The 57,671-nt window shown below is 69.8% G+C and carries 49 protein-coding genes (2 of these 49 cut by a window edge); 34 read left to right on the plus strand and 15 right to left on the minus strand.

Annotation, left to right across the window (positions count from 1 at the left end):
• Both AC27L3_RS14945 and ppgK read left to right on the plus strand, forming a co-directional pair.
• A protein-coding gene (locus tag AC27L3_RS14945; protein ID WP_487234504.1) for a 4-hydroxy-3-methylbut-2-enyl diphosphate reductase crosses the window boundary here: on the plus strand, positions 1-603 show its 3' portion. It extends 402 nt beyond the left edge of the window; 603 of the gene's 1,005 nt are visible here — the last part of the coding sequence; the start codon falls outside the window, past its left edge; the stop codon is at positions 601-603.
• Between the two features lie 29 nt (positions 604-632).
• Complete coding sequence (gene ppgK, locus AC27L3_RS14950) at positions 633-1,397, plus strand: polyphosphate--glucose phosphotransferase (RefSeq protein ID WP_487234505.1); 765 nt, start codon at positions 633-635, stop codon at positions 1,395-1,397.
• Here the strand turns inward: ppgK and AC27L3_RS14955 are convergent.
• Entirely contained in the window at positions 1,294-1,845 is a 552-nt protein-coding gene (locus tag AC27L3_RS14955; RefSeq protein ID WP_487234506.1) for a DUF6542 domain-containing protein, read from the minus strand. The two genes, ppgK and AC27L3_RS14955, sit on opposite strands and share 104 nt — an antisense overlap.
• Positions 1,846-2,086: 241 nt before the next feature.
• On the opposite strand from AC27L3_RS14955, the gene ychF reads away from it, so the two are divergent.
• The 3 genes from ychF (at position 2,087) to AC27L3_RS14970 (ending at position 4,137) form a co-directional block, all read left to right on the plus strand.
• A complete protein-coding gene (gene ychF / locus AC27L3_RS14960; RefSeq protein ID WP_487234507.1) occupies positions 2,087-3,175 on the plus strand; it encodes a redox-regulated ATPase YchF in 1,089 nt (362 codons plus the stop codon).
• A gap of 282 nt (positions 3,176-3,457) precedes the next feature.
• Positions 3,458-3,742 carry a hypothetical protein gene (locus AC27L3_RS14965; protein WP_028438980.1) on the plus strand — a complete coding sequence of 95 codons (285 nt, stop codon included), beginning with the start codon at positions 3,458-3,460 and terminating at the stop codon, positions 3,740-3,742.
• Entirely contained in the window at positions 3,724-4,137 is a 414-nt protein-coding gene (locus AC27L3_RS14970) for a PIN domain-containing protein (protein WP_037661709.1), read from the plus strand. Before AC27L3_RS14965 ends, AC27L3_RS14970 begins: the two co-directional genes overlap by 19 nt.
• Before the next feature lie 45 nt (positions 4,138-4,182).
• Here AC27L3_RS14970 and AC27L3_RS14975 read toward each other — a convergent pair whose 3' ends face one another.
• Together AC27L3_RS14975 and AC27L3_RS14980 are read right to left on the minus strand one after the other, a co-directional pair.
• Positions 4,183-4,386 (minus strand): transposase, encoded by a 204-nt coding sequence (locus AC27L3_RS14975; protein WP_487234508.1) that lies wholly within the window; start codon positions 4,384-4,386, stop codon positions 4,183-4,185.
• Positions 4,387-4,820: 434 nt separating this feature from the next.
• Positions 4,821-6,569 carry a DUF6119 family protein gene (locus AC27L3_RS14980; RefSeq protein WP_487234509.1) on the minus strand — a complete coding sequence of 583 codons (1,749 nt, stop codon included), beginning with the start codon at positions 6,567-6,569 and terminating at the stop codon, positions 4,821-4,823.
• A 354-nt stretch (positions 6,570-6,923) separates the two neighbouring features.
• Here AC27L3_RS14980 and AC27L3_RS14985 point away from each other — a divergent pair, with 354 nt between their 5' ends.
• The 13 genes from AC27L3_RS14985 to AC27L3_RS15045 all read left to right on the plus strand — a co-directional run bounded on the left by AC27L3_RS14985 (position 6,924) and on the right by AC27L3_RS15045 (position 26,087).
• Complete coding sequence (locus tag AC27L3_RS14985; protein WP_487234510.1) at positions 6,924-9,089, plus strand: hypothetical protein; 2,166 nt, start codon at positions 6,924-6,926, stop codon at positions 9,087-9,089.
• A 17-nt stretch (positions 9,090-9,106) separates the two neighbouring features.
• On the plus strand, positions 9,107-10,741 hold the full coding sequence (locus tag AC27L3_RS14990) for a class I SAM-dependent DNA methyltransferase (RefSeq protein WP_487234511.1): 1,635 nt from the start codon (positions 9,107-9,109) through the stop codon (positions 10,739-10,741).
• Positions 10,734-11,849, plus strand: coding sequence for a restriction endonuclease subunit S (locus tag AC27L3_RS14995; protein ID WP_487234512.1), 1,116 nt, complete (start codon positions 10,734-10,736; stop codon positions 11,847-11,849). Before AC27L3_RS14990 ends, AC27L3_RS14995 begins: the two co-directional genes overlap by 8 nt.
• Complete coding sequence (locus tag AC27L3_RS15000; RefSeq protein WP_487234513.1) at positions 11,846-15,184, plus strand: type I restriction endonuclease subunit R; 3,339 nt, start codon at positions 11,846-11,848, stop codon at positions 15,182-15,184. The genes AC27L3_RS14995 and AC27L3_RS15000 overlap by 4 nt, the downstream gene beginning before the upstream one ends.
• Positions 15,185-15,409: 225 nt before the next feature.
• On the plus strand, positions 15,410-15,595 hold the full coding sequence (locus AC27L3_RS15005; RefSeq protein WP_387822441.1) for a hypothetical protein: 186 nt from the start codon (positions 15,410-15,412) through the stop codon (positions 15,593-15,595).
• A complete protein-coding gene (locus AC27L3_RS15010; RefSeq protein ID WP_469872133.1) occupies positions 15,592-16,998 on the plus strand; it encodes an N-6 DNA methylase in 1,407 nt (468 codons plus the stop codon). Before AC27L3_RS15005 ends, AC27L3_RS15010 begins: the two co-directional genes overlap by 4 nt.
• Positions 16,979-18,172, plus strand: coding sequence for a restriction endonuclease subunit S domain-containing protein (locus AC27L3_RS15015; RefSeq protein WP_387822448.1), 1,194 nt, complete (start codon positions 16,979-16,981; stop codon positions 18,170-18,172). The genes AC27L3_RS15010 and AC27L3_RS15015 overlap by 20 nt, the downstream gene beginning before the upstream one ends.
• 877 nt (positions 18,173-19,049) lie before the next feature.
• Entirely contained in the window at positions 19,050-19,802 is a 753-nt protein-coding gene (locus tag AC27L3_RS15020; protein ID WP_487234620.1) for a GntR family transcriptional regulator, read from the plus strand.
• Between the two features lie 262 nt (positions 19,803-20,064).
• The gene (locus AC27L3_RS15025; protein WP_487234514.1) at positions 20,065-21,708 is read left to right on the plus strand and encodes an APC family permease; all 1,644 of its coding nucleotides are present in this window, start codon (positions 20,065-20,067) and stop codon (positions 21,706-21,708) included.
• 159 nt (positions 21,709-21,867) lie between these two features.
• The gene (locus AC27L3_RS15030) at positions 21,868-22,047 is read left to right on the plus strand and encodes an SPOR domain-containing protein (RefSeq protein WP_344436710.1); all 180 of its coding nucleotides are present in this window, start codon (positions 21,868-21,870) and stop codon (positions 22,045-22,047) included.
• A gap of 333 nt (positions 22,048-22,380) precedes the next feature.
• Positions 22,381-22,782: a (deoxy)nucleoside triphosphate pyrophosphohydrolase gene (locus AC27L3_RS15035; protein ID WP_487234515.1), complete on the plus strand. Its 402-nt coding sequence runs from the start codon at positions 22,381-22,383 to the stop codon at positions 22,780-22,782.
• A 153-nt stretch (positions 22,783-22,935) separates the two neighbouring features.
• Positions 22,936-23,355 (plus strand): ATP-binding protein, encoded by a 420-nt coding sequence (locus AC27L3_RS15040; RefSeq protein ID WP_487234516.1) that lies wholly within the window; start codon positions 22,936-22,938, stop codon positions 23,353-23,355.
• 188 nt (positions 23,356-23,543) lie between these two features.
• Positions 23,544-26,087, plus strand: a complete 2,544-nt coding sequence (locus tag AC27L3_RS15045) for a SpoIIE family protein phosphatase (protein WP_487234621.1) — start codon at positions 23,544-23,546, stop codon at positions 26,085-26,087.
• Positions 26,088-26,130: 43 nt separating this feature from the next.
• On the opposite strand, the gene AC27L3_RS15050 is transcribed toward AC27L3_RS15045, so the two are convergent.
• Positions 26,131-28,359 (minus strand): ABC transporter family substrate-binding protein, encoded by a 2,229-nt coding sequence (locus tag AC27L3_RS15050; RefSeq protein WP_487234517.1) that lies wholly within the window; start codon positions 28,357-28,359, stop codon positions 26,131-26,133.
• Positions 28,360-28,584: 225 nt separating this feature from the next.
• Between AC27L3_RS15050 and AC27L3_RS15055 the strand changes: the two genes are divergently transcribed.
• The 13 genes from AC27L3_RS15055 to AC27L3_RS15115 all read left to right on the plus strand — a co-directional run bounded on the left by AC27L3_RS15055 (position 28,585) and on the right by AC27L3_RS15115 (position 43,962).
• Entirely contained in the window at positions 28,585-28,872 is a 288-nt protein-coding gene (locus AC27L3_RS15055) for a hypothetical protein (protein WP_365970157.1), read from the plus strand.
• 59 nt (positions 28,873-28,931) lie between these two features.
• Entirely contained in the window at positions 28,932-29,774 is an 843-nt protein-coding gene (locus AC27L3_RS15060) for a hypothetical protein (protein ID WP_487234518.1), read from the plus strand.
• 50 nt (positions 29,775-29,824) lie between these two features.
• Entirely contained in the window at positions 29,825-31,768 is a 1,944-nt protein-coding gene (locus tag AC27L3_RS15065; protein WP_487234519.1) for a fumarate reductase/succinate dehydrogenase flavoprotein subunit, read from the plus strand.
• On the plus strand, positions 31,765-32,532 hold the full coding sequence (locus AC27L3_RS15070; RefSeq protein WP_487234520.1) for a succinate dehydrogenase/fumarate reductase iron-sulfur subunit: 768 nt from the start codon (positions 31,765-31,767) through the stop codon (positions 32,530-32,532). The genes AC27L3_RS15065 and AC27L3_RS15070 overlap by 4 nt, the downstream gene beginning before the upstream one ends.
• 122 nt (positions 32,533-32,654) lie before the next feature.
• On the plus strand, positions 32,655-34,598 hold the full coding sequence (locus AC27L3_RS15075; protein WP_487234521.1) for a TPM domain-containing protein: 1,944 nt from the start codon (positions 32,655-32,657) through the stop codon (positions 34,596-34,598).
• Positions 34,599-34,934: 336 nt separating this feature from the next.
• The gene (gene typA / locus AC27L3_RS15080; RefSeq protein ID WP_365970251.1) at positions 34,935-36,842 is read left to right on the plus strand and encodes a translational GTPase TypA; all 1,908 of its coding nucleotides are present in this window, start codon (positions 34,935-34,937) and stop codon (positions 36,840-36,842) included.
• Positions 36,843-37,268: 426 nt separating this feature from the next.
• Entirely contained in the window at positions 37,269-38,903 is a 1,635-nt protein-coding gene (locus AC27L3_RS15085) for a peptide ABC transporter substrate-binding protein (protein WP_487234522.1), read from the plus strand.
• Positions 38,904-39,065: 162 nt separating this feature from the next.
• Entirely contained in the window at positions 39,066-39,992 is a 927-nt protein-coding gene (locus tag AC27L3_RS15090; RefSeq protein WP_487234523.1) for an ABC transporter permease, read from the plus strand.
• Positions 39,985-40,941, plus strand: a complete 957-nt coding sequence (locus AC27L3_RS15095; RefSeq protein ID WP_487234524.1) for an ABC transporter permease — start codon at positions 39,985-39,987, stop codon at positions 40,939-40,941. The genes AC27L3_RS15090 and AC27L3_RS15095 overlap by 8 nt, the downstream gene beginning before the upstream one ends.
• An 11-nt stretch (positions 40,942-40,952) precedes the next feature.
• Entirely contained in the window at positions 40,953-41,981 is a 1,029-nt protein-coding gene (locus AC27L3_RS15100; protein WP_487234525.1) for an ABC transporter ATP-binding protein, read from the plus strand.
• The gene (locus tag AC27L3_RS15105; protein WP_487234526.1) at positions 41,974-43,116 is read left to right on the plus strand and encodes an ABC transporter ATP-binding protein; all 1,143 of its coding nucleotides are present in this window, start codon (positions 41,974-41,976) and stop codon (positions 43,114-43,116) included. The genes AC27L3_RS15100 and AC27L3_RS15105 overlap by 8 nt, the downstream gene beginning before the upstream one ends.
• 135 nt (positions 43,117-43,251) lie before the next feature.
• Positions 43,252-43,527, plus strand: coding sequence for a hypothetical protein (locus AC27L3_RS15110; protein ID WP_487234527.1), 276 nt, complete (start codon positions 43,252-43,254; stop codon positions 43,525-43,527).
• A gap of 33 nt (positions 43,528-43,560) precedes the next feature.
• On the plus strand, positions 43,561-43,962 hold the full coding sequence (locus tag AC27L3_RS15115) for a PIN domain-containing protein (RefSeq protein ID WP_487234528.1): 402 nt from the start codon (positions 43,561-43,563) through the stop codon (positions 43,960-43,962).
• A gap of 38 nt (positions 43,963-44,000) precedes the next feature.
• Here AC27L3_RS15115 and AC27L3_RS15120 read toward each other — a convergent pair whose 3' ends face one another.
• The 11 genes from AC27L3_RS15120 to AC27L3_RS15170 form a co-directional block, all read right to left on the minus strand.
• On the minus strand, positions 44,001-45,053 hold the full coding sequence (locus AC27L3_RS15120; RefSeq protein ID WP_487234529.1) for an acyltransferase family protein: 1,053 nt from the start codon (positions 45,051-45,053) through the stop codon (positions 44,001-44,003).
• 328 nt (positions 45,054-45,381) lie between these two features.
• Complete coding sequence (locus tag AC27L3_RS15125) at positions 45,382-45,993, minus strand: hypothetical protein (protein WP_487234530.1); 612 nt, start codon at positions 45,991-45,993, stop codon at positions 45,382-45,384.
• A 25-nt stretch (positions 45,994-46,018) separates the two neighbouring features.
• Entirely contained in the window at positions 46,019-47,431 is a 1,413-nt protein-coding gene (locus AC27L3_RS15130) for a DUF6177 family protein (RefSeq protein WP_487234531.1), read from the minus strand.
• A 179-nt stretch (positions 47,432-47,610) separates the two neighbouring features.
• Positions 47,611-47,898, minus strand: a complete 288-nt coding sequence (locus AC27L3_RS15135) for a hypothetical protein (RefSeq protein WP_487234532.1) — start codon at positions 47,896-47,898, stop codon at positions 47,611-47,613.
• Positions 47,899-47,910: 12 nt separating this feature from the next.
• Complete coding sequence (locus AC27L3_RS15140) at positions 47,911-50,205, minus strand: hypothetical protein (RefSeq protein WP_487234533.1); 2,295 nt, start codon at positions 50,203-50,205, stop codon at positions 47,911-47,913.
• A complete protein-coding gene (locus AC27L3_RS15145) occupies positions 50,202-50,582 on the minus strand; it encodes a DUF6507 family protein (RefSeq protein ID WP_487234534.1) in 381 nt (126 codons plus the stop codon). The genes AC27L3_RS15140 and AC27L3_RS15145 overlap by 4 nt, the downstream gene beginning before the upstream one ends.
• Before the next feature lie 87 nt (positions 50,583-50,669).
• Positions 50,670-51,704, minus strand: coding sequence for an ABC transporter ATP-binding protein (locus AC27L3_RS15150; protein WP_487234535.1), 1,035 nt, complete (start codon positions 51,702-51,704; stop codon positions 50,670-50,672).
• Positions 51,694-52,680: an ABC transporter ATP-binding protein gene (locus AC27L3_RS15155; protein ID WP_487234622.1), complete on the minus strand. Its 987-nt coding sequence runs from the start codon at positions 52,678-52,680 to the stop codon at positions 51,694-51,696. The genes AC27L3_RS15150 and AC27L3_RS15155 overlap by 11 nt, the downstream gene beginning before the upstream one ends.
• Positions 52,681-52,700: 20 nt before the next feature.
• Entirely contained in the window at positions 52,701-53,708 is a 1,008-nt protein-coding gene (locus AC27L3_RS15160; RefSeq protein WP_487234536.1) for an ABC transporter permease, read from the minus strand.
• A complete protein-coding gene (locus AC27L3_RS15165) occupies positions 53,701-54,624 on the minus strand; it encodes an ABC transporter permease (RefSeq protein WP_487234537.1) in 924 nt (307 codons plus the stop codon). The genes AC27L3_RS15160 and AC27L3_RS15165 overlap by 8 nt, the downstream gene beginning before the upstream one ends.
• A 40-nt stretch (positions 54,625-54,664) precedes the next feature.
• A complete protein-coding gene (locus tag AC27L3_RS15170) occupies positions 54,665-56,293 on the minus strand; it encodes a peptide ABC transporter substrate-binding protein (RefSeq protein ID WP_487234538.1) in 1,629 nt (542 codons plus the stop codon).
• Positions 56,294-56,503: 210 nt separating this feature from the next.
• On the opposite strand from AC27L3_RS15170, the gene AC27L3_RS15175 reads away from it, so the two are divergent.
• The 3 genes in view from AC27L3_RS15175 to AC27L3_RS15185 are tightly spaced (at most 31 nt apart) and all read left to right on the plus strand, a layout consistent with a single transcriptional unit that may run on beyond the window.
• Entirely contained in the window at positions 56,504-56,779 is a 276-nt protein-coding gene (locus AC27L3_RS15175; RefSeq protein ID WP_487234539.1) for a hypothetical protein, read from the plus strand.
• 31 nt (positions 56,780-56,810) lie between these two features.
• Positions 56,811-57,335, plus strand: a complete 525-nt coding sequence (locus tag AC27L3_RS15180) for a hypothetical protein (protein WP_487234540.1) — start codon at positions 56,811-56,813, stop codon at positions 57,333-57,335.
• A 5-nt stretch (positions 57,336-57,340) separates the two neighbouring features.
• Positions 57,341-57,671, plus strand: the start of a protein-coding gene (locus tag AC27L3_RS15185) for a hypothetical protein (protein ID WP_487234541.1). 470 nt of this gene lie beyond the right edge of the window; only the first 331 of its 801 coding nucleotides appear in the window; the start codon lies at positions 57,341-57,343; its stop codon lies beyond the right edge, outside the window.

A 57,671-nucleotide genomic window follows, 5' to 3' on the forward strand; every position in this document is an offset into this window, starting at 1 on the left:
GGCACCTCCGGCGAGGCCCCCGAGCACATCCAGCTCGTCGACGGCCCCAAGGACGTGGCGAACGTCGAGATCCGCGACCCGGAGAAGGTCGTGTGGCTCTCCCAGACCACGCTGTCGGTCGACGAGACCATGGAGACCGTCGACGCGCTCAAGGAGCGCTTCCCGCTGCTGCAGTCGCCGCCCAGCGACGACATCTGCTACGCCACGCAGAACCGCCAGCTGGCCGTGAAGCAGATGGGCGCCGAGGCCGACCTCGTCATCGTCGTCGGCTCGCGCAACTCCTCCAACTCCAAGCGCCTGGTCGAGGTGGCCCTCGGCGCCGGCGCCCGCGACGCCCACCTGGTGGACTTCGCCGAGGAGATCGACGAGGCGTGGCTGGAGGGCGTGAACACCGTCGGCGTCACCTCCGGCGCCTCCGTCCCGGAGATCCTCGTCGACGGCGTCCTGGAGTGGCTCGCCCGGCGCGGCTACGAGGACGTCGAGACGATCAAGGCCGCCGAGGAGTCGATCACCTTCTCGCTCCCCAAGGAGCTCCGGCGCGACCTGCGGGCCGAGGCCGCGACCCTGGTCGCCCCCGCCGAGGACACCCCGTCCGAGGGGTGACGGCCGTCGCCACGCCGTAGCGTGTTCGTATGAACGCATTCGGCGTGGACATCGGCGGATCGGGCATCAAGGGGGCTCCCGTGGACCCGGTCCGCGGGGAGCTCGTGCAGGAACGCTTCAAGGTGCTCACCCCGCACCCGGCCACCCCGCAGGCGGTGGCCGAGGGCGTGCGGCAGGTGGTCGGGCACTTCGGCCGGCCGGGCGGGCCGGTGGGGGTGACGTTCCCCGGCGTGGTGGTGGACGGCACGACGCGTACGGCCGCCAACGTCGACAAGAGCTGGATCGGCACGGATGCCGCCGCTCTGCTCGGCGAGGCCCTCGGCGTGCCGGTGACGGTGCTCAACGACGCGGACGCGGCCGGCCTGGCCGAGATGACCCACGGCGCCGGCAAGGGCCGTACGGGCACGGTCGTCGTCCTGACCTTCGGTACCGGCATCGGCAGCGCCCTGTTCTCGGGCGGCCGGCTGGTGCCCAACACCGAGCTGGGCCACCTGGAGCTGCAGGGCCACGACGCGGAGACCCGCGCCTCCACCCGGGCCAAGGAGGAGGAGGACCTCACCTGGGGCCGCTGGGCCAAGCGGGTGGGGCGCTACCTGGCCCACGTGGAGATGCTGTTCTCGCCCGAGCTGTTCGTGATCGGCGGCGGCGTCAGCCGCAAGGCGGAGAAGTTCCTGCCGCTGATCGAGGGCGTCAGCGCCGAGGTCGTCCCCGCCCGTCTGCAGAACAACGCGGGGATCGTGGGGGCCGCGATGGCTGCTGCCGCCGCTGCCGTCGTTCCCGTCGGCGCACCCTGATCAGGGCGATCCGGCGGCAGAGCGCGATCAGCCCGGCGAGCAGGGTGCCGCTGTAGAGCCAGGCCGCGCTCAGCGACAACATGGTCACCAGGCTCATCACCCGTCCCACGAAGCCGCCCGAGGCGTCGCTGAGCGGGATCGCCCCCACCGCGTAGGCGATGGGCACGCTCACCGGGGCGGTCATCAGGTCCACCGGGCGCACCCACAGGGCGCAGGCCGCGGCGGCCAGCAGGAAGCACCCGCCGTACAGCCGGGGCGAGCCGCCCACCAGCGAATCCAGATAACCGGCGGCCAGCATGGCCAGCGTCGTCAGCAGCCCGCTGCCCAGCCCGGTCAGCCGGGCGGCGGGCAGCCGCCGCAGGACCGGGCGCGGGCCGGGCCCGGAGTGCCGCTCGTGCTCGCGGGCGGCGCCGTGGCGCTGTCCCACGGGGGCGGAGGGGCGGGGCACGGGGGATCCACGACGGGGCCCCCGCTGGGGGGTGCGCGTGCTGGGTTGCTCCACGCGACCAAACTAGGCAGGCCCCCGAGCGGAATCCGGGGCGGGACACGCCGTTTGCACCACCTTGGGCGTGTGTTCGAGGGATCATCCGTCAGGGGCCGGTGTGCGCCACCGCCCCGTAGACTGGGGGACCGGCCGCGTCACGGGGCGCGCGCCCCTCGTCCCTACGGAACCCACGGGAAGTCGCCACGTGTCGCTCACGATCGGAATCGTCGGTCTGCCGAATGTCGGCAAGTCGACCCTGTTCAACGCCCTGACCAAGAACGACGTCCTGGCGGCCAACTACCCGTTCGCCACCATCGAGCCCAACGTCGGCGTCGTGGGCGTGCCGGACGCCCGCCTGACCAAGCTGGCCGAGATCTTCGGCTCCCAGCGCATCCTGCCCGCCACCGTCGACTTCGTCGACATCGCCGGCATCGTGCGCGGCGCCAGCGAGGGCGAGGGCCTGGGCAACAAGTTCCTGGCGAACATCCGCGAGTCGGACGCCATCTGCCAGGTCATCCGCGCCTTCAAGGACGAGAACGTCGTCCACGTCGACGGCAAGGTCTCGCCCAAGGACGACATCGAGACCATCAACACCGAGCTGATCCTCGCGGACCTGCAGACCATCGAGAAGGTTCTGCCGCGCCTGCAGAAGGAAATGCGGATCAAGAAGGACGTCGCGCCCAAGGTCGCGGCGGTCGAGGCGGCCAAGGCCATCCTGGAGGAGGGCACCACCCTCTTCTCGGCCGGCATCGTCCAGGGCTCCGAGAAGGCCGAGCTCCTGCACGACCTCCACCTGCTGACCACCAAGCCCTTCCTCTACGTCTTCAACGTCGACGAGGACGAGCTGACCGACGAGGCCTTCAAGGACGAGCAGCGCGCCCTGGTCGCCCCCGCCGAGGCCATCTTCCTCAACGCCAAGCTGGAGGCCGACCTCGCCGAGCTGGACGAGGAGGACGCCATGGAGCTCCTGCAGTCCGTCGGCGCCGAGGAGCCCGGCCTTGCCACCCTGGCCCGCGTCGGCTTCGACACCCTCGGCCTGCAGACCTACCTGACGGCCGGCCCCAAGGAGTCCCGCGCCTGGACGATCAAGAAGGGCGCGACGGCCCCCGAGGCCGCCGGTGTGATCCACACCGACTTCCAGAAGGGCTTCATCAAGGCCGAGGTCATCTCCTTCGAGGACCTCGTCGCCACCGGCTCCGTAGCCGAGGCCCGCGCCGCGGGCAAGGCCCGCATGGAGGGCAAGGACTACGTGATGGCGGACGGCGACGTGGTGGAGTTCCGCTTCAACGTGTAGTGGGCGACTTACCACCACGTCGCTGATCTGGCAAACGTGCAGGTCAGAGAGGGTCCGACTCTCCCGAGTCGGGCCCTTTATTTTTTTCCCGTGCTGGGATGGTGCTGGGATAGCTGGCCCTTCGTCACCTGTCATCACCCCTGCTCATCCCTACCGTGCTGGGATCGTGCTGGGATGGGATAGGGGTGCCCGTGCTGGGATTTGCGTGAGCGGGGCGCTGACCGAGCTGTGAAGGTAGTGCAGACGTGGCGCTTTTCCTACTCGTTTGACACAATCGGGGGTATGGCTGAGGCGACGTACAGCATCGGGGAAGGGCCAGCGACGCGGGTGAGCTTGTCGCTGCCGGAGGGGACCGCGGAGGCGATCCGGGCTCGCGTGGGCAAGCGGGAGTTCTCCGCGTTCATCGCCGAGGCGGTCGAGCGTGAGCTGCGCGGACAGGTCCTGGACGAGTACCTGGCGGACTACGAGAGCCGCAAGGGGCCCGTCTCCGAGCCAGCTCGTCAGCGGGCGCGGCAGGTCTTCGACGAGGTGTTCGCCGAGGAGGCCGAGTGGCCCGCCGCAGGCTGAGTCACGAGGGGACGCTCGTCCTCGACAGCGAGGGACTCTCGAAGCTGCTCGCTGACGAAGAACAGGTGGTGGCTCTGATCGCTGAGGCGCGCTCGCGTGGCATGGAGGTCGTGATCAGTGCGCTCACCATCATCGAGGCCGTCCACGCCCGTACGAACAAGTCACGCCTGAACTGGGTGCTTTCCGGGCTGCGGGTCGTCCCGGTCGGTGACGAGGAGGCGAGGGCTGCCTCGAAGTTGCTGATGAATGCCGGATTGCACGGACACAAGTACGCGATCGATGCGGCCGTCGCCGAGGCCGCGCTGCGACAGCACCGCCCCGTGGTCATGCTGACTTCCGATATTGACGACATGGCCAAGCTGTGCGGCGAGCGGGTCCGGCTCGTGGCGGTGTGATTTCCCTTAGTCCGGCTCAGTAGGAGCGGGGGTTCTTCCTCCAGCTCACGGATCCTCTTGCGGGCAGCGGGCAGCGGGCAGCTCCGCCTCGACGGCGTCACTACTGCCCGGGACGACGGCCAGCGGCGAGGAATGGGCACCGACCCGACGTCCATCGGCAGCCCGGATCCAGTTCCTCAGCGTCTCGGTGTTCACTCCGAGATCGCCGGCGACGGACTTGATCGTCGAGCCCGGCCTCGACCGGTACAACGCGAATCGCGTCCGTCTTGGACTCGGCGGGGTAGTGCTTCATCCCCACAGGGACTCCGTTCTCCTGGAGCATCAAGACCCAAGTTTCTCCGGTGTCCAAAATCCGGGGTCAGGGCCCCACTCGTGCACTCGCGGTGATCGAACTCGGCCTCGACAGCCCTGAGCCGGAAGCCTGACGGCAGGCCCGGCCGGGGGCGCCTCAGCCGGTCAGGGCCGTGGGTCGTGGTCGATCAGCTTCAGGAGGCGTCAGTGCCTCGGCTTTCGTCTCCGGGGCGTCCATGTCCCAGTGAGCCAGCTCATTCCAGTACTCCTTGACGGCGGTGATGCGGCACATGAGTGGGAGCGTCGGCCGCTCGCAGGTAGGGGTGCGCTCAAGGGGAAGCGGATTCGGCCAGGCTCCGGGAGCGCTGCACGTGGTGAGCGGGCCCGGGCGGCTATGCAGCCTCGTCGAGCATGGCGGACTGGGCCGACTCGCTTTCGACGCTGATGACTTCGACGGTCACGCCGCGAGCGGCGAGGGCTTTCGCGGTCTGGGCCAGGGTGATGGCGGAGAACGGGAAGAGGGAGTCCGGCGTGAGCTTGGCTCCGTCCTTCAGAAGGATCGCGAAGACGACGCGGCGCGGGGTGAAGTCCTCGGGGATGCTGCGGGCCGGATCGCTGTTGACGTGTACGGACCGGGCGAACTCCGCGCGTACGGCCGCGTTCTCGAACAGGAGCTCAACGGAGACGCGCGCCTGGCTGAACAGGTGACTCAGCGGGCTTGAGGAGTGCGCGGGCTTCACGAGGACAAGAGTGTCGTCCTCGGTGAACAGGTCGCAGATCTCGACGGAGTTGCTTGCCCGAAAGGGGTTGTGGACATTCTTCTTGTCCAGGCAGACCCAGCCGCGACGGGCCTGGGCGGCCAGCTTGTTGTAGTCGCCTTCGTCTACGGGACGCATCACGCGCATACCCTTCTTGTTGAGCTTCTCGACGAGCGGCCAGCGGGGGAGATCGACGGAGGGCGCGTCGGGGAACAAGGGAGCCACGGTCTCGTTGACGTTGCGCAGGTAGCCCGCCCCGAGCTCGTACCACTCACCGTCGAGCAGACAGAACGTGCGGGAGCCGAGGGAGAAAGTGGCCTCGATCCACTTCATGGCGGTTTCCTTGGACAGGGCTTCCAGGGAGGCGGTGCGCGGGGCGAGCGCGGTCCGTGCGGAGAGCGTGTCACGAAACAGTTCGACGGTGCCCTGCCGGAGCGCCGTGACGCGGGCGCCTGCCTTGATCACACGGGCCCGCTCCAGGACGTAGTCGAGACTGAACTCGTCCCGGAGGTGGGGCGGGCAGGACCCGATCTTGATGGTGCAGGCGGTGGACCGGGGCAGGTCGGTGCTCTGGGAGAAGGGGACGGCGGTGATGATCCGGCCGTCTGCGGGACGGCCGAGCGTGGCGTCCAGTTCCGCGTCGAGCGCGTCGATGAGGGAAGGGTCCTTGACCGCGGTGATGTGCTCGACGAAGGCCAGGTCGGGGTGGGGAACGACGTGCTCGCAGATCGCGGCGATGGCGCGGATGTCCTTGATCAGTGTGGCGGGGGTGGTGCCGAGTTTGATACGGAGACCGATGCCGCCTTCCGCGGTCATGGCCCCGTTACTGGTGCCGCTCCCTGCGGTGAGGTCGACTTCGTCGAGGTAGCCGCCGAGGTGGCGGATGATCCGCCCGTGGTCCCGGAGGCCGAGTGCCGGTACGGAGGCGCCGGCATGGATCAGAGAACTGTCGATGCGCGCCTGGCCGAGGACGCTGGCAGTGAAGTCCCGCACCTGACGCGGGTTGATGGCGCGGATACCGAAGGACAGACCGAAGCGCGCGTCCTTGAGCTGGGTGGGGAGAAGCCGGTACCCCTGGTCGAAGCCGATCGCGTACACCGCGCCATCGACGGCGAGCATGAGCAGTGCGCCGGTGCGCTGCTCGCTCTGCAGCAGGTCCGACCCGTCGGTGAGCCGGAGGATGTCCTTGCCCCAGGCGGCTTCCTCCTTCGCTACGGCGAAGGACACCGCGAGGGCGGGAACTCCCATGTGATCGCTGACGTCGCGCACGACCGCGTCCAGGGTGTCGAGGGCGTCGACGTCGAGGGCTTCGAGCATCGACTCAGGGGTCGCCTTGACGTGGGTCAGGCGGTACAGGGTGCGCTTCGACGCGGTGCTGGACACAGAGGTCTCCTGGGGCGAGGTTGCGGTGCGGTTTGGTAACACGAGCGGCCTTACGGGACGGGTGGTGTCGAGGCGGACAGGGGTGAGTGCCCGGCAAGGGAGCAGAGGTGCGGCGATGAGGACGCCGATGCGGTCGGACTCGGATGGGGCTGGCGTCCCGGCGGGTGGTGCCGGGGTGATGGTGACGACAGTGGCAGAAGATTGGAGGTGAAATTGTTCTAGAACCTGATAACCCTGGTTATCAACCGCTGGCGAAGATGAGAGCCCGACCGGCTGTAGCGTGTGAGGTGCCCCCTGGGAGAAACGTTCTCGACCGAGAGCACGAGGCAGTCGTCACGAAGGGAGCGGAACCGCATGGCTGGCGCACGTGAAGCAACCGATCCCATCCTGCCCGAGGAGATCTCCTGGCGGATCAGTTACGCCGAAATCGGGACCTTGGCCCAGGTCCAACGTCCCGTCGTCACCACCTGGGCCCGCCGACACGCGGATTTCCCCGAGCCCATCGCGTACGAGGGAGCCAGCCCGCTCTTCGACGGCCGTGAAGTCGCCGAATGGCTTCTGTCCACTGGCCGCGGCAATGCCGACGCCGGCCAGATCCGGGCGGAGCTGGTGCTCCACACCCTGTCCGCCTGGCGGCGCGCGATGCCCGCTCGCGCGCTGGTCGACACGGTGACGGCGCTGCTCTGCCTGCGCCAGCTCCTCGACGAACCCCTTGCCGACCTGCCCTGGCAGGCGATCCTGGAGCGTGCCGCAGAGACCGACTTCGACGACACCTTCCTCCAAAGAGAGCTGCGCGACCTGCCGGACGCCGACCGTCAGGGCCCCCTGCTCGCCGTGCTCGCCGACCAGCTCACCGAGGCTGCCTACACCCCGGCCGAAGCGCTCGAACGGGTCATGGACGCGCGCCGCCGCCTGGGTTGCGACGACCTCGTCGCCGATGAACCGATTCCGCTGGTGAGCCGCACGATGGCCCGCCTGACCGGCCTCGCGCGACTGAACGAGCGCGAGGAAGGAGCGACGGCCGCCGTCCTGCATCCCCGCAGCGGCGACCTGCTGGTCGCCCTGCACGAATCCGTGTCCGACGCCGAGGACTCACCCTTCTTTCTCTCCGCGGACCCGATGCCGGACCTGGCCCGGCTCGCCCGCCGCCGCCTCATGGCACAGGGGGTCCAGGAATTCGAGATGGACCTTGCCGACGGCGAGGAACTGGCCACGGAAGACTGGGGAAACCCGCACGTCATCGCCTGCTGCCTGCCCTATGAGGCGGCCGAGACCCGCAGCCCGCTCGCCGTCCTGCAGAGCCTGCAGGACCTCACCGACCTCCTCGCCGAGGACCGCACCGCCGTCGTCCTGGGACCCGCCGACGCGCTCGTCCGGCCCCTGCCCGCCCGCGGGGAAGCGGACCGTCTGCGCCGGGAATTCCTGGAACAGCACCTCCTCAAGGCCGCGATCAGCCTCCCCGAAGGCGTACTCCCCTTCCGCCCGGCCCACCGCACCGCGATCTGGCTCCTGCACCGCACCCCCGAAGACAAGCGCACCGGCCAGATCCTCCTCGCCGACCTCTCCTCACGCCCCCTCACCCCGCAGACCCTGGACGCGCTGGCCGAGGACATCGACATCTTCCGCGACGCCGGCTGGCGGACGGACAGCCGCCACGAACCGCGCCACGCCGCCGTCGTCCGGGCCACCGCGCTGACCAGCGCACCCGGTGCCGCGTTCACCCCACAGCACCGCCCGCACGCCGACCGCTACACCCGCACCGTCGTCGAACGCCCGGCCCGCATCTCCGAGACCGAACTCCGCCTCCAGCAGCTGATCGACGCCACCCGCAGCGCCCTCGACCACGCGCCCACGATCCGCGCCAACGCCGTCCTGCGCCCCGACGACCAGCCGGCCCGCCGCACCACCGTGGCCCGCCTGCTCAAGGACCGCCGCCTGCGCCGACTGCCCGGCCACCGCATCGCCGCCGAACACCTCCTCACCGGCGGCGCGGGCCACTACACGGTCCTCACCCCGGCCGAGATCACCGGCAGCGCGGCGGTCGGCAGCCACCGCATCGACCGCGCCGTACTCCACACCACCTACGAGCACGCCTACTTCACCGAACCCGGCGACATCGTCGTCACCGCCACCCCGAGCTTCGGCGCGTACGTCGACGACGAGGGCCTGTCGGTGGTGGCCTTCCCCGCCCGCGTCCTGCGCGCACGGTCCGACGCCGAGCATCCCGTAAGGCCCCGCGCCCTGGCGGCGCTCCTGCGCTCGGCGGCCACCGAACACCGGCGGGTGAGCGGCGCGGTCCGCTCCGCCCGCCGCATAGAAGACCTCCTCATCCCCGACCTCCCCAGCGACGAGGCCGAGCGCTACGACGCGCTCCTGGCCGACATCGCCCGCCGAACAGCCCTGCTGCGCCAGCACGCGGCGGCCCTCGACGACCTGACCACCCTGACCGCCGCCGGCCTCGTCGACGGCACGCTGACCCTCACCGAACCCCCTCTCGTCCGACCCTCATCCGACTCGTGAAGGAGACCCGAGCGCCCATGCCTCCCCGGAAGAAGAAGCCCGCCGACCAGGCGGAGCTGTTCACCGCCTCCACGCCCAAGGAGATCCAGGCCATCCTCTGGAAGGCCGCCGACAAGCTGCGCGGCTCCATGGACGCCAACCAGTACAAGGAGTTCGTCCTCGGCCTGATCTTCCTCAAGTACGTCTCTGACGCCTTCGAAGAGCGCCGCGAACAGCTCGCCAAGGAGCTCGCGGAGGAGGGCATCGCCGAAGACCGTCTGGAGGAGTTCCTGGAGGACCAGGACGAGTACACCGGGCACCACGTTTTCTGGGTCCCCGAGAGCGCCCGCTGGTCGTCGATCTCCGCCAACGCCAAGAGCGGCAACGTAGGCGAGGTCCTCGACCAGGCGATGGACGCCATCATGAAGGCCAACCCGTCGCTGACCGGCGTCCTCCCTAAGATCTTCAACAAGGACAACGTCGACAAGAAGCGCATGGCCGAACTCGTCGACCTCATCACCGACGCCCGCTTCGGCGGCAGCGACGACAAGCCCGCCCAGGACGTCCTCGGCGAGGTCTACGAGTACTTCCTCGGCAACTTCGCCCGCGCGGAAGGCAAGCGGGGTGGCGAGTTCTACACCCCGAGCAGCGTCGTCCGTCTCCTTGTGGAGGTCCTGGAACCGTACGAGGGCCGGGTGTACGACCCGGCCTGCGGCTCGGGCGGCATGTTCGTCCAGGCCGCCAAGTTCATCGAGGCCCACCGGGGCCGCGGCCACAAGGCTGACATTTCTGTCTACGGCCAGGAGCTCAATGAGCGCACCTGGCGCCTGGCCAAGATGAACCTCGCCATTCACGGCATCGACGGCAACCTCGCCGGCCGCTGGGGCGACACCTTCGCCGACGACAAACACCCCGACCTCAAGGCCGACTATGTGATGGCCAACCCGCCCTTCAACATCAAGGACTGGGCGCGCAACGAGTCGGACCCGCGGTGGAAGTTCGGTGTCCCGCCGAGGGGTAACGCCAACTACGCCTGGCTACAGCACATGATCAGCAAGCTGGGGGAGCGGGGAACGGCGGGCGTCGTCCTCGCCAACGGCTCGATGAGCAGCCAGCAGAGCGGCGAGGGGGAGATCCGGCAGGCGCTGGTGGACGGGGACATGGTGGCGTGCATGGTCGCGCTGCCGGCCCAGCTGTTCCGGACGACGGCGATCCCGGCTTGTTTGTGGTTCCTGGCGAAGGACAAGTCGCCGGGGGGTGTGAAGGGGCAGAAGGTCGCGGCCGCGGACCGCCGGGGCGAGATCCTGTTCATCGACGCCCGGGACATGGGCGAGATGGTCGACCGCACCGAGCGGGTCCTGACGGACGCCGACCTCGCGAAGATCGCGGGGACCTACCACGCATGGCGCGGGACGACGAGCGCGAAGGACGCGGGGGAGAAGTACGCGGACGTGCCGGGCTTCTGCGCGAGCGCGGACCTCAAGACGGTCCAGGAACACGGGTACGTCCTGACGCCCGGGCGGTACGTCGGAGCGGCTGAGGCGGAGGAAGAGGACGCCGAGGCGGTCGGGGAGAAGATCGCGCGGCTGACGGGGGAGCTGTACGAGCTGTTCGACAAGTCGGACGAGCTGGCCAAGATGGTGCGCGAGCAGCTGGGGAGGGTCGATGTCTGAATGGACTCGCACTACGCTTGACCAGCTTGTGAAGCTGCGTCGTGGCCACGACCTTCCGACGACGAGCCGGAACCCGGGAAATGTTCCGGTGGTCGGAGCGGCTGGGCCAAGTGGATTTCATGACACGGCGATCGCGAAGGCCCCCGGCGTCGTTGTTGGGCGCGCTGGGGCTTCCATGGGGCACGCTACATACTGCGCCGAAGATTTTTGGCCGCTCAATACCTCGCTTTACGTGACTGACTTCATGGGGAATGACCCTAGGTTTGTCTATCACCTGCTGGGGGAGATCGACTTTTCTGGATACAATTCCGGCGCTGCCCAGCCAATGCTTAACAGGAATTACATCACGCAGATTCCTATTAGTCTTCCGGAACCTGATGAACAGCGCGCCATTGCGGCTGTACTTGGGGCGCTGGACGACAAGATCGCCGTCAATGAGCGCATCGCGAGCACCGCGGATCAGCTAGCGGACGCGGTCTTCGACCGTGCTGTTCGGTCGGTGGGCTCGCGCCCCATGGTGGAGATTGCCGAGCCGGTGCTTGGAGGCACCCCGGACCGTAAAGTGGAGGAGTTCTGGGATGGCGACCTCCCATGGGCCTCTGTGAAGGATGTTGCGAACTCGGTAGCCGGCACTCTCGTGGTGACCGAGGAGTGCATCACGACACTCGGCGAGCAGAGCTCTCGCGCTAAGCGCATGCCAGCAGGGGCAGTGATCCTGACGGCGCGTGGGACAGTCGGCCTGGTGGCGCGCTTGACGATTTCCGCGGCCTTCAATCAGTCGTGCTATGCATTCATTCCAGGCGAAATTCCTCCGGCTGTCCTGTTCCATCTGATTCGACTCGCCTCTACTCGGATGCTGGGGCTCGCCCATGGGACTGTCTTCTCGACCGTCAACATGAAGACGTTTCAGCATGTTGAGGTTCCTGACATTCCGAGGGGACTCTTGCATTCCTTGGAGGCGGAACTGAGCCCCTTGCATGGGCTCATTGAGGCAAACTTGAAAGAGTCTTTGACTCTTTCAGCCCTCCGCGACACCCTCCTCCCCCAACTCATGTCCGGCCGACTCCGCGTCAAGGACGCCGAGAAGATTGTCGAGGACCACGTATGACCACGCACGGGAACGACAACGGCAGCAGCGACACCCCCGACGGCACCACCCCCGGCACCCCCACCCCCGACAACTTCCGCCCCCTCGAAATCGACTGGGAGTTTCTCGCCCTCGAAGAGCTCGTGGAGCTCGACTGGCCGAAGGCCGAGGGCAATGAGCTCGCCCCCGGTTCCGGGCACCGCCGTTCCTGGGACGACCTGATCCTCTACTCCGATCTCCACGAGGCCATCGAGCGGCTGAACCCCGACCTCCCCCCGGAGGCCGTCCGTGAGGCCCTCGCGACCGCCGCGACCCCGGCCTCCCAGGACACGTACGAGGAGAACCGGACTGCACACGGCTACCTGACCGACGGCATCCACTCCGTCACGTACACCGACGCGCTCGGCGCCGAGCACACGCCGACCGTCCGGATCGTCGACCTGGAGAACGCGGACGCGAACACATACCGCGCCGTCCGCCAGGTGACCGTGATAAACGGCGAGCGCAACCGCCGCTTCGACCTCGTCCTGTACGTCAACGGCCTCCCGCTCGCCGTCATCGAGCTCAAGCGGGCCGGCGACCCGAACACCACCCTCGCCGCCGCGCACACCCAGATACGGCACTACGTCGAGGAGTTCCCGACCGCCTTCCGCTACAACGCGGTCGTGCTGCTCTCCGACGGGATCACCGCGAAGTACGGCACCCCCTTCACCCCGTACGAGCACTTCGCCCCGTGGAACACCGACGAGTTCGGCGCCCGCGTGGACACCGTGGACGCCGCCGCCGTCCACGCCGACGCCGATGCCGACGTCCCGACCGGCCAGGACCTCGCCCTGCACGGCCTGTTCACCCAGCCCCGCTTCCTCGCCCTCGTCCGGTCCTTCATCAACTTCGTGCCCGGCAAGCGCATGAAGCGGATCGCGAAGCCGCACCAGTACTTCGCGGTCACTCGCGCCGCGGACGCCGTACGCCGCGCCGCCGCGACCGACGGCAAGGCCGGCGTGGTCTGGCACACGCAGGGCTCGGGCAAGTCCGAGGAGATGGTGCTGACCACCAACCTCGTCATGCGCGACCCCGCCCTGCACAACCCCACCGTGGTGGTCGTCACCGACCGTACCGACCTCGACGACCAGCTCTTCGACACTTTCAAGGAGAGCGAGGTCCTCCCGGAACAGCCCCACCAGTTCCTCAACCGCGCCGCACTCCGCGAAGAGCTCGCCGCCAAGCGCACCGGCGGCATCCTCTTCACCACCCTGCAGAAGTTCGGCCGCACCAAACAGGAGAAGGAGTCCGGGACCGACCACCCGCTCCTCTCCGAGCGGCGCAACATCGTCGTCGTGGTCGACGAGGCCCACCGCAGTCACTACGACCACCTCGACGGCTACGCCCGCCACCTGCGCGACGCGCTCCCGCACGCCACGCTCCTCGCCTTCACCGGCACCCCGATCTCCGAGGCCGACCGCAACACCCGCGAGGTCTTCGGCGACTACATCGACACCTACGACCTCAAGCGGGCCGCCGACGACGGCGCGACCGTGAAGGTCTACCACGAGAGCCGCGTCGTCCAGCTCGTCCTCGACCACGACGTCGACCCCACCACCATCGACACCGAGGCCGACCGCATCACCGACGGCCTGGACGACACCGAGCGCATCCGCGTCGAGCAGGCCGTCGCCACCATGAACGCCATGTACGGCGCCCCCGCCCGGATACGCGACCTAACCCGGGACCTGGTCGAACACTGGGAAGCGCGCCGTACGGCGATGCTGCCGTTCGTCGCGGACGCCGACGACGCACCCGGCGGCGCCCCCGGCAAGGCGATGCTCGTCTGCGCCACCCGCGAGATCTGCGTCCGCGTCTACGACGCCCTGAAGGAACTGCGTCCCGACTGGCACACGGACGACCCCACCACCGGCGCCATGAAGATCGTCTACTCCTCGGACTCCCGCAAGGACTCCGAGGAACTGCGCGCCCACGCCCTGCGCGACTCCCAGCGCAAGGCCGTCATCAACCGTGCCAAGGACCCCGAGGACGAACTCCAGCTCCTCATCGTCAACAACATGCTCCTGACCGGCTTCGACGCGCCGCCCATCCACACCATGTACCTGGACCGGCCGCTGCGCGGCGCCGGCCTGATGCAGGCCCTGGCCCGCGTCAACCGCCGCTTCCGCAAGAAGGAAGACGGCCTGCTCGTCGGCTATGCCCCCCTCACCGAGAACCTCCAGAAGGCCATCGCCGAGTACTCCGCCGACGACCAGGCCGACCGGACCCTCGGCCAGGACATCGACCGCGCCCTGGACGAACTCCTCAACGAGTACGACATCCTCGACCAGATGCTCCTCGGCTGGAACTGGCGCGAACGCCTCTCCCGCCCTGACGCGAAGGCCTTCGTCAAGGCGGCCTACACCACGGCCGAGTACCTTCGCAGCCCCGCCACCCCGGGCAACAACCCCGACCAGCTCGACGACCCGAACCAGACCCTCAGCCGCCGCTTTCGCGAACACGGCTACCGCCTGGAACGCTTCTTCGCCCTGGCCGGGTCCTCCGCCGACATCGGCTCCCGGTTCACCGACCAGCCGTACTGGAAGCGCGACATCCAGTTCCTCGTCGAGGTCCGTACGTACATGGCGAAGCTCGACGCCATGGACCGCGAGGCACAGGGCCTGCCCGTCGCCCGCGACGTCGCCCTCTACCTCTCCCAGCTCACCTCCGCCGTCGTGGAGACCGGCGGTGTCACCGACCTCTTCTCCGAGGCCGGGCTGGACAAGGCCGACCTCACCCACCTCAACGACGCCCTCGTCGGCCGCCTGCAGAACAGCGAAACCCCGCACCTGGCCGCTGAAGCCCTGCGCCGCCTCGTCGAGCAGAAGATGCGCGAGCAGACCCGGCACAACATCGTCCGCCAGACCGCGTTCTCGAGGCGTCTCCAGGACCTGATGACCCGCTACATGCGTCAGCAGCTCACCAGCGCCGAGATCATCGCCCAGCTGGTGGAACTGGCCAAGACGGTCGCGGAGGACGCCCGGCGGGGCGAGAAGTTCACCCCGCCGCTGGGCGACGACGAACTCGCCTTCTACGACGCGGTCGCCGACCTCGGCAGCGCTCGCGACCTCATGGGCGACGAGGTCCTCTCCGGTATCGCCCGGGACCTCGTGGTCCAGGTCCGCAGGAACCTCAAGAAGGACTGGATCGCCCGCGAAACGGTCCGGGCCAGGCTCCGCGCCACCATCAGGCGCCTCCTGGCCCGCCACGGTTACCCGCCCGAGCAGTCCAAGGAAGCGATCGACCTGGTGATCCGCCAGATGGAACACTTCGCCGACAAGTGGTCCCAGGACGGCTCGGCCGCCGACGCATAGCCCCCGCTCATCTCGCTTCTGGCCCCGGCAAGCGTCTGTTTGCCGGGGCCGTCGTCTGCCCGACCGGATGTCCTTCGCGGGGCCGGCAGGGGCTGCGCCCGACCGCCTTACGGCAAAAGCAAATTCCCGTGCTGCGAGACGTGGAGTGCGTCAGGCCACTACTTTCAAGTCCGCGGAACGAACCGCAGAACTGCTAACTGCTGGTGAAGCCGAGGGAGTTGTGGCATGTCGCAGCGAGCGCTGCTGTTGGTGGTGGTCGTCCTGGCGTCCGTGGTGGTGGGGCTCGTGGCCGGCATCCTCGAGTTCGTGGGCGCGGGAGGGGTCGTCACGGCCATCCAGAACGGTGGTGCCGCCTGCGGAGCCACTGTTCTCATCGGGCTGGCGGTCGTCTCCTGGCTGAGGTCGTCGTGACCCAGGAGGAAGGGGCGAACGAAGAGGGGCGGCTGAAGTACCGGCGAGTGCTGCGGGCCGTCGAGAAGCTGCGCAGCGTCGCCGATGCCGCGACGACGTACCGGCTTGCCTTTCAAGTGGTCTACCTTCACTGCTGGTCCCGCCATGGAACACCGGCGGAGGCGGACCGGCTGTGGGGGCCGGGTTCGGCGTCAGCGGGGGCCACGCTCGGCGCAGTGTGGCCGCGCACGCCCGTTGCTCGTGCCCACGGTCTTCCTGCGTATCGCGACGAAGGTGTGAGTCGTCCCTTCGAGCTCATCGACCCGGCTCTCCGTGAGCTGATCGCGGAGGTGCGGCAGCTGGATCCGGATCCGAGGCTCCTTGACGTGCTCCTCGACACGTACTCGACACGCTATGCGCGTGGCGATGACTACTTCACGTCAAACGACCTGGCGCACCTCTTCGCGGGGCTGGCCGCTCCCCGAGGAGGCGAGATTGTTCGGGACCCGGTGTGCGGCAGCGGGCGGCTGCTGCGCGCCGCCGCGCAGCGGGCTCGGGCACAGGGGGGTGAGGTGCGCTTGTCCGGTGCGGATATCAACCGGACGGCGCGCTATGCCGCAGCCGTCAACCTTGCCCTGCACGGATTCCATGCCGATCTCGGCAAGGAAGGAGCTGACACCCTCAGGGCGGGCACTTCACCGACACCGGCCGACGTGATCGTCGCAAACCCTCCCGTGAACCAGCGGGACTGGGGGCACGGTGAACTGAAGGACGACTGGCGGTGGACCCTGGGGGTGCCACGCCCGGGCAACGCGAACTTCGCCTGGGTTCAGCACATCCTTGCCGATCTCACGCCACAGGGACGGGCCGTCGTTCTGCTGTCTTCCGGCGCGGCGCACAGCAGCAACAGCACCGACGGACTGATCCGCCGTGGGCTGCTGGAGAACGGTCTGGTCGTGGGCGTCGTGGCCTTGCCGACATGGCTCTTTCCGCACACCAGCGCGAGCACGGCGCTGTGGCTGCTGGCCAAAGGGGAGCGGCCGCACTCCGATCAGGTCTTGTTCGCGGATGCAGGGAAACTGCCAGCGGCGAAGGAGGGGCAGCGGCGCCACTTCGCAAAGGACTCGGCCGAACGCCTGCTGCAGATCTTCGGTGAATGGCAGGGACTTCGACGCCGTGAGGGCGAGGGGGACCCCGAATCCGTCCCATGGTGCCGTGCGGCGAGGTACAAGGAAATCGCTGAGGCGGGCTTCGATCTGACTCCCGCACGCTACGTACGGAACGGGGGCACCGCGCAGTTGCATTCAAGTGACGGAGACCGGAACCGGAAGGCCGAGCTGTATGAGTGCATGGATCGTAGCGCCGCAGCCAGGAACCGAGTCCGTGATGCCCTGGAGAGCAGGCATGACTACAGAATCGGATGATGTCCCCACTCCGTGGCCCCTCGTTGAGTTGCGTGAGTTTCCTGGGGTCGAGTACGCCGCCTACGGAATTGCGCGACAGCAGAAGGCATCCGGCGGAATCCCTATGATCCGCGCCACAGAGATTGTCGAGGGAGGTGTGCACGTCCAGGAGTTCACATTTGTGCCTCCCGAGGTGGCCAAACGCCACCCACGCAGCACGCTGAGGTCTGGGGACCTCCTTGTCGTGCTCGTGGGGCGCGTGGGGGAGGCGGCAGTTGCAGGGGAGGAGCACGCAGGATGGAATGTCGCCAGGTCGCTCGCGGTCGTCCGCTGGACACCAGAAGGCCGCGCCCAACAATGGGATCTGTGGCTTCGATGGTGGCTGAAGACCTCGCAGAGCCAGAGCTATCTCACGCTGTCCTCGTCGAACGCCGAGCACATGACCTTGCCTCTGCAGGCACTCAACCGACTTCCCGTACCAGTGCCTCCAGCGCCGGTGCGGGAGAGGCTGCTTTCGCTGATCTCGCTTGCTGAGCGCAAGAATGCGTTGAACACCCGGATTGTGTCTTGCGCGACGGAACTAGCGGATGCGCATTTCATGGAGGCGCTGCAGACGTGCGGGCAAGGTCCCGCTACCGAGCGTGCGGTGGGCGAAGTGTGTCAGGTTACGGCTGGTGCGGCACAGTCTCTGCCGGACAGCGAGCAGTCGGCTATGCCGTGGGTGTCTCCCCGCGAAGTACTGAACTGCAAGACAGTACATCTGGGTGCAGTGACTTCACGCACCGTGGCGCAAGCGGAGGTTGTATGCCCGTCCGGCAGCCTCTTGATCGCGCCCCGTCCCGGGGAGGTGCGGACCGTGCTCACTACTACCCCGGTAGTGCCAGGTCGGCGGACGCTCGCGATGTACACGGAGTCCGAGGTCGATCGGATGTGGTTGTTGCACTCGCTGCGTTACCGGAGGCGGGAGTTGACGGCCGTTACGCAGGGTGAGCAGGCCCGCGCGATGAGGCGCAAGGACTTTTCCCGTTACAAGATCCCCTGGCCGACCGATGCGGTGAGGCGGGACTTCGCCAGGCGGGCTGCTGCCCTGCACGACCTCGCCTACGCCTCCGCCAGGGAGCGACACGTGATGGAGGAGCTGGTGGTGCACGAGCTGGAGAAGGGGGGCCTGGCGCGTCTCACCTCGGCCAGCTGAATGCCGAGCTGATCCACGTTGCCCCTCTCTGGAGCACGGAATCCAACGCTCTGAACGAACGGCACAGTACCGCGCGCACCGTTTCTCCGCTGGCGGTCCGAGAGAGCCCTGACCAGCCATGTTTGGGCGCCACCGGCAGGACTCGAACCTGCCGCCAAGCGCTTAGAAGGCGCCTGCTCCACCCGCTGAGCTACGCAGGCTGACCTGCGACAGCGCGGAAGCTTCTGACTATGCCCCGCCAAACCGGGGGTGTACGGGACCCGCGGACGCTCGCGCCGGCCCTAAAGTCTGGACGTACATTCTGGGAGGCGGCCAGGCGTCGGAGCTGGCCACTAGCGTCCGGGGAGACCGCGAGTGAGCGCGAGCGCTGTGCTGCTTTGCGAGGTTCGGTGCGGTGGCGCGAGCCTGATGTGGCGCTCGTAGAAGTTCCGCAGAATTCAGGCGTGTGCGGGCGCTTCCGGGTAGCGTTGGCGATCTTCGGTCTTCTTGTACTTTGTCGCGCATCCCGTGCTGGGATGGTGCTGGGATGCGCCCGTATTTCCGCAGGTCAGAGCCTTGTCGTGGAGTTCCGCTTCAACGTCTGATCGTTTCCGCCGCACGGGTGGATCGTGAAGGGCCGGGCTCCGTCGAGCCCGGCCCTTTCGCGTGCCGCCGGGCGGATGCGGACCGGACGGTCCGTAGCGCTGCGTGCTCGCCGGACGGGGGAGGGGTCCGGAGGGGTCGCCCGGGGGTGCCTGGCGCGGGTGTGGTGGCGGGATGCGGGGCTGCGCGGGCTGAGCTGGGGTTCGCTGCGGACTGTCGCGCCATGGCCAGAGGTTGCGGACCGCAACGTTCGGTTGCCAAGCTGTTGCGGACTGTCAACCCCTTGGGAGTGGACGTGGCCTTCGGTGACCAGCCCGCATACCTTCGAGTGGCCGGCGACCTCCGGCAGAAAATCATCGCGGGCGAGCTGCCGCCGCACACCCGGCTACCGTCCCAGGCGCGCATCCGGGAGCAGTACGGCGTCTCGGACACCGTGGCCCTGGAGGCCCGCAAGGTCCTGATGGCGGAGGGGCTCGTCGAGGGCAGATCCGGCTCGGGGACGTACGTACGCGAGCAGCCGGTGCCCCGGGCCGTGGTGCGCACGGGGTACCGCGGGGTGGGGGAGTCCACGCCGTTCCGCCAGGAGCAGGCCAACGAGCGGGTCAAGGGCACCTGGGAGTCCCGCAGCGAGCAGGTGTCGGCCGATGCGCGGATCGCGCGGCGGCTGCGGATCGGGCCGGGCGAGAAGGTGATGCGCACCGACTACCTCTTCCGCTCCGGCGGCGAGCCCTGCATGCTCTCGACCTCCTTCGAGCCGCTCGCGCTGACCGGGCGCACGCCGGTGATGCTGCCGGAGGAGGGGCCGCTGGCGGGCCGGGGCGTGGTGGACCGGATGGCGGCCATCGACCTGATCGTGGACAACGTCACCGAGGAGGTCAGCGCGCGCCCCGGGCTGGCCGAGGAGACGCTCGCGCTCGGCGGGGTGCCCGGTCACGGCGTGCTGGTGGTCTCGCGGACGTACTACGCGGGCGGCTGTCCCGTGGAGACGGCGGACGTCGTGATGCTCGCCGAGCGGTACCGGGTCGCCTACCACCTGCCGGTGAAGTAGGCGTGAACCCGATGTGAAACTTACTCGCGGGTCAGCTTCACGACCCGTGCCCCGCCCTGCCCGCCGGCCGGACCGGCGGGTGGGAAGCGTAGGGATTGTCCCGGTTCGCCCCGGTCCGGAACCCCCACTGGTGATGTTGCAAAACTCACAGACGGCCAGCTCAGGGCCTTTTGGCATTAACCGACTCGACCAAAACGCCCGTACGATGGCGCGGTTTGTGTTCCTGCCGTGGGGGATGAGAAAGAAAAGGAGATCCGGGGCGTTGAGTACCGAACAGGGTTCCCAATCGAATTACCGCCGGACCCTCGGCACGACGGCCCTGACGGCCGTCGGCCTCGGGTCGATCATCGGCTCCGGCTGGCTGTTCGGCGCCGAGCGCGCCGCCGTGCTCGCCGGCCCCGCCGCGATCTTTGCCTGGGTCATCGGCGCCGTGGTGGCGCTGACCATCGCCCTGACCTACACCGAGCTCGGCTCGATGTTCCCCAAGGCGGGCGGCATGGTGCGGTACGGGCAGTTCTCGCACGGCTCCCTGGCGGGCTACATGGCCGCCTGGGCCAACTGGATCGCCATCGTCTCCGTGATCCCCGGTGAGGCGACCGCGTCGATCCAGTACATGAGCTCCTGGAAGTTCGACTGGGCGGGCAAGCTCTTCGACGGCAAGGAGCTCACCGGCACCGGTCTCGCCGCGGCGAGCGTGCTGGTCGTCTTCTACTTCTTCCTGAACTGGTTCGCGATCACCCTGTTCGCCAAGACGAACAACGCGATCACCGTGTTCAAGGTCGTGGTCCCGGCGCTGACCGCCGGCGCGCTGATCTTCGCGCACTTCGACACCAGCAACATCGGCTCCGCCCACGGCGGCTTCGCCCCCAACGGCTGGAGCGCCGTCTTCAGCGCCGTCGCCGTCGCGGGCATCGTCTGGGCCTTCAACGGCTTCCAGTCGCCGCTGAACATGGCCGCCGAGGCCCGCAACCCCGGCAAGTCGCTGCCGAAGGCCGTCGTCGGCTCCATCCTGATCGCGCTGGTCATCTACATCGCGCTGCAGGTCGCCTTCCTCATGGCCGTCCCCGCCGCGGACCTCTCCGGCGGCTGGAACACCCTGGCCTACAAGTCCCCGCTGGCGGACCTGTCCATCACCTGGGGCCTGAACTGGCTCGCCCTGCTGCTCTACGCGGACGCCTTCATCTCCCCGTCCGGCACCGGCATGATCTACGCGGCCACCACCTCGCGCATGATCCACGGTGTCCAGGAGAACGGCCACCTGCCCAAGGTCTTCGGCAAGGTCGACCCCAAGACCGGTGTGCCGCGCCCCGCGCTGCTGCTCAACCTGGCGATCTCCTTCGTCTTCCTCGCCGTCTTCCGCGGCTGGGGCTCGATCGCCGAGATCGTCGGTGTCGCCACCGTCATCTCCTACATCACCGGCCCCGTCGCCGTGATGTCGCTGCGCCGCATCGCGCCGGACATGAAGCGCCCGGTCAAGCTCAAGGCCATGCCGGTCATCGCCCCCATAGCGATGATCTTTGGTTCGCTGGTCATGTACTGGGCCCGCTGGCCGCTGACGGGCAAGGTCATCTTCATCATGGCCATCGGCCTGCCGATCTGGGCCTGGTACGAGCTGCGCAAGCCGTGGGCCGAGCTCAAGCCGCACCTGCAGGCCGGCGCCTGGATGGTGACCTACCTGCTGGTGATGGCCCTGGTCTCGTGGGCCGGCGGCACCGAGTTCGGCGGCAAGGGCTACCTGCCGCAGGGCGTGGACATCGCCGTGGTTGTCCTGATCGCTCTGGTCTTCTACGTGTGGGGCGTGCGCAGCGCGTGGCGCAACCCCACCCTTGAGCAGGTCGAGAAGGAAATGACGGACCTCGCCGCGACCGAGGTCGCCGAGGAGCAGGAGCTCGCCCCGGCGAAGTGATCCGCTCGCGTGGCCGAATGCGTACCTCTTCGTGAAAACCCGTATCCGGTGCGTAAAGTCCGGGCGTACGCTCGGGCATATGCGGACTGCGGTTTCTTCGGAAGTAGTCACCGAAGGGCGTGCGCCGGTGCACGCGGCGACAGCGGGAGGGCAGGAGCGATGACGGACACCGGACCGGTCCTGCCCTGGCTCGTGATCCGCCAGGACGAGAACGGCAACCGCTACCGCGTCGGCCGCTACGCCACCAGGACGGAGGCGGAGCGCGTGGCCGACCGGCTCGACGCCGAGGGCAACCGACGGCTGTACGTCGTCGAGCGCGTCGGCCGGGCCGTCACGTAGGCCGTGCCCGGCGGATCTGCGCCGCGGGGCTGTGCCGATCTGCGGCTGCGTCGTGGCTTGTCGCGCAGTTCCCCGCGCCCCTATGGGGCGCCCCGTCAGGGGCGCGGGGAACTGCGCGATCGGCCACCGACGGCCCGCAGCTGACACACCACCCCGGGGTCCGGGCGATCTGCGGGCGCGTCGTGGTTGTCGCGCCCACGCGGCGCAGCCGCAGATCGACACCGCCCCGCGCCCCTGACGGGGCACTGCACGATCTGCCCGGACACGGGCCGGCGCTCCGGCGCCGCCCCCGGCCCGGCACCCTTGGGGTGCCGGGCCTTACGCTTACCCCTCGTGACGAGCGAGCGTGTGGTGGTGGGCGGAGCGGTTCTCCGTGACGGACGGCTGCTGGCCGCGCGGCGCAGTGCCCCGCCCGAGCTCGCCGGCCGCTGGGAGCTGCCCGGTGGCAAGCTGGAGCCGGGCGAGAGCGCCCCGCAGGCGCTCGTACGGGAGCTGCGCGAGGAGCTCGGCGTCGAGACCGAGCCGCTGGAGCGCATCGCGGGGCAGTGGCCGCTGAAGCCCGGCTACGTCCTGCAGGTCTGGACGGCCCGACTGGTGGCGGGCGAGCCGCGGCCGCTGCAGGACCACGACGAGCTGCGCTGGCTGGCCCCCGGCGACATCGACGACGTCGACTGGCTGGAGCAGGACCGCCCCGCGGCCGCCGCGGCCGCCCGCCTCCTGACCGGCGCCTCCTGACCCGCACCGGCCGACCGTCTTCTGTACGCCGAATGCGGCACCTGAGGCGGACGGTCCCGGTCAGGGAAGATAGTCCGACCCCCATACCGGGTATGTGCTGATTATTAGCCCCAAAGACGGACATGCCGGAGGGGTCGTGCAGCGGTCTGGGAAGTGGTCGGCGTGAGCGACAGCACGGGGACCTTGGCCTCGACTCCCGGCTTCGCCGAATGGAGCTTCCCCGCGGAGGCCGGCGCCGTGCGCACCGCGCGCACGCTCGTGCGCGACACCCTGCACGAGTGGGGCCTGGACTCCGTCGTGGACGTCACCGTGCTGCTCGTCAGCGAGCTCGTCACCAACTCCCTGCGCCACGCCACCGGCCCCATCGGCCTTCGGATGTACTCCCACGCCGGCCCCAGCCTGCTGGTCGAGGTCTCCGACCCGCTGCCCGACCCGCCCCGCGAACGCGCGGCCGAGGCCGACGACGAGGGCGGCCGTGGCCTGCAATTGGTGGCATCGGCCTCCCGTCGCTGGGGAACCCGACCTGGTAACCAGGGAAAGACCGTGTGGTTCGAGCTGAGCCTGCCCGGTTAGTAACCCAGGGAGAATACATAGCGGGTTGAGACCGTGCTGTGATCGTGAAGTCCGTGTTCCGAAGGCCCCCTGTGCTGGATACTCGGCCTTCTGATGCCGGTGCGAGCACGAGAGCCGGAGGGGACGGGCACGTGAGCGAGAAGCCAGCGGGTACGGCGGGCAGGCCGGAGGGTGCGGGCGCCACCTCGATGTGGCAGAACAGCCCGCCCGGCTCCCTCTACGACCACATCCGCGTGGCCTCCTTCTCCCTCGGCGCCGACGGCCGCATCGCGCAGTGGAGCGACCGGGCCGCCGAGCTCTTCGGGATAGCGGCACGGCACGCCGTCGGCAAGGACCCCCAGGAGGTCTTCGCCCCCGCCGGCGAGGGCCGGTACGGGCGCCGGCCCGGTGCGCTCGCGCCCTTCCTCGCCGGTGACGGGCCCGACGGCCGGGCCTGGACGGGCCTCGTGCCCTACCAGCGCGACGGCGCCCACGGCGGCCCCGGCGGCGGCCCCGAGGGGCTGGCGGAGATCTATGTGATGCCCGGAGAGGACGCCTCCGGCGACCGCACCGCCCTCTGCGTCGCCGTCGACGTCAAGGCGTTGCGCGGAATAGAGACCGACATTGCCGCTTCGGAAGCCGTTTTCGGCCAATCTCCGCTCGGCTTCTTCTTCTTCGGTACCGACCTCACCCTGCTCCGCGTCAACGAGAGTTTCGCCCAGACTTTCGGCCGCCCCGCCGCCTGGCACCGCGGCCGCACCCCGCACGACTTCCTGCCCCGCGCCGAGGCCGACCGCCTCACCGCCGCCCTGCGCCAGGTCCTCGACACCGGCAAACCGGTGGCCGACATCCAACTCGTCGGGCCCGTCCCCGGCCAGAACGAACGCCGCCGCTGGTCGGTCTCCCTCTACCGGCTGCACAGCGGCAGCGGCCGGCCCATCGGCGTCGCCGCCATCGCCACCGACGTCACCGGCCGCCGCCGCGCCGAGCGCGAGGCCGCCGGCGTACGCCGCAACCTGGCCCTGCTCAACGAGGCCGGCGCCCGCATCGGCAACTCCCTCGACCTGGAGAAGACCGCCCGCGAACTCCTCGACGTGGCCGTCCCGCAGTTCTGCGACCTGGCCTCCGTCGACCTCTACCAGGGCCTGCTCGCCGGCGACGAGGCCCCGCCCGGGCTCGCCGACGGCAGCGCCGAACTGCGCCGCGTCGCCTACTCCAGCGCCGTCTCCGGCGCCCCCCTCGACGCCGCCGACAGCAAGCCCGTCCAGGTCGGCGAGGTCCACCGCTACCCCTTCCACTCGCCCTGCGCCCAGGCCCTGCGCACCGCCCACGTCCAGGTCGTCCCCGGCCGCGAGAGCGAGGAGGGCCCCGAGCTCGGCGCCGTCGTCCACTCCACCCTCGCCGTGCCCATGGTCGCCCGCGACACCGTGCTCGGCCTCGCCCAGTTCTCCCGCACCAAGGGCAGCGAGCCATTCGGCGAGCGCGACACCGCCCTCGCCGTCGAACTCGCCGCCCGCGCCGCCGTCTGCATCGACAACGCCCGCCTCTACCGGCGCGAGCACGAGCGCGCCCTCATCCTCCAGCGCAGCCTGCTGCCCCCCGGCGACCCGGAGGCCGCCGGCGTCGAGATCGCCTGCCGCTACCTGCCCGGCAACGCGGCCACCGAGGTCGGCGGCGACTGGTTCGATGTCATCGAACTGCCCGGGCACCGCACGGCACTCGTCGTCGGCGACGTCATGGGCCGCGGCCTGCGCGCCGCCGTCGCCATGGGCGAACTGCGCACCGCCGTGCGCACCCTCGCCATGCTGGACCTGGAGCCCGCCGAGGTGCTCTCCGCCCTCGACGAGATCGCCCACGGCCTCGGCCGCCCCGGCGGCAAGCAGTCCGCCTCCCGCGGCGTGCGCGGCTCCGTCCGCCCCGCCGACCTCTCCGAGGTCTACCTCGCCACCTGCGTGTACGCCGTCTACGACCCCGTCACCCGGCGCTGCACCGTCGCCAACGCCGGCCACCTGCCGCCGGTGCTGGTCGAGGCCGGCGAGCCGGCCATGCTGCTGGACGTACCGCCCGGCATGCCGCTGGGCGTGGGCGGCGAGCCCTTCGAGGAGACGGAGGTCGAGCTGCCGGACGGCGCCCTGCTCGCCCTCTACACCGACGGCCTCGTCGAATCCCGCGACCACCCGCTCGACGAGGGCCTGCAGGCCTTCCGTGACGCCCTCCAGGACCCCGACCGGCCGCTGGAGGACGTCTGCGACCACGTGCTCGGCGCCCTGAACACCCACCACGGCGAGGACGACATCGCCCTGCTCATGGCCCGGCTGCGCGGCCTGCGCCCCGGCTGCGTCGGCGACTGGACCCTGCCGCCCGAGCCGCGCTCCGTGGCCCGCGCCCGCGAGCTGGCGCGCGAGCAGCTGGAGAGCTGGGGCCTGGACGACCTCGTCGACACCTCCGAGCTGCTCGTCAGCGAACTGGTGACCAACGCGCTGCGGTACGGCGAGGGGGAGATCCGGCTGCGGCTGCTGCTGGACCGCACGCTGGTGTGCGAGGTGTGGGACGGCGGCCACGTCCAGCCGCGGCGCCGGCGGGCCCGCGACACGGACGAGGGCGGGCGCGGCCTGCAGCTCGTCGGCCTGCTCAGCGCGGCGTGGGGCAGCAGGCGCACGCCGCTGGGCAAGACGGTGTGGTTCGAGATGAGCCTCCCGGACGAGGACTCCCCGGCCCCGGACGCGGTGGAGGCACTGCTGAGCCTGTACTGAGACCTGTACTGAAATGGGGGCCCGGGGGGCGGAGCCCCCCGGGTCACTTCCGCAGGAAGCCCATGTCCTGGTAGCGCGGCGTTGCCATGCCGAAGGCTCCCGCGTTGACGACCGTGCGCCGTGCCGCCACAAGTTCCGGTCGCTGGTACAGGGGGAGGGAGCCCGCCACCGCCCAGATGTGGGCGTCGGCCTGGGCGAGCAGGTCGTGGGAGGTCTCCTCGTCCAGCTCCATCGACGCCTTGTCGAACAACTGGTCGATCTGGTCGGTGCCCACCCGCGTGTAGTTCTGCTCCACCGTCAGCGACCCGTCCGGTGCCGGCTGCGGCTTGGCGAAGACCGGGCGGGCGTCCGTGGCGGGGAAGGCCCCCGTGGGCCAGCCGAACAGCGCGAGGTCGAACTTGCCCTTGGAGACGTGCTCCTTGAAGAACACCGCGTCCTCGACCTTCACCAGCTCCGTGCGCACCCCGATCGCGTCCAGCTGCCGGGCGATGCGCTCGCCGACCGCCCGCAGCGGTTCGGCGCCGGAGCCGTTCGGCAGGACGAAGCGCAGGACGAGCTTGTGGCCGTCCTTGAAGCGGGCCGGTGCGGCCGCCGCGCGGCCGCCGGTGTCGCCGCGGCCCTTGCCGTCCGCGTCGTCGCCGTAGGGAGAGGCATAGGGGGAGTCGAGAGGGGATTCCTCGGGGGATTCCGCGACCTCCTCGTCCTCGGGGTCGTCGCTCGGGCGCAGACCGCCGACGACCGGCAGGCGGGCGGCCTTCTTCGCCGGGGCGGCGCCGTGGCCCTCCTTCCAGCCGGCGTCGGCGAGCAGGTCCATGGCGGCCTTGAGGTCGACCGAGCCGACGGCGTCGCTGTGGTCGGCGTACCCGGGCTGGCCGGCCACCAGCAGGTGGCTGCCGAGCGGTTCGACGGGCAGGCCGAGCGGGCCGAGCACGTACTCGGCGAGCGCCTTGCGGTCCACGGCCCGTACGATCGCGCGCCGCACCCGCTCGTCGGCCAGCGGGCCGGAGGCGCCGTTGAGGGCGAGCTGGGTGTAGGCGGGTTCCAGGGAGCGGCGGACCATCAGGCCGCGCAGCACGGTCGCGTCCGCGGCGACCGGCTTGTTCGCGCCGTCGGAGCGCGGCGTGCCCGGGCGCTTCGGGGCGGACGGCACGGCCACCGAAGGGGACATCACGGAGGGGCTCATCAGGGACGGCGAAACCATGGGCGTGCGCACCGACGGGCTGACCGCCGGGGGGCTCACCACCGCCGGGCTGGCCATCGGCGTGCGGACGGAGGGCCCGGTGGCCGGGCCGGTGCCGGGCGCGGCGGCCGCCGAGCCGGCCTTGCCCGCGTCGCCCGGCGGCTCCTGCGTGCCCTTCGCCGCGTTCGCCTTCATGATCCGCTCGGCCGCTGCGGGGGTGATCTCGGCCAGGTCCACCGTGCCGCCGGCCAGCGCCTCGACGCGCTGCTCGCGGGGTACGGCCCGCAGCACCATCCGGTCGAGCTTGGCGCGCTCGCCCCACCACCGGGGGTTGCGCGCCAGGGCCAGCGTCCCCTGCTGCTGGTCGCGCTCGGCGACCCGGAAGGGGCCCGCGGCCAGCGGCAGCTCCTTGCGCGAGGTGTCGTTGAAGGCGGTGGCGTCGTTGGTGAGCGCCTTCGGGTACAGCGGCGTGAACAGGGCCCGCCAGTCGGCGTCGTTCCGGGCGAAGGTCACCTTCACCTCGTGGGCGTTCGCGCCCTGCTCGACCCGGTCGATCCGTTCGTAGCCGGTGTTGCGGGCCGCGAAGTACGCACTGTCCTTGCCGCGCAGCGCCTTCCACTGCGCCGCGAAGTCGGCGGCGGTGAGGGCCGTGCCGTCGCTCCAGACGGCCTTGGGGTTGAGCTTGTAGCGCACCACCTGGTGCGGCTTGCTGCTCACGACGGAGGCGTCGGCCAGGTAGTCGGGGTTGCGCCGGGGCCGGCCGCGCTCGTCGAGGGTGAACAGCGCCGGCAGCACCGCTCCCGCGACGCGCTGCGTGGCCTCGTCGGCGTCCGCGTGGAAGGCGTTGTAGGTGGCGGGCAGCGCGTCCACGGCCCAGGTCAGGGTGCCCTGGTCGGCGACCTTGCCGCGGGGGACGGCGGCGATGTCCGGCGGGGCGGCCGGCCCCTCGGCCTCGTCCTCGCCCCCGCCCGCGCAGCCCGCGAGCACGGGCAGGGCCAGCAGTGCGGCGGCCAGCAGGGCCAGGGAGCGGGACGTACGGGACCGGGGGGTACGGGCCCGGGTGCTGCGGGGCCGGGTGCGCGAGGACCACATGCCGCCCACTGAAGGCGACCCTCCCCGCGAAGACGCGCCGACACGTCGCCTCCTTCGTGCACGCCACTCGCCTGGGGGAATGTCGGCCGCCACCGGTGCGGCGCCGAACGCGCTCCCGCGAACGGGCGATCCGGGAGGCTATCTTCCCTCCGAGGGGTGTGACGCGCGACACTTCCTGTCGCATGACCGGCGGCACCCGCAATCATCGAAGCGGAAGGCCAAACCATGTCCGTCAAAGATGAGTTGACCGTCATCGAGCGTTCTCTCGAAGACCTGGACCGCGCGATCGGCCGGCTGGAGCAGCATCTGGGCAAGGGCCTGGAGATGCGCCGCCTGCGCCTGGACGCCGGTCACCTGCGCGAGGACCTCGCGCTGCTGCGCGCGGGCACCCCCGCCGCCGCGGAGGCGCGGCCCGTCCAGCTGGTGACGATCCCCGACACCCCGTACGACGCCTCGCTGTGGAGGGACGCCGACGAGGAGGGGCTCGGCTGCCGGGACCGGCGCGCTCCTTAGACCGTCCGCCCGACCGTCCCTGTCGTCCCCGACCTCCACTCCACCGACGGAGTCCCGTCTTGGCCACTGGTACCGACCCCGAAGCACCCGCCGCGGCCGCCGTTCCGGCGGCCCGCGGCGTCCATCACGCCTCCCGGGCCGCCATCGCCGCCCGCCACCTGCGCCGCGACCGCTGGTGGCTGACGCCGGCCGCCACCGCCGCCGGGCTGCTCGCCTTCGTCGCCTACTCCACCTGGCGCGCCTTCGCGGGCGACCACTACTACGCCGCCCCCTACGTCTCCCCGTTCTACTCGCCCTGCCTGGCCGCGAACTGCGTGGACATGAACGGCGGCGCCGACTGGCAGCTCATCGGATCCTGGTGGCGGCTCTCGCCCGCCCTGCTGATCCTGATCTTCCCGCTGGGCTTCCGGCTGACCTGCTACTACTACCGCAAGGCCTACTACCGGGGCTTCTGGGCCTCGCCCCCGGCCTGCGCGGTGCCCGAGCCGCACGCCCGCTACAGCGGCGAGACCCGCTTCCCGCTGATCCTGCAGAACGTCCACCGCTACTTCTTCTACTTCGCGGTGCTGGTCGCGGGAGTGCTCACCTTCGACGCCGTCCTCGCCTTCCGCGACGCCGACGGCGCCTGGGGACACATGGGCCTGGGGACGCTGGTCCTGCTCGCCAACATCGTCCTGATCTGGGCGTACACCCTCTCCTGCCACTCCTGCCGGCACATCGTGGGCGGCCGGCTGCGCACCTTCTCCAAGCACCCCGTGCGCTACCGCATGTGGGGCTGGGTCAGCGCGCTCAACGCCCGCCACATGCTGCTGGCCTGGGCCTCGCTGGTGAGCGTGGCGGTGGCCGACCTGTACGTCTACCTGGTCTCCAGCGGCGCCTTCGCCGACCCGCGCCTGTTCTAGCCGCGCGGCCGCGACCGGGAGTTCTTCATCGAAAGAGGGGTCACGTTCTGATGCCACAGGTGGACCGGCAGTCCTGGGACGTCGTCGTGGTGGGGGCCGGCGGCGCCGGGCTGCGCGCGGCCATCGAGGCGCGCGAGCAGGGGCTGCGGTGCGCGGTGATCTGCAAGTCGCTGTTCGGCAAGGCGCACACGGTGATGGCGGAGGGCGGCATCGCCGCCTCCATGGGCAACGTCAACCGCAACGACAACTGGCAGGTGCACTTCCGCGACACCATGCGCGGCGGCAAGTTCCTCAACAACTGGCGGATGGCCGAGCTGCACGCGCAGGAGGCCCCCGACCGGGTCTGGGAGCTGGAGACGTGGGGCGCGGTGTTCGACCGCACGCCCGACGGCCTGATCTCCCAGCGCAACTTCGGCGGCCACGAGTACCCGCGGCTCGCGCACGTCGGCGACCGCACCGGCCTGGAGCTCATCCGCACGCTCCAGCAGAAGGTCGTCTCCCTGCAGCAGGAGGACCACCGGGAGTACGGCGACTACGAGGCGCGCCTGAAGGTCTTCCAGGAGTGCACCGTCACCCGCATTCTCAAAGACGGTGGCAGGGTCGCGGGCGTCTTCGGCTACGAGCGCGAGTCCGGGCGCTTCTTCGTCTTCGAGGCCCCCGCCGTGGTGCTGGCCACCGGCGGCATCGGCAAGTCCTTCAAGGTGACCTCGAACTCCTGGGAGTACACCGGGGACGGGCACGCGCTGGCGCTGCTGGCCGGGGCCCGGCTGGTCAACATGGAGTTCGTGCAGTTCCACCCCACGGGCATGGTCTGGCCGCCGTCCGTCAAGGGCATCCTGGTCACCGAGTCGGTGCGGGGCGACGGCGGGGTGCTGCGCAACAGCGACGGCAAGCGCTTCATGTTCGACTACATCCCGGACGTCTTCCGGGAGAAGTACGCCGAGACCGAGGCCGAGGCCGACGGCTGGTACACCGACCCCGACCGCCACCGCAGACCGCCCGAGCTGCTGCCGCGCGACGAGGTCGCCCGCGCCATCAACGCCGAGGTCAAGGCGGGCCGCGGCTCCCCGCACGGCGGGGTGTTCCTGGACGTGTCCACCCGCATGCCGGCCGAGGTCATCCAGCGCAAGCTGCCCTCGATGCACCACCAGTTCAAGGAGCTGGCGGACGTCGACATCACCGCCGAGCCCATGGAGGTCGGCCCCACCTGCCACTACGTCATGGGCGGCGTGGCGGTCGACCCGGACACCGCCGCCGCCGAGGGCGTGCCCGGGCTGTTCGCCGCCGGCGAGGTCGCCGGCGGCATGCACGGCTCCAACCGGCTGGGCGGCAACTCCCTGTCCGACCTGCTCGTCTTCGGGCGCCGCGCGGGCCTGTACGCGGCCCGGTACGCGGCCGGCTTCGCCACCGGCGCCGCCCCCGCCGTGGCCGACGCCGACGTCGAGCTCGCCGCGGCCGAGGCGCTGCGCCCCTTCGGCGCGGAGGGCGCCGGCACCGGCGCGGCCGGGGCCCCGGCCGAGAACCCGTACACCCTGCACCAGGAGCTGCAGCAGACCATGGGCGACCTGGTCGGCATCATCCGGCGGGCCGGGGAGATGGAGGAGGCGCTGCACCGCCTCGCCGGGCTGCGCAGCCGGGCCCGGCGGGCCGGGGTGGAGGGCCACCGGCAGTTCAACCCCGGCTGGCACCTGGCCCTGGACCTGCGCAACATGCTGCTGGTCAGCGAGTGCGTGGCCCGGGCGGCCCTGGAGCGCACCGAGAGCCGCGGCGGCCACACCCGCGACGACCACCCCGGCATGGACCGGCGCTGGCGCCGCATCCACCTCGTGTGCCGGCTCGCCGACGAGTCCGCCGGCCTGGCCGCGGCCGACTCGGCCCTGGGCCTGATCCGCCTGGACCGCGTCGAGACGGCCCCGATCCGCGAGGACCTGCTGGCGCTGTTCGAGAAGGAAGAACTGACCAAGTACCTGACGGACGAGGAGCTCACCTCATGAGTTACCAGGCCCACTTCAAGGTGTGGCGGGGTGATAAGGACGGTGGCCGCCTCGTCGACTACGAGGTGGCCGTCAACGAGGGCGAGGTCGTCCTCGACATCATCCACCGCCTGCAGGCCACCGGCGCGCCCGACCTGGCCGTGCGCTGGAACTGCAAGGCGGGCAAGTGCGGTTCGTGCAGCGCCGAGGTCAACGGCCGGCCGCGGCTGATGTGCATGACCCGGATGTCGGTCTTCGACCAGGCCGAGACGATCACGGTGACCCCGATGCGGACCTTCCCCGTGGTGCGCGACCTGGTCACGGACGTGTCGTACAACTACGCCAAGGCGCGCGAGGTGCCCTCCTTCGTGCCGCCGGCGGAGCTCGGCCCGGGGCAGTACCGGATGCAGCAGGAGGACGTCGGGCGCGTCCAGGAGTTCCGCAAGTGCATCGAGTGCTTCCTGTGCCAGAACACCTGCCACGTGGTGCGCGACCACGAGGAGAACAAGACTGCTTTCGCCGGTCCCCGCTTCCTCATGCGCGTCGCCGAGCTGGACATGCACCCGCTGGACGCCGCCGCCGAGGCCGGGGTCGACCGCCGGAAGGGCGCCCGCGAGGACCACGGCCTGGGCTACTGCAACATCACCAAGTGCTGCACGGAGGTCTGCCCCGAGCACATCAAGATCACCGACAATGCGCTGATCCCGCTGAAGGAGCGGGTCGTCGACCGCTCGTACGACCCGCTGGTCTGGCTCGGCAGCAAGATCCGCCGGAGGCGCGGCTGAGGCGTGGCCGGGGGTGCGGCCGAGGGGGCGCACGGGGCGGGTGACCGGCGTGCGACTACGCTCCGCATTGGGTGGCATGCTCCGGGTAGCGGATCGGCCAATCCGGTCATACGCTCCAAAATGTGACGCGGCTTTCGTGGGGGTACGGGCCGAGGGCGCCTGGCTGGGCCATGGTCGGCGCCCTCCTCGCGCTCTGCGCCCTGCTGCTGCCCGCCGCACCCGCCTCCCGCGCCGACGCCCCCCTCGACCTCGACGCCCCCGGCCACATCACCGACACCGTCGGCGCCCTCGGCCACCGGCGCGGCCAGGTCGAGGCCGCCCTCGAAACCCTCCACGCCACCCAGCACGTCCAGCTCTACGTCACCTACGTCCACGACTTCTCCGGCCGCGCCGCCCAGGCCTGGGCCGACGCCACCGCCGACCGCAACGGCTTCGGCCCCCACGACGTCCTCCTCGCCATCGCCACCCACGGCGGCCAGTACGCCGTCTCCGCCGACAAGGACTCCGGCTTCCGCCCCGACCAGCTCAAACGCGTCGCCGCCACCGCCGTCGAACCCGCCCTGAAGGAACACGACTGGGCCGGCGCCGCCGTCGGCGCCGCCGACGGCTACCGCGCCGTCCTGCGCGGCCAGCCCGTCCGCACCCCCGCCCTGCGCCCCGGCAGCAAGGACCCCGGCAGCGACGGACTGCTCCCCGGCGAACGCTCCGTCTGGCTCCCCATCGCCGTCGGCGCCGCCCTCGTCCTCACCGGCCTCCACCTGTGCTCCCGCCGCTCCCGCCGCACCCGCCTCGCCCGGCTGCGCCGCGCCGCCGTCCGGGAAGGCGGCCTGTGCCCCGACGGAGCCCCCGCCGACCTCGCCACCGCCGGCGTCACCGTCACCACCGGCACCGAACCCGGCCTCGCCCGCATGGCACAACCCCTGACCCCCCTGCCCGAGCTCGACGCCGAGGCCGCCCACGCCCTCGTCGCCACCGACGACGCCGTGCACACCAGCGCCGAGGAACTCCTCTTCGCCACCGCCCAGCTCGGCCGCACCGCCACCCGGCCCTTCGCCGAAGCCGTCGCCTACGCCCGCGCCGAGCTCGCCGCCGCCTTCCGGCTCCGCCACGAACTCGACCGCACACCCCCCACCGACGAGGACGCCCGCCGCCACCGCCTCGACGAGATCTGCTCCCGCTGCACCAGCGCCAACCGGCGCCTCGACGCCGAGTCCGCCGCCTTCGACCGGCTGCGCGACCTGCGCACCAACGCCGCCGACGTCCTCGACCTCGCCGAAACCGCCGCCCGCTCCCTCGCCCTGCGCCTCGACGCCGCCGACGCCGCCCTCACCGCCCTCGCCCGCTGCCGCACCGCCTCCACCGCCCTCACCCCCGTCGCCCCCCACCCCGAGCAGGCCCGCGACCGGCTCGCCTTCGCCGACACCGCCCTCGCCGAGGCCCGCACCGCCCTCCTCGTCCACGACACCGACCACGCCGCCCTCTCCCTGCGCGCCGCCGAAGCCGCCCTCCACCAGGCCCGCACCCTCACCACCGCCGTCATACGCCACACCCACGAACTGACCGCCGCCCCCGCACGCCTGCGCGACGCCCTCACCGAAGCCGCCGCCTGCCCCCGCGCCGCGGCCGCCGTCGAGGAGGCCCGGCGGGCCATGGCCAAGGAACCCACCTGCGACCCGCGCGAAGTCCTGCGCCTCCTCGACGGCACCGCCGCCCTGCCCGGCGGACCGGCCCGCGCCCTGCTCGCCGCCCGCGCCCAGGTCGCCGCCGCGCGCGACCACCTCGCCACGCACCGGGGCGCCGTCGGCGTGCGCGCCCGCACCCGGCTCGCCGAGGCCCGGCGCCTCCTGGCGCTCCCCGGCGCGGCGGCGCGGGCCGAGGCGCTGGCCCGCCAGGCGCGGGCGCTGGCCGAGGACGACGTGCTCGTGTACGACGCGTCGTACGAGCCGGCGACGACGCAACGGGCCCGGGCCCTGGCCGGCGCCCTGCGCGGCGGCATCGTCCTGCCGACCCTCCACCCACCCACCTTCGGCGGCCCCACCACGAGGGGGCGCCTAGGCGCCCCATAGGGGCGCCCCGTAAGGGGCGCGGGGAACTGCGCGACAAGCCACGACGGCCTGCAGACGGAGAGCCGTGGGTATGTCGGCTGCGGGCCGCCGGTGGCCGATCGCGCAGTTCCCCGCGCCCCTTACGGGGCCCGGTCCGGGGTCCGGGGCGGAGCCCCGGTTTCGGGAAGGGGCGGGGTGGGGGAGGAAACCGCAGGTCACAGCGGGTAGAGGTGATCCCGGGGCGCCGTACGCGGCAGCGCCCCGTACCATGGGGTGAGGCCGTGGCGTGTCGCCCGGCAGGGCCGCGTGCAGACTCCGCGCGCGAGCCGTCACCTACCCGGGAGAAGCGCCCCACGTATGCCCACGCGCCACGACATCCGTAATGTCGCCATCGTCGCCCACGTCGACCACGGCAAGACGACCATCGTCGACGCCATGCTCAAGCAGGCCGGTGCCTTCGCCGCCCACCAGCTCGACTCCGTCGACGACCGGGTCATGGACTCGAACGACCTGGAGCGTGAGAAGGGCATCACGATCCTCGCCAAGAACACGGCGGTGAAGTATCACCCCAAGGACGGCGGGGACCCGATCACGATCAACATCATCGACACCCCGGGCCACGCCGACTTCGGTGGCGAGGTCGAGCGCGGTCTGTCGATGGTGGACGGCGTCGTGCTGCTCGTGGACGCCTCCGAGGGTCCGCTGCCGCAGACCCGCTTCGTGCTCCGCAAGGCCCTGCAGGCCCGGATGCCGGTCATCCTGTGCATCAACAAGACCGACCGCCCGGACTCGCGCATCGACGAGGTCGTCAACGAGACCTACGACCTGTTCCTGGACCTGGACGCCGACGAGGACCAGATCGAGTTCCCGATCGTCTACGCCTGCGGCCGTGACGGCATCGCCTCGCTGACCAAGCCGGAGGACGGCACGGTTCCGGCGGACTCCACCAACCTGGAGCCGTTCTTCTCGACGATCCTGGAGCACATCCCGGCTCCGACGTACGAGGAGGACGCGCCGCTGCAGGCGCACGTCACCAACCTCGACGCCGACAACTTCCTCGGCCGTATCGCGCTGCTGCGCGTCGAGCAGGGCGAGCTGCGCAAGGGCCAGACCGTGGCCTGGATCAAGCGCGACGGCTCGATCTCGAACGTCCGCATCTCCGAGCTGATGATGACCGAGGCGCTCACCCGCAAGCCGGCCGAGAAGGCGGGCCCGGGCGACATCTGCGCCGTCGCGGGCATCCCGGACATCATGATCGGTGAGACGCTGGCCGACCCGGAGAACCCGGTCGCGCTGCCGCTGATCACGGTCGACGAGCCGGCGATCTCCATGACCATCGGTACGAACACCTCGCCGCTGGTCGGCCGCGGTGGCACGGGCAAGGGCGCGGACGCCAAGTCCGCGGTCAAGGACCGCAAGGTCACCGCCCGCCAGGTCAAGGACCGTCTGGACCGCGAGCTGATCGGTAACGTCTCGCTGCGCGTGCTGGACACCGAGCGCCCCGACGCCTGGGAGGTGCAGGGCCGCGGTGAGCTGGCGCTGGCCATCCTGGTCGAGCAGATGCGCCGCGAGGGCTTCGAGATGACCATCGGCAAGCCGCAGGTCGTCACCAAGGAGGTCGACGGCAAGACCTACGAGCCCGTCGAGCGCATGACGATCGACGTGCCCGAGGAGCACATGGGTGCCGTCACCCAGCTGATGGGCGTCCGCAAGGGCCGGATGGACAACATGTCCAACCACGGCTCCGGCTGGGTGCGCATGGAGTTCGTCGTTCCGTCCCGTGGTCTGATCGGCTTCCGTACGGAGTTCCTGACGAACACCCGCGGTACGGGTATCGCCCACTCGATCCACGAGGGCCACGAGCCGTGGTTCGGCACCCTGCAGACCCGTAACAACGGCTCCCTGGTCGCCGACCGCGCCGGTGCGGTCACCGCGTTCGCGATGACCAACCTGCAGGAGCGCGGCGTGCTCTTCGTCGACCCGGGCACCGAGGTGTACGAGGGCATGATCGTCGGCGAGAACTCGCGTTCCGACGACATGGACGTCAACATCACCAAGGAGAAGAAGCTCACCAACATGCGCTCCTCCTCCGCCGACTCCTTCGAGGCGATCGTCCCGCCGCGCAAGCTGTCGCTGGAGCAGTCGCTGGAGTTCTGCCGCGACGACGAGTGCGTCGAGGTGACCCCGGAGGCGGTTCGCATCCGCAAGGTCGTCCTGGACCAGAAGGAGCGCGGCCGCACCGCGTCCCGCGCCAAGCACGGCTAAGGGCAGCCCCTCTTCCGTACGACGGCCCGGCATCCCGCTTCCCGCGGGGTGCCGGGCCGTCGGCATGTCCGGAAGCCGGACGGGGGGTGTCCGGAAGCGGCCGGGAGGCGGCCGGAAGTCGGGCAACTCGCTCCGCTTGCCGCGTTAACAGTCCGTTTCGTAGGTGTCTGTCTGTGCTGGCTTTGTCCGGATTTCGAACAGGTCGCGATGATCGATGTGACCAAAGCGAGACCCAGTAAGAGTGGTTTAAAGGGCGGCTGTACTTAATAGTTGGGTTCACTGAGCTCGGGTCAATGGGTCACGCGCTGTGGGGAGCGCCGACTCACGAGCACACTCGAGGTGCCGGTTCCGTCGTGCTGTCAGGGGTGTCAGCTGGGACCGGCGCCTCACTCGTAAAGAAAAGTGGACTCTTGAGGAGGCATACCCATGCGCGGTGCCAGGAGCGCCAAGTGGGTCGCGACCGCCATAGTGGTGGCGCTGGCTGCAACGGCTTGCGGCGGTGACAAGGACAGCGGCAGCGATGTGAACGCCGGCAAGCCGGACCCGAACGGCACGATCACCGTTCACACCAGCGAGCCGCAGAACGCGCTGCAGCCGGCGAACGCCAAGGAGACGCAGGGCCACCGGGTCCTCAAGACCCTGTTCTCGGGCCTGGTGACGTACGAACCGGGCACCGGCAAGATCATCAACGTCAACGCCGAGTCGGTCACCTCCACCGACGCCCAGCACTGGACGGTCAAGCTCAAGCCGGGCTGGAAGTTCCACAACGGCGAGACGGTCACCGCGCAGTCCTACGTGGACTCCTGGAACTGGTCGGCCAACACCAAGAACAACCAGATCAACTCGAACTGGTTCAGCGACATCGAGGGCTTCGACGACGTCCACCCGGAGAAGGGTGACCCGAAGTCCGACACGATGTCCGGTCTGAAGGTGGTGAACGACAACGAGTTCACCATCTCCCTGAAGAACAAGGTCCCGTACTTCAACTACAAGCTGGGCTACATCGTGTGGGCCCCGCTGCCGAAGGCGTTCTTCAAGGACCCCAAGGGCTTCGGTGAGCACCCGGTCGGCAACGGCCCGTACCAGTTCGTCTCCTGGAACCACAACGACAAGATCGTCGTGAAGCGGTTCGACGGCTACTCCGGTCCGGACAAGGCCAAGAACGGCGGCATCACCTTCAAGAACTACACCACCGCCGACGCCGCCTACAACGACCTGCGCTCGGACAACCTCGACTGGGTCGAGCAGATCCCCGACACGTCGCTGACCACCTACAAGCAGGACCTCGGCGACCGTGCGGCCACCGTCGAGTTCTCCGCGGTCCAGACCGTTGCGATCGCGTACTACTCCGACCAGTGGAAGAACGTCGACAACAAGGTCATCCAGGGCCTGTCGATGGCGATCGACCGCGACACCATCACCAAGACCACCCTCCACGGCACCCGTGTCCCGGCCAACAGCTGGGTCGCCAAGGGCGTGCTCGGCTACCAGGCCAACTCCTGCGGCGAGGCCTGCACCTTCAACCCGGAGAAGGCCAAGCAGCTCATCAAGGAGGGCGGCGGCGTCCCGGGCAACAAGATCTCCATCCAGTACAACGCCGACCTGAACCACAAGCCGTGGGTCGACGCGGTCTGCAACAGCATCCGCACCAACACCGGCGTCGACTGCGTGGGCGACTCCAAGCCCAACTTCAAGGCGGACCTCGACACCCGCGAGAAGAAGCAGGTCAAGTCGCTCTACCGGTCCGGTTGGAACCTGGACTACCCCGTCAACTCCAACTTCCTGCGTGACCTGTTCGGTTCCAAGGCCGACGGCAACCAGGGCGGTTACGAGAACAAGGAGTTCGACGACATGGTCGCCAAGGCCGACAACGTCAACTCCCTCGACGAGTCGGTGAAGCTGTACCAGGACGCGGAGAAGGTCCTGCAGAAGAAGATGCCTTCCATCCCGCTGTGGTACTACGCGATCAACTCCGGTCAGTCCACCAAGATCTTCGGCAAGATCAAGTACGGTCAGGACGGCGAGCCGCTGCTGAGCGAGATCCAGGTCAAGCAGAAGTAGCTCCCCCCGACACCAACCGTAAAGCCGGTGCCGCCGCATTCGTCGGCGGCACCGGCGCACCCGCCGACGCCGGGCGGCACTCGCTGAAAGCCGGTCAATCCCCCCACACCACAGGGGCATCGGCCGCCCGGCGCCGTGGGCTGCGACTGACATGGAGGCATGATGGGGCGCTACGTCGCGCGGCGACTGCTCCAGATGATCCCGGTGTTCATCGGGACCACGCTATTGATTTTCCTCATGGTGCACTGGCTCCCCGGCGACCCGATCGCGGCGCTGTGGGGCGACAAGGTGCCCGACCCCGCCCAGGTCGCGCAGCTTCGCCATGACTTCGGGCTCGACAAGCCCCTGTGGCAGCAATACCTCGATTACATGGGCAAGCTGTTCCAGGGCGACTTCGGCAAGACCTTCGGCGGCCGCGAGGTCTCCGACGTGATGAGCGAGGCGTTCCCCGTCACCATCCGGCTGGCGATCGTCGCGTTCGTCATCGAGGTCGTCCTCGGCATCACCCTCGGCGTCCTCGCCGGTCTGAAGGCCGGGCGCGCCCTGGACACCATCGTCCTGATCTTCACCCTGCTGGTGATCTCGGTGCCGGTCTTCGTCCTCGGCTACATCTTCCAGACGGTCTTCGGCGTCGAACTGGGCTGGGTGACGCCCAACGTCAAGGACTCCGAGGACTTCACCCAGCTGATCCTGCCGGGCGCCGTGCTCGGCTCGCTCTCGCTGGCGTACGTCGCGCGCCTTACGCGCACCACCATCAGCGAGAACCTGCGCTCCGACTACATGCGCACCGCGCTCGCCAAGGGCCTGCCGCGGCGCCGCATCGTCGGTGTGCACCTGCTGCGCAACTCGCTCATCCCGGTCGTCACCTTCCTGGGCACCGACATCGGCGCCCTGATGGGCGGCGCCATCGTGACCGAGGGCATCTTCAACGTGCAGGGCGTCGGCATGCAGCTCTACCGGGCTGTCAACCAGGGCGAGGGCGTCACCACCGTCGGCATCGTGACCGTGCTGGTCCTCGTCTTCCTGCTCACCAGCCTGATCGTCGACCTGCTCTACGCGGTCCTGGACCCGAGGATCCGGTATGCCTGACGTGACCAAGACCCCTGACACCGACGCGGTCGAGACCGCGGCGGCGGCCGGCGAGGCGGCGGTCGTGGCGGCACCCGCCGCCGGCAAGCCGCGCAGCCTGTGGAGCGACGCCTGGCGCGACCTGCGGCGCAACCCGCTCTTCGTCATATCGGCGCTGCTGATCGTCTTCCTGCTGGTCATGGCGCTCTTCCCGCAGCTGTTCACCAGCACGAACCCGCGCAACGGCGACCTGACGCACCACTTCCTGACCAAGCCCTCGTACGGCGACGTCTTCTCGGCCGACTGGTTCGGCTACGACAAGCAGGGCCGCAGCATCTACGCGCGTGTCGTCTACGGCGCCCGCGCCTCCATCACCGTCGGCGTGCTCGTCACCCTCGCCGTCACCCTGGTGGGCGGCCTGGTCGGCATGCTCGCCGGCTACTACGGCGGCTGGATCGACTCGCTGCTCTCCCGCGTCACCGACATCTTCTTCGGTATCCCCTTCTTCCTGGGGTCGATGGTCATCCTGGTGAGCTTCACCGACCGCAAGGTGTGGGTCGTGGCGGCCGCCATGGCGTTCCTGGGCTGGACCCAGATCGCCCGCGTGATGCGCGGCTCGGTGATCACCACCAAGCAGGCCGACTACGTGACGGCAGCGCGGGCGCTCGGCGCCGGCACCGGGCGCATCATGTTCCGGCACATCCTGCCGAACGCCATCGCGCCCGTCATCGTCGTCGCCACCATCGCGCTCGGCGGCTACATCGCGGCCGAGGCCACGCTGTCCTACCTCGGTCTCGGCCTCGCCGAGCCCACCATCTCGTGGGGCATCGACATCTCGGACGCCAAGGACTCCATCCGGGACAACCCGCACGTGATGTTCTTCCCCGCCGGCATGCTCTGCATCACCGTTCTCGCGTTCATCATGCTCGGCGACGCGGTGCGCGACGCCCTCGACCCCAAGCTGCGCTGAGGGAGGCGTACGTGACCACCGTTACCGAGAAGACCGACGGCGCGCCACTGCTCGAAGTGCGCGACCTGCACGTCGAGTTCCACACCCGCGAGGGCGTGGCCAAGGCCGTCAACGGCGTCAACTACACCGTCGACTCCGGCGAGACGCTGGCCGTGCTCGGCGAGTCCGGCTCCGGCAAGTCCGTGACGGCCCAGGCCATCATGGGCATCCTCGACATGCCGCCCGGCCGGATCCCGCAGGGCCAGATCCTCTACCGCGGCCAGGACATGCTCACCATGTCCGCCGACGAGCGCCGCAAGATCCGCGGCCGGAAGATCGCCATGATCTTCCAGGACGCGCTGTCGTCGCTGAACCCCGTGCTCAGCGTCGGCTACCAGCTCGGCGAGATGTTCCGCGTCCACCAGGGCATGTCCAAGAAGGACGCCAAGGCCAAGGCCATCGAGCTGATGGACCGGGTGCGCATCCCGGCGGCCGCGCAGCGCGTGAGCGACTATCCGCACCAGTTCTCCGGCGGTATGCGTCAGCGCATCATGATTGCGATGGCGCTGGCGCTGGAGCCGGACCTGATCATCGCGGACGAGCCCACCACGGCGCTGGATGTGACCGTCCAGGCCCAGGTGATGGACCTGCTCGCGGAGCTGCAGCGCGAGTACAACATGGGTCTGATCCTCATCACCCACGACCTCGGCGTCGTCGCCGACGTCGCCGACAAGATCGCGGTGATGTACGCCGGCCGCATCGTCGAGAACGCCCCGGTCCACGAGCTCTACAAGCGCCCGGCCCACCCGTACACCCGCGGTCTGCTCGACTCCATCCCGCGGCTGGACCAGAAGGGCCAGGAGCTCTACGCGATCAAGGGCCTGCCGCCCAACCTGCTGCGCATCCCCACCGGCTGCGCGTTCAACCCCCGCTGCCCCAAGGCGCAGGACATCTGCACCACCGACGTCCCCGTGCTGCAGCCGGTGGCGGAGCAGGACGGCACCGAGATGCCCGGCCGTGGCAGCGCGTGCCACTTCTGGAAGGAGACGATCCATGGCTGAGACCGGCAAGAAGGACGAGGCCGCGACGCCCAACGTCTCCGAGGTGCACGTCAGCGACGCCTCCACGACCCAGGAGGTCGAGGCCGTCCTCGACGCGCCCGTGGAGCGCGGCGAGCCGATCCTGCAGGTGCGCAACCTGGTCAAGCACTTCCCGCTGACCCAGGGCATCCTCTTCAAGAAGCAGGTCGGCGCGGTCAAGGCCGTCGACGGCGTCTCCTTCGACCTGTACCAGGGCGAGACGCTCGGCATCGTGGGCGAGTCCGGCTGCGGCAAGTCCACCGTCGCCAAGCTGCTGATGACCCTGGAGACCGCCACCTCCGGCGAGGTCTTCTACAAGGGCCAGGACATCACCAAGCTGTCGGGGCGCGCGCTCAAGGCCGTGCGCCGCAACATCCAGATGGTCTTCCAGGACCCCTACACCTCGCTGAACCCGCGCATGACGGTCGGCGACATCATCGGCGAGCCCTTCGAGATCCACCCGGAGGCCGCCCCCAAGGGCGACCGCCGCAAGCGGGTCCAGGAGCTCCTGGACGTCGTCGGCCTCAATCCCGAGTACATCAACCGCTACCCGCACCAGTTCTCGGGCGGCCAGCGCCAGCGCATCGGCATCGCCCGCGGCCTGGCCCTCAACCCCGAGATCATCATCTGCGACGAGCCCGTCTCGGCGCTGGACGTCTCGGTGCAGGCGCAGGTCGTCAACCTGATGGAGCGACTGCAGGACGAGTTCAACCTCTCCTACGTCTTCATCGCCCACGACCTGTCCATCGTGCGGCACATCTCCGACCGCGTCGGCGTGATGTACCTGGGCAAGATGGCCGAGATCGGCACCGACGTGCAGATCTACGACCACCCCACCCACCCCTACACCCAGGCCCTCCTCTCGGCCGTCCCCGTCCCGGACCCCGAGGCCCGCGAGCGCCGCGAACGCATCATCCTCACCGGCGACGTCCCGTCCCCGGCCAACCCCCCGTCGGGCTGCCGCTTCCGCACCCGCTGCTGGAAGGCCCAGGACAAGTGCGCCGAGGAGATCCCCCTCCTGGCCGTCCCCGAGGTCTTCGCCGGCAAGACCACCCCGGCGGCCCACGAATCGGCCTGCCACTTCGCCGAGGAGAAGGACGTGGTGCACGCGGCGTGACGCCGCACCTCGCCCCGTGGGGGCTCCTCCGGTTCGCCGGGGGAGCCCCCACGGGCTTTTCCGGGCCTTCCCCGTTCGGGTGAAGGCCGCTCCGGAGGGGACACCCTCGGCCCTACGGTTCGTATGATCCGGAGTATGAGCCTTGAGCGCGTCACCATCACGATCCCCAGTGAGACCCTGACCGCTGCCAAAGAGGCTGCCGACCGCGAAGGACTCAGCGTCTCGGCCTGGCTCTCCCGGGCCGCCGAGAGGGCGGCAAAGATCGAGGCGGGGCTGGCGGCAGCGGAAGAGGTCCTGGCGGAGGTCGGCCCTCCCACGCCCGACGAGCAGGCTTGGGTGGACGACTTCATGAACGCTGTCGCCCGTCCCCCACGGGGGACGAACGCCGACGCGGACCACGACGCGGCCTGACGGCGGGACGAGGGGCGGGGACGAGGGGCGGGGATGAGCACACTGCGGACCGTGGTCTACGACGCGGGGATGCTGATCGCGGCGGAGAGGTCGCATCCGAGGGTGTGGCGTGCGCACCGGGCCTATCTGACAGCCGGCGGGGTGCCCCTGGTTCCCGCTCCCGTCCTGGCCCAGGTGTGGCGGGACGGGGGACGGCAGGCCCGGCTGGCGCAGCTCCTGAAAGGCTGCGATGTGGCGGGGATGGACGAGGCACTGGCCCGGCAGATCGGGGAACTGCTCGGCGCATCGGGCACGACCGACCCCGCCGACGGAGCGGTGGCCGTGCTCGCGGTGCGTTCGCGAGCCGCTGTCGTGACGTCCGACCCGGACGACATCCGGCACCTGCTCGACCGGCTCGGGGAGCCGGGCAGGCACGTCACGATCCAGCGGGTCTGACCGCCCCGCCCGGACATCCTCCGACGCCGCGGTCGGTCTCAGGCGGAGCCCGGCCGCGAGTGGCTTCTGATCTCGTCGACGCCGTTGCGCAGCCATTGCCGCAGCCGCGGTGCCAGGGGACGTTCGACCAGCCGGTGCAGGAGATAGGCCAGGACCATCATGGCCAGGACCGTTCCCACCACCAGGGGAAGAGCGGGCACCTTGTGCCGGAGATTGCGGATGACCGTCCACCCGATGGCGTTGTGCAGGAGATACAGCGGGTAGGTGAGCACCCCTGCGGTGGTCAGCCAGCGCCACTGGACGCGGTCGAAGACGCCGAGCGCCAGCAGCGCCATGAAGGCGAAGGCCAGCGCAACGATGAGCTGAGCGGGCCAGACCGGGATGGGATGGTTCTCCTCGATCAGATTGAACCCGACACGCTTGACGATCTGGTTCTCGGCGAGCAGGAACGAGACCAGGACGATCCCGACGAGCACTGCGGTCGGCTTGAACCGGTACATCAGATAAAAGGCGATGCCGGCGATGAAATACGGCGAGTAGATCGGCATGCTCCACATGTCGAGGAGCGCGCTCGGAGCGGTGTAGTCGGCGATCCCGGCGACCGTCCACAGGCAGCAGAAAACGACGCAGTTCCGGTAGGAGACGCCCCGGGTCACCACCAGAAGTGCGAAGAGCAGGTAGAACTTCAGCTCGGTGAACAACGTCCAGTAGACGAGGTCGACGTCGGGCACCTTGATGCCGTGCTGAACCATGGTCAGGTTGAGCGCGACCTGGGTCCAGTTGTCGATGTGCTGGATCGCGGGCCAGATGGATATCACCGCGGCCGACAGAAGGACCGCGGCCCAGTAAGCCGGATAGAGCCGGGCCGCCCGGGAGACGACGAAATCACCGACCGAGCGTCCCCAGCTGCTCATGCAGATGACAAAGCCGCTGATCAGGAAGAAGACCTCGACCCCGGTCCAGCCGTACTGGGAGACCTTGTGGAGGGTGGGGAAGATCGTCCTGGTGTGCCCCGACCATGCATCGCCCATGGCCGTGTAGTGGTAGACCACGACCGACAGAGCCGCGGCGAGCCGCATTCCGTCCAGCATGGCCAGGCGCGGTTTCCGCGCCTGGGCGCGCCGGTGCGTAGGCACGGAATGCCCGGCCACCGGACTGATCACTTGAGACATGACGAGGTGGTTCCCCTGACGGGCGGGCATGCGCCGGCACCGGTCGGTGCGGCTGCCGCAATGAGAGTGACTGAGTAATCCCGGGCATCGGGCGCGTTGCCCCTCGCTCCGACGCCGAATGGGGCCGGGGCCCGAATGCCCATGGCATTCTACGGGGCGCCTGTTTCCCATTTCGGACGGGCGTGCTCATTCCTCCGCAGCGGGCCCCTGCGCGCCGTTCGACCCTCCCTGAGCCGCTGCTGTCGAGCTACTCGCTCAACCCCACGACACACCAACCCCGCCGGGCCGCTTCGGTCAGGACGTAGCCCCACTGCGTCAACAACTCCGCGAACTCGCCGAAGTCGCTGATCCATGCACCGGGATCCACGGCGGCATGCTCGGTGAAGGCCGCGCGCATCCGGCCGAGGTCAGGACATACCCGGTCCCAGGTGGCGGCCAGCTCCCGCACGCTCTGTGCCGACCGCGCGAGCAGCATGCCATAGCCGTCGTCGCTGAAGAAGCCCGTATCGGTGCGCTGCGCCTCGCCGTCCAGCCCGCTCCAGACGAGCCCGAGCAGCAGCGAGTCCACGTCCGCCTGCAGCGGAGGTTCCACGTGCTCACGAAAGGATTCCCACCGCTGCGCGGCCCAGAAGTGCGCCTTGAACGAGCCGAGGGTATTGAGGAACTCGTACACCCCGAAGAAGGCGCTGTCGGGTCCTTCCGGCCACACCCAACCGCCCTCGACCGCCGGCACGTCGTGGTCCCACAGGCCCGTCTCGTCGGCGTGCCAGGCGTCTCTCAGCCGCGGCAGCCGCTCTCGTGGCGGAACTCCCGCGAGCCAGGAAGAGTCGGCGATCAAAACAGTGATGTCCAGCCCCATGGGGTGGAGAGTAATGATCGCGGGCTCACCGAGGAGCGCTGAGGTGATCGGAGAGCCGCTGGAGAACCGTCCACGTCCGGGCATCGGTGCCGTCACCGAGCGGGTAGTGGACAGCGGCGGGCCCAAGACGTACGGGCCTGAGATCGAGCGGCGGCCGGAGGGCGTGGTCGAGGCCGACCGTATGAACGTCGGCGCCGCCCAGGGTGAAGGAGAGGGGAATCGGCGGGGCCTCGAAGTGCGGCGGCACGGTGAGATCGCGGCGCGCCCGGCGCAGGGAGGCGAGCATGGACGTCAGGCCGTGCTCCGCGGCGAGTGTGCGGGCAAGGGACTCGACCGCGTCCAGGGGCGGGACCTCGTGCGCGCCGTAGCCGAGGGTAAGGGTGACATCCTCGGCCACTCCGCCCTCGGTACGGCTGACGCGGAGGGCGGCGAGGGCCGGGCGGTCGGGCCGGCCGACGGCGAGGAGATGGGTGGGCTCGGGGGAGCGCTCGCGGGCGAGGGCGGTCAACTGCTGCGACGACCAGCGAAGATTGATGGGCTCGGCAGTGCCCCAACCCGTGGGCGCTGTCCCGGTGAGCGCGGTCCAGGCGGTTTCGAGCGCGCGGCCGAGGACGAGGTCGTCGGTGACGTGCTCGTGCAGAACCCGGAAGGAGACGATCAACTGCCGGTCGGTGGACGGGAAGGTGTCGGTGAAGGCCTTGGCGAGGGTGGGCTCACCGGTCTCTGTGAGAGCCGGCGTGAAGGTGCCGTTCTCCCAGCGGAGTTCTGCACCGGAAAGCCCGTCGTAATAGAGGTTTCCGCTGCCTTGGATGACCCAGCGGTTGGGCGCACCGGCCAGGGCGGTACGGAGGGGCAGGCTGAGGCGTACATGGGGCGGCGTGACGATCTGCGCCGCGAGACCGGCCGCGGCCACCGTACGCAGGATCTCCGACATCCAGGCGTTGAGAGCCACCACGGGCCGGTCGGCGAGGACGACCGCAGTGGAATCGGTGAGGATGTCGACGGCGAGCCCGGCTTCGGCAGTGGCGGCAGTGATCTCACCGGCCCCACCGGAGGCGGACGGCACGGGGACGACATCGACTGACGCGGCCTCGGCAGGCCACACCGCCCCACCGAGCAGCGTCATCAGCCGCCCCGCCACGGATCCGGCCAGTGGAACGGCCTCGGGCAACGCGGCCGAAGCCCTGACCTCCGTCCACCAGTACGGCACCGGCGGCTCCCCGACCCCGTTACCGAGCAGCCGCTCCGCCTCCCCGGGCACATGCACGAGCAACGGCGCCTCAACCGACACCAAGGGCCGCCCGTCTCCCGCCCGCAACTGCACGACGGCCCCCTCATTGACTCCGGCCGCCTCGACGTCGGGCCCACCCGCATAGAGCCCGGCCACGACGGCCCAGGAGTCGGGCATCTTGGGGGTGAGGGCTATGACGTCTTTCATGCGGCTTCCTGACTAGTGGGAAAGAGGGAGGCGTCCGGCTGCCTTCGAGCGGACGCTCTGGAATCCATCATCGTCCTCAAGGAGTTTGTTCGCCCATGGGACTTCTTCGGTGAACGAACGCCTGGCGCCGGGCTGTTCGCAGGGCGCTTCGTCTAGTCGGCAGGTGTGGGTTGCCTCGGCTACTCCGGCGGAAGCGGCTGGTCGGGCAGGCTTCCGAAGAGGTAGTCGTACATCTTCCCCAGGTAGTCGTAAAGCGCTTCCTCGCTTTCGAACTCAATCCCGGTGAGTCCGTCATAGTCCTCGACAGACAGCTCTCGTGATTCCACTACGCCGGCGAGTCCCTCTCGGACTGCTTCCGTGAATGTCGCGTTGAATCCGTGCAAGGTCCTGCGGAGCCACCCGCTTGTGTCATACCCCTGTTCCGCGTCGAGGTAGCCGGTGATGAACGTGCGGAGTTCTTGGTTCATTGTTCGATCTCTTTAAGGGTGCCTGCCCCGCATGGGGTTCGGATACATGGTGTGAAGGTGCCACTGGTTATTGGCGTCAAGACGATAGATGGCCTTTATGCTGCCGTTCTCGAAGTCTACGGGTAGGAACCGGGCGGGACGTGCGGGGTCTCTGTAGAACCCGGTGAGTCGCTGGTGGCCCTCGGGCCCGAGGAGATCTGAGATCGGCAACGCGTTGTCGGGAGGGGGCGTGCCGTGAGTCTGCAGATACTCCCTGAATCGGGCATCCGCCCTCACCATGTCTTCCGGGTGGTTGAATCGGGTGGAGAATGCACCCACCCGATGAACTCGACCCGTGACGCCGTCGACGGTGGTTCCGGTCAGAGGGTCGATATTGTTCTGTGATTTCAGAAGTCCGGTGTACTCCGAGTTGGGCCCGTACACCTTCGGTCTTCTGTTGGAGTCGAGAACCGTCTCACCCAGCCGCTTCTTCAGTGCTTCATCGTCGGGGTGCAGGTGCCGACCGGGGGCGTGGCCTTCACCTCCCTGACGATCGTCGAGCTCTTTGATGCGCTCCGCGACTTCTTGTGGGTCCAAGAAGTGTTCATCAGGCGGATTGCCTTCTGCTCCCTGGTCGCCGTGCCCATCCGGACGGGACGCCGGAGACTGGGGATCGTGCGGGGTTCCATGCGGGTCGGCGCCGGCGCCTGAGGAGTGGCTTGCGCTGTGCCCGCCCGTGTCGGCGTTGCCGTCGTTCCCGCTCGGCGAATGATGAGGTGTGCTGCCAGGCGACTGGTGGTTCGCCGCCGGCGCATGCCCACCGCTTCCGTGAGCCGAGGCATGGGTGCCATGTGCCTCGCCGCGTCCCACCGACGCCGTCGCATCATCACCCGCGTGGACGCCCGCTGCGACCGGGACTCTCTCGTGCTCGGAGACAGTGGAGTGCTGCGGCTGCGCCTGCCGTTGCCGCTCGGCGGCTTCGGCGGCGCGCTGGTCGGCCGAGAGCTCCTTCTTCGGGGGCTGGAGTTCCTTGCCGTGTTCGTTGAAGAGCTTGCCGCTCTCCTTGTCGAGGTAGACGACCTTGTTGTCGTGACCGAGGAATGCCGCCGCGCTTTCCGGCAGGCCTGCCGGGCGCTTGGGCAGGGCGGCGCCCTGCCCGGGCAGCTTGAACGTTTCTTCGGCGAGGTGGACCGTCGAGCCCACCCGGAGGTTCCTCAGGCCCGACATCGCGTCGCCGACCTTCACGAAGGCGAACTTGCCGGCCTTGCCCACGTACGTCATCGGGTCGACGATCCGGCCCGCCTTGCCCAGCACCGAGACGGTCTTCGCGACAGCGCCACCCTTCGCCGCCGCCCCCGCTCCACCCGTGAAAACCGTGGTGAGGACGTTGAAGGTGACGCCGCCGGCCGCGCGGGCGGGATTCTTGCCCCACTGGTCGTAGGCGACGAGGGCCTTGCCGGTTTCCTTGACCGCCGTGCGGGAGTCGCGCAGCCAGCCGGGCAGCTGGTCGTCGCGGGCCGCCCAGTAGGCGCCGGACAGCGGCGTACAGCTGATCACCACGCCCGTGGCCAGTTTGCCGAGGCCCGTCCAGGCCTCGCCCGCCTTGTCCCAGCCGTCGGTGCCGACGAGGGTGCCGAGGCCCTTGACCGTGCCCCAGACGCCGTCGACGATGAAGCCGTCCCAGACGAAGCTCTTGACCTGGTGCCCGAGCCAGGCGATGCCGGTGTACTCGCGTTCCGCCATCGAGCCCCAGGGCGTCTGCTCGGCGTGGTCGAGGTCGCTCGCCTTGTAGCCGTACATGTTCGGCTTGTGGGAGCCGTCGTCCACGACGAGTCTTTCTCCGCCCACCAGGGCGACGATCTTGTCGTGACAGGCGCGCTCGGCGTCGTGGAAGGCAGCAACCGTGGCATTGACGCTGTGCCACAGGTTGTTGTTGTGCTCGACTTTCTTCTTGTCCCGGCGCCAGTGGTCGTCGCCCTCGACGCTCTGGACGAAGGCCACGGCCTCGTCCTTGAGGTCACCGAGCTTCTTGGCCAGTGGGCGTATCTCGGTCGCGTACGTGCTCAGCGCGCCGGACACTTTCTCCAGGTCGCTCGCGAAGGCGCTGGATTTCGTCGCCACCGGTGCCGTCGTCGCGAAGAGCCGATCCGCCTCCGGTGCCTTGTAGCAGGCCGAGAGCCCCTGGAACGTGGAGTGGACGGACGCCCCCGAGTCGCGGAAGAGCTTGGCGTCCGAAGCCAGGGTCTTGGCATCGGACGCCAGCGTGTCGACGTTGCCGGTGAACTGGGGTATGCCCGATGGGACGATGAGTTCCTTGTCGTCGCTCACTTCTTGCCACCGCCCTGGCCGGGCATGTCTATCTTGGGTTCCTTCAGGGCATCGCGCTGGGTGTTCGACGCCATTTCGAGGTCGCCCTCGACGTAATGGCGTGTGGCCTCGGCCGCGCCGTTCAGCGAGGCGGCGGTGCGCTTGGCGATGTAGGTCAGGTCACCGGTCCACTTCTTGGCGAACTCCGCGAGCGCCCCCGCGACCGGGCCGTTCGGCACCGGGCCGCAGACCATGCCGCTGATGGTGCCCGCCGCCGTGGCGGCGCTCGGCAGGGTCTTCTGCACGCTCTCGCCCGCCTTCGACAAGCCCTCGGCCGCTGTGGCAGTCCTGCTGAGTACGCCGCCCACTTCTGCCGGTCGGATGTCCCATGACGTCATGGCAGCCCCCTGGCCCCCGTCCCCTGTTCCCCGCCTCACGAAGATCTGTGCATGTGACACATTGCCATATCCCACTGACACGGCGTGTCACGGTCCGGCCGTCCCCCCTTCCTCCGCGTAATGGCACGCCGAGGGGTGGGCCGCCGGGCCCGGGGGGTCGCGGAGCCAGGGGGGGATCTCCAGGGGTGGGACGACCTCCGCGCATTTTTCGCGGGCCTTCCAGCAGCGGGTGCGGAAGCGGCAGCCGGACGGGGGGTTGGCGGGGGAGGGGATGTCGCCCTTGAGCAGGATCCGTGCGCGGCGCTCGCGGGCCGACGGGTCGGGGACGGGGACGGCCGAGAGGAGGGCCTGGGTGTAGGGGTGGGTGGGGTGGTCGTAGATCTGGGTGTCGGTGCCGAGCTCGGCGAAGCGGCCCAGGTACATCACGCCGACGCGGTCGGAGATGTGCCGTACCACCGACAGGTCGTGGGCGATGAAGACGTACGAGAGGTCGAAGGTCTGCTGGAGGCGTTCCATGAGGTTGACGACCTGGGCCTGGACGGAGACGTCGAGGGCCGAGACGGGTTCGTCGGCCACGATGACCTCGGGGCGCAGGGCCAGGCCGCGGGCGATGCCGATGCGCTGGCGCTGGCCGCCGGAGAACTGGTGCGGGTAGCGGTTGATGTGTTCGGGGTTGAGGCCGACGACGTCGAGGAGTTCGCGCACCTTCTGCCGGCGGCTGCCCTTGGGGGCGGCCTCGGGGTGGATCTCGAAGGGTTCGCCGATGATGTCGCCGACCGTCATGCGGGGGTTGAGCGAGGTGTAGGGGTCCTGGAAGACCATCTGGATGTTGCGGCGCACGGCCTTGAGCGCGCGCCCCGACAGCCGGGTGATGTCCTCGCCCTTGTAGCGGATCCGTCCGGACGTCGGGCGTTCGAGGTGGACGAGCAGCTTGGCGACGGTGGACTTGCCGCAGCCGGACTCGCCCACGATGCCGAGGGTCTCGCCGCGCCGCAGGTCGAAGGAGACGCCGTCGACGGCCCGTACCGCGCCGACCTGTTTGTTGAAGAGGATGCCGCGGGTCAGCGGGTAGTGCTTGACCAGGTCCCGTACTTCCAGCAGGGCCTCGCTGTCAGCCGTCATCCAGCGTCTCCTTCCAGAAGTGGCAGGCGCTCGACCGCCCGGGCGCCACGGTGTACAGCGGTGGCCGGTCGGTGCGGCAGATGTCCTGGGCCCTGGGGCAGCGGGGGTTGAAGGGGCAGCCGGGCGGGATGGCGGTCAGGCTCGGCGGCAGCCCCTTGATGGCGTACAGCTCCTTCCCCTTGCGGTCGAGGCGGGGGATGGAGTCGAGCAGGCCGCGGGTGTACGGGTGGGCCGGCGCGGCGTACAGGTCGTGGACGGGGGCGTTCTCGACGATGCGGCCGGCGTACATCACCGCGATCTTGTCGGCGACGTCGGCGACGACGCCGAGGTCGTGGGTGATGAGGATCAGGCCCATGTTGTACTCGCGCTGCAGCTCCGCGAGCAGGTCCATCACCTGGGCCTGGACGGTCACGTCGAGCGCCGTGGTGGGCTCGTCCGCGATGATCAGGTCCGGCTCCAGCGCCAGCGCCATCGCAATCATGATGCGCTGGCGCATACCGCCGGAGAACTGGTGCGGATAGTCGCTCACGCGCTGCGCGGCCGCCGGGATGCGTACGCGGTCCATCAGCTGCACCGCCCGGGCGCGGGCGTCCTTGCGGGCCATGCCCTCGTGCACCTGGAACATCTCGGCGAGCTGGGCGCCGACGGTCATGACGGGGTTCAGCGACGACAGGGCGTCCTGGAAGATCATGGCGAGCTTGGCGCCGCGGATCCGGCGCCGGTGCTCCTCGCCCATGGTGAGCAGGTCCTGGCCGCGGAAGCGGACCTCCCCGCCGGTGACGAAGCCGGGCGGCGAGTCGAGGATGCCCATGACGGCCTGCGCGGTCACCGACTTGCCGGAGCCGGACTCGCCGAGCACCGCCAGCGTCTCGCCGGCCGCGACGGTGCAGTCGACGCCGTTGACGGCCTTGGCCACCCCGTCCCGGGTGCGGAACTCCACGTGCAGGCCGCGTACGTCCAGCAGGGCGGTGGTCATGTCGGTCATCTCGCCGTACCTCACCGCAGCTTGGGGTCGAGGGCGTCGCGCACCGCGTCGCCGAGCATGATGAAGGCGAGCACCGTGATGCTCAGCGCCGCCGCCGGCCACAGCAGCATGTGCGGGGCGTTGCGGATCATGGTCGAGGCGTTGGAGATGTCGATCCCCCAGGAGACGGTGGGCGGCTTGAGGCCGACGCCCACGAACGACAGCGTCGCCTCCAGCGCGATGTACGTGCCCAGCGCGATGGTGGCGACGACGATGACGGGGGCGACGGCGTTGGGCGCGATGTGCCGCAGCAGCAGCCGCGCGTTGCCGGCGCCCAGGGCGCGGGCGGCCTGGACGTAGTCGTGCTGCTTGGCGCCGACGACCGCGCCGCGCGCGATGCGGGAGACCTGCGGCCAGCCGAGCAGCACGATGAAGCCCACGACCGGCCAGACGGAGCCGCTGGGCACGACGGACAGGAAGACCAGGCCGCCCAGGATGATGGGGATGCCGAAGAAGACGTCGGCCAGCCGGGACAGCAGCGCGTCCCACCAGCCCCCGTAGTACCCGGCGAGCCCGCCGAGCAGGCTGCCCAGCAGGGCGGACCCGGTGGTGGCGCACACCCCGACGGTGATGGAGGCCCGCGCCCCGTAGACCGTACGGGTGAAGACGTCGCAGCCCTGCGCGTCGAAGCCGAAGGGGTGGCCGGACTGCGGCCCGTCCTGCGCCTTGGCCAGGTCGCAGGTCAGCGGGTTGCCGGAGGCGACGAGCGAGGGCCACACGGCGATGAGCACGAGGAAGACGATGACGAGGGCGGAGGCGACGAAGACGGGGTTGCGCCGCAGGTCGTGCCAGGCGTCGGACCACAGGCTGCGGGCCTTGGCGCCGGACGGGACGCCGGGCACGCCGGCGGGGACGCCGGGCAGCGGGCCGCGTTCGAGGGTCTCGGCGTCGCTGGTGGCCAGCGACATGGCCCCGCCGCCGCCCGGGGTGATGGTGTCCTTGGCCTCGTGCCGCACCGGTGGGTCGTCGGGCTCAGGCATAGCGGATCCTCGGGTCGAGCACGGCGTACAGGAGGTCGACGACCAGGTTGGCCACCAGGAAGACGATGACGAGGATGGTCACGAAGCCGACGACGGTGGGCGAGTTCTGGCGCAGGATGCCCTGGTAGAGCTGGAAGCCCACGCCGTGGATGTTGAAGATCCGCTCGGTGACGATGGCCCCGCCCATCAGGGCGCCGATGTCGGTGCCGATGAAGGTGACCACGGGGATGAGGGAGTTGCGCAGCAGGTGCCGGGTGACGACCCGGTGCCGGGGCAGGCCCTTGGCGACGGCCGTGCGCAGGTAGTCGGCGCGGGCGTTCTCGGTGATCGAGGTGCGGGTCAGGCGGGTGACGTACGCCAGCGAGGTGAGGGCGAGGACGACGCCGGGCAGCAGCAGTTCGTCCAGCGGGGCCTCGGGGGAGACGGAGGGGGAGGCCACGGCCCACTTCACGCCGAAGAGGAACTGCAGCACGTAGCCGCTGACGAAGGTGGGGACGGAGACCACGACCAGGGTCAGCAGCAGGACGGTGGTGTCCGTCCCGCGCCCGCGCCGCAGGCCGCTGAACAGGCCGAGGGTGATGCCGATGACGACCTCGAAGGCGATGGCGACGAGCGTCAGGCGTACGGTCACGGGGAAGGCGGTGCCCATCAGCTCGGTGACCGGCTGGCCGTTGAAGGCGGTGCCGAAGTCGCCGGTGAGGATCTGGCCCATGTAGTGCACGTACTGCTTCCACAGGGGCTGGTCGAGGTAGAGCTCGGCGCGGATGCGGGCGGCGGTCGCCGGGTCGGGGGCCTTGTCGCCGAACAGCGCGGCGACGGGGTCGCCGAGGGCGTAGACGAGGAGGAAGATCAGGAAGGTGCTGCCGACGAACACGGGGATCATCTGCAGCAGCCGCCGGATCACGTACCGTCCCATCAGGGCTCCTCGCGGCTACTCGACGACGGTCGGTTGACGGTTACTTGACGGTGATGCGCTCGTAGACGGGCACGCTGAAGGGGTTGAGCTCGACGTCGGAGACGGCGGTGGAGTAGCCGGCGCTGCCGTTCTGGTACCACAGCGGGATGGCGGGCATCAGGTCGGCGAGGACGTGCTCGGCGGAGCGGAACCTCGCCACCGCCTTGGCCGTGTCGGACTCGGCGTTCGCCTCGTCGACCAGCCGGTCGAAGTCCTGGTTGGAGAACTTGCCGTAGTTGGACGAGGCGCCCGTGTAGTAGAGGGGCTGCAGGAAGTTCTGGGCCAGCGGGTAGTCCATCTGCCAGCCGGAGCGGAACATCCCGGTGATGCGCTGGTCGGAGACCTGGTTGCGGAAGTCGGCGAAGGTGCCGACCGGATTGACGGTGCACGCCCCGTTGTTGCCGAGGGCGTTGTTGATGCTGTTGCAGACGGCGTCCATCCACACGCGGTGCGAACCGGTGTCGACGTTGGAGGTGATCGTCACCCTGCCGCCCGGCAGCCCGCCGCCCTCCTCGATCAGCCGCCTGGCCTGCCCGGGGTCGTAGGTGCAGGCGTCGCCGCACAGGCCGGCCTGGTAGCCGCCCTTGTCGCCCAGCACCGGCGAGGTCCAGTCGGAGGCGGGGGTGCGCGTCCTGCGGTAGATCTGCTCGGTGATCCGGTCCCGGTCGATGGCCATGGAGATGCCGCGCCGGACCTTCTCCTTGCCGGGCGCGGACCAGGCGGGATCGTACATCGGGAAGACGAGCGTCTGGATGATGCCGGCGGGCTGGTTGATGTAGCGGTCGTCGAGGTCGCTCTTGACGTTCTTCAGCTGTGTGCTGGGGATGTCGTCGACGACGTCGAGGTTGCCGGCCTGCAGGTCGGTGTAGGCGGTGTTGCTGTCGGTGTACACGCGCAGCTCGACGCCCGCGTTGCGGGCGCGGTCCTCGCCCGGATAGCCCTCCCAGCGGCTGAGGCGCATCTGCGAGCCGCGGGTGTAGGAGTCCACCAGGTACGGGCCGTTGCCCACCGGCCGCTTCAGCCAGCGGGCGTGGTCGTCGAAGAACGCCCGCGGCAGCGGGGCGTACGCGGCGTAGCCCAGGGTGTCGGGCCAGGTGGAGAACTTGGTGCGCAGGGCGACGGTGAAGGTGCGCTCGTCCTTGAGCACCAGCCCGGAGAGCGTCCTCGCGGTGGGGGAGCCGGAGGCCGGATGGACCTTGTCGTAGCCCTCGACGTCCTGGAAGAAGGAGGCGTTCTTCTGCTTGTTGGTGACGAGGGCGGCGTAGTTCCAGGCGTCGACGAACGACCGTGCCGTGACCTTCTCGCCGTTGCTGAAGCTCCAGCCGTCCTTGACGGTGACGGTGAAGTGCTGCTGGTCGGCGCTGTCGATCTTCTCGGCCAGCATGTCCTTGGCCTCGCCGGTGTGCGGGTCGTACTGCTTGAGGCCGCGGAAGATCATGGCGAGCACCTTGCCGCCCTGCACCTCGTTGGTGTTGGCCGGTTCCAGCGGGCTCTGCGGGTCGCCCCAGGAGGCCCGTACGACCCCGGCGCCGCTCGCGCCCCCGCCGCCACCGCACCCGCCCGCCGCCGCGGCGATGCCGGCGACGGCGGCCAGGGCCAGTACGACCCTGACCCGGGTGGGTGCGCGCATGGAAGTGCCTCCTCGGGGGACCTCCTCGGGGGGTTTGTCCTCATAACACCTCATGCGATGCCCTGGGACGGTGCGCCGGGGACGGCCGGGAGCAGAAACCGCCCATATGCGGGAGCGGGGGCGAGTGGCAGAACAGTCCATATGTGTGAGTTGTGGCTACTGTGCTGTTTGTCAGGAATCGCCGGGATCAGCGAGGAAAGGACGACCGACATGCGCGACGAGGCACAGGACGAGGTCATGGACGTGGCGGGGTTCATGGGCACCGCCCACCCCGCCCACTCCGCCCCGCAGCCCGTGGTGCCGGCCGGACGCCGGGCCGACGTCGACGACGTGGACGCCATCGGCGACGACGACATCACCCTCGACACCGCCATGGGAGCCGCCGCGTTCATGGAGCGCATCGTCGTCGGCGCCGGCCTCGGGCCCAACGCCAGCGCCGGCGAACTGCTGCGCACCCGCCGCGAGGCCCTGCGGACCCTGGACTGAGACGGCGGCGGGGCGGACGGGGGCGGTGCGCATGGACCCGTACGCGTACACGTGTGCCGCGGCCCTCGCCGCGTGGCTGCTGCTGTCCGCCGCGGCCCAGCTCGGGCCGCTGCTCCCGCGGCTGAAACAGTGGCAGCAGCGCTACGACCCGCTCGGCTTCGTCCCCCGCTACCACTTCTTCGCGCCACGGCCCGGCACGTACGACTACCACCTGCTGGTCCGTACGGGCCCGGACGGGCCGCCGTCCTTCGGGCCGTGGCGCGAACTCGCACCACCCCGGCCCCGGCGCTGGTGGCACCTGCTCTGGAACCCCGACCGCCGCCGGCGCAAGCAGCTCTTCGACCTCGCCATGCGGCTGTGCCGGGCCGACGCCCGGTGCGAGGACCCGGCCACCCCGCTGTCCGTCCCCTACCTGCTGCTGCTCGGCCACGCCGGCCACGCCGCCGGCGACGGCGGGCAGGTGCAGTTCATGATCGCCCGGTCGGCGGGCTACCGCGGGGGCGAACCCCCGCAGGCCGTGTTCGTCTCCCGCCCCCACCGGCTCGGCCCCCCATGACCGGCATGCCCCCGCACACCGCCCTGCGCCTGGTCGAGGCCGTCGCCGCGGCCGGCGTGCTGCTGGGCTCCCTCGAACGGCTCGCGCGCCCGCGCGAACTCGCCGACTCCTCCCTCGCCAGCTGGCCCGTCCTGCGCCTGCGCCACCCGCGGTACGCCTTCGGGCTCACCGGCGCCGCCCTCCACCCCGTCGTCGCCTACCCCGCCGTCCTGTGGCTCGTCGCCGCCCGCGCCGCCGCCGGGGCCTGCCTTCTCGTCCCCGGCACCACCCCCCGGCCCCTGCACGTGGCCCTGCTGACCGTCGTCGTCGCCTCCGGCGCCGCCCTCGGCCTGCGCG

It is taken from the genome of Streptomyces sp. PKA51 (assembly GCF_057552455.1).

Coding starts and splice junctions, on each gene's coding strand:
- AC27L3_RS15085 (WP_487234522.1), top strand. CDS start 37,269: ATGCGCGGTGCCAGGAGCGCCAAGTGGGTCGCGACCGCCATAGTGGTG.
- AC27L3_RS14990 (WP_487234511.1), top strand. CDS start 9,107: ATGCCTCCCCGGAAGAAGAAGCCCGCCGACCAGGCGGAGCTGTTCACC.
- AC27L3_RS15000 (WP_487234513.1), top strand. CDS start 11,846: ATGACCACGCACGGGAACGACAACGGCAGCAGCGACACCCCCGACGGC.
- AC27L3_RS14995 (WP_487234512.1), top strand. CDS start 10,734: ATGTCTGAATGGACTCGCACTACGCTTGACCAGCTTGTGAAGCTGCGT.
- AC27L3_RS15145 (WP_487234534.1), bottom strand. CDS start 50,582: ATGACGTCATGGGACATCCGACCGGCAGAAGTGGGCGGCGTACTCAGC.
- AC27L3_RS15005 (WP_387822441.1), top strand. CDS start 15,410: ATGTCGCAGCGAGCGCTGCTGTTGGTGGTGGTCGTCCTGGCGTCCGTG.
- AC27L3_RS15030 (WP_344436710.1), top strand. CDS start 21,868: ATGACGGACACCGGACCGGTCCTGCCCTGGCTCGTGATCCGCCAGGAC.
- AC27L3_RS15055 (WP_365970157.1), top strand. CDS start 28,585: ATGTCCGTCAAAGATGAGTTGACCGTCATCGAGCGTTCTCTCGAAGAC.
- AC27L3_RS15130 (WP_487234531.1), bottom strand. CDS start 47,431: ATGAAAGACGTCATAGCCCTCACCCCCAAGATGCCCGACTCCTGGGCC.
- AC27L3_RS15125 (WP_487234530.1), bottom strand. CDS start 45,993: ATGGGGCTGGACATCACTGTTTTGATCGCCGACTCTTCCTGGCTCGCG.
- typA (WP_365970251.1), top strand. CDS start 34,935: ATGCCCACGCGCCACGACATCCGTAATGTCGCCATCGTCGCCCACGTC.
- AC27L3_RS15070 (WP_487234520.1), top strand. CDS start 31,765: ATGAGTTACCAGGCCCACTTCAAGGTGTGGCGGGGTGATAAGGACGGT.
- AC27L3_RS15065 (WP_487234519.1), top strand. CDS start 29,825: ATGCCACAGGTGGACCGGCAGTCCTGGGACGTCGTCGTGGTGGGGGCC.
- AC27L3_RS15160 (WP_487234536.1), bottom strand. CDS start 53,708: ATGCCTGAGCCCGACGACCCACCGGTGCGGCACGAGGCCAAGGACACC.
- AC27L3_RS15045 (WP_487234621.1), top strand. CDS start 23,544: ATGTGGCAGAACAGCCCGCCCGGCTCCCTCTACGACCACATCCGCGTG.
- AC27L3_RS15150 (WP_487234535.1), bottom strand. CDS start 51,704: ATGACGGCTGACAGCGAGGCCCTGCTGGAAGTACGGGACCTGGTCAAG.
- AC27L3_RS15050 (WP_487234517.1), bottom strand. CDS start 28,359: ATGTGGTCCTCGCGCACCCGGCCCCGCAGCACCCGGGCCCGTACCCCC.
- ppgK (WP_487234505.1), top strand. CDS start 633: ATGAACGCATTCGGCGTGGACATCGGCGGATCGGGCATCAAGGGGGCT.
- AC27L3_RS15170 (WP_487234538.1), bottom strand. CDS start 56,293: ATGCGCGCACCCACCCGGGTCAGGGTCGTACTGGCCCTGGCCGCCGTC.
- AC27L3_RS15165 (WP_487234537.1), bottom strand. CDS start 54,624: ATGGGACGGTACGTGATCCGGCGGCTGCTGCAGATGATCCCCGTGTTC.
- AC27L3_RS15135 (WP_487234532.1), bottom strand. CDS start 47,898: ATGAACCAAGAACTCCGCACGTTCATCACCGGCTACCTCGACGCGGAA.
- AC27L3_RS15110 (WP_487234527.1), top strand. CDS start 43,252: ATGAGCCTTGAGCGCGTCACCATCACGATCCCCAGTGAGACCCTGACC.
- AC27L3_RS15015 (WP_387822448.1), top strand. CDS start 16,979: ATGACTACAGAATCGGATGATGTCCCCACTCCGTGGCCCCTCGTTGAG.
- AC27L3_RS15115 (WP_487234528.1), top strand. CDS start 43,561: ATGAGCACACTGCGGACCGTGGTCTACGACGCGGGGATGCTGATCGCG.
- AC27L3_RS15105 (WP_487234526.1), top strand. CDS start 41,974: ATGGCTGAGACCGGCAAGAAGGACGAGGCCGCGACGCCCAACGTCTCC.
- AC27L3_RS15095 (WP_487234524.1), top strand. CDS start 39,985: ATGCCTGACGTGACCAAGACCCCTGACACCGACGCGGTCGAGACCGCG.
- AC27L3_RS14985 (WP_487234510.1), top strand. CDS start 6,924: ATGGCTGGCGCACGTGAAGCAACCGATCCCATCCTGCCCGAGGAGATC.
- AC27L3_RS15090 (WP_487234523.1), top strand. CDS start 39,066: ATGGGGCGCTACGTCGCGCGGCGACTGCTCCAGATGATCCCGGTGTTC.
- AC27L3_RS15155 (WP_487234622.1), bottom strand. CDS start 52,680: ATGACCACCGCCCTGCTGGACGTACGCGGCCTGCACGTGGAGTTCCGC.
- AC27L3_RS15180 (WP_487234540.1), top strand. CDS start 56,811: ATGGACCCGTACGCGTACACGTGTGCCGCGGCCCTCGCCGCGTGGCTG.
- AC27L3_RS14965 (WP_028438980.1), top strand. CDS start 3,458: ATGGCTGAGGCGACGTACAGCATCGGGGAAGGGCCAGCGACGCGGGTG.
- AC27L3_RS15175 (WP_487234539.1), top strand. CDS start 56,504: ATGCGCGACGAGGCACAGGACGAGGTCATGGACGTGGCGGGGTTCATG.
- AC27L3_RS15120 (WP_487234529.1), bottom strand. CDS start 45,053: ATGCTGGACGGAATGCGGCTCGCCGCGGCTCTGTCGGTCGTGGTCTAC.